Origin of the sequence: Subtercola frigoramans, assembly GCF_016907385.1 — a bacterium.
Classification (GTDB): domain Bacteria; phylum Actinomycetota; class Actinomycetes; order Actinomycetales; family Microbacteriaceae; genus Subtercola; species Subtercola frigoramans.
Genome location: NZ_JAFBBU010000001.1, coordinates 2,693,839 through 2,750,868, shown reverse-complemented (window position 1 = coordinate 2,750,868; position 57,030 = coordinate 2,693,839). Strand labels below are relative to the sequence as shown.

49 protein-coding genes and 3 pseudogenes (2 of these 52 cut by a window edge) are annotated in these 57,030 nt (G+C 62.5%); 19 read left to right on the top strand and 33 right to left on the bottom strand.

Annotated features, from left to right (window positions below; genetic code table 11):
- On the top strand, positions 1 to 9 hold the end of the coding sequence (locus tag JOE66_RS12855; RefSeq protein ID WP_205110021.1) for a hypothetical protein. Its footprint begins 396 nt before the window's first position; only the last 9 of its 405 coding nucleotides appear in the window; its start codon lies beyond the left edge, outside the window; it ends in the stop codon at positions 7 to 9.
- Between the two features lie 21 nt (positions 10 to 30).
- Here JOE66_RS12855 and istB (JOE66_RS12850) read toward each other — a convergent pair whose 3' ends face one another.
- Complete coding sequence (gene istB, locus JOE66_RS12850; protein WP_205110019.1) at positions 31 to 789, bottom strand: IS21-like element helper ATPase IstB; 759 nt, start codon at positions 787 to 789, stop codon at positions 31 to 33.
- Positions 789 to 1,997 (bottom strand): IS21 family transposase, encoded by a 1,209-nt coding sequence (istA, locus tag JOE66_RS12845; protein WP_205106297.1) that lies wholly within the window; start codon positions 1,995 to 1,997, stop codon positions 789 to 791. Before istA (JOE66_RS12845) ends, istB (JOE66_RS12850) begins: the two co-directional genes overlap by 1 nt.
- Between istA (JOE66_RS12845) and JOE66_RS12840 the strand changes: the two genes are divergently transcribed.
- Complete coding sequence (locus JOE66_RS12840) at positions 1,990 to 2,214, top strand: hypothetical protein (RefSeq protein ID WP_205110017.1); 225 nt, start codon at positions 1,990 to 1,992, stop codon at positions 2,212 to 2,214. The two genes, istA (JOE66_RS12845) and JOE66_RS12840, sit on opposite strands and share 8 nt — an antisense overlap.
- Before the next feature lie 13 nt (positions 2,215 to 2,227).
- Here the strand turns inward: JOE66_RS12840 and pucL are convergent, their stop codons facing one another.
- Both pucL and allB read right to left on the bottom strand, forming a co-directional pair.
- On the bottom strand, positions 2,228 to 3,133 hold the full coding sequence (gene pucL, locus JOE66_RS12835) for a factor-independent urate hydroxylase (protein WP_205110015.1): 906 nt from the start codon (positions 3,131 to 3,133) through the stop codon (positions 2,228 to 2,230).
- 55 nt (positions 3,134 to 3,188) lie between these two features.
- Entirely contained in the window at positions 3,189 to 4,544 is a 1,356-nt protein-coding gene (gene allB / locus JOE66_RS12830) for an allantoinase AllB (RefSeq protein WP_205110013.1), read from the bottom strand.
- 190 nt (positions 4,545 to 4,734) lie between these two features.
- Between allB and JOE66_RS12825 the strand changes: the two genes are divergently transcribed.
- Positions 4,735 to 5,862 (top strand): methylenetetrahydrofolate reductase C-terminal domain-containing protein, encoded by a 1,128-nt coding sequence (locus JOE66_RS12825; RefSeq protein ID WP_205110011.1) that lies wholly within the window; start codon positions 4,735 to 4,737, stop codon positions 5,860 to 5,862.
- A gap of 5 nt (positions 5,863 to 5,867) precedes the next feature.
- Here the strand turns inward: JOE66_RS12825 and JOE66_RS12820 are convergent, their stop codons facing one another.
- The 8 genes from JOE66_RS12820 to JOE66_RS12785 form a co-directional block, all read right to left on the bottom strand.
- Positions 5,868 to 6,461, bottom strand: coding sequence for a pyridoxamine 5'-phosphate oxidase family protein (locus JOE66_RS12820; protein ID WP_205110009.1), 594 nt, complete (start codon positions 6,459 to 6,461; stop codon positions 5,868 to 5,870).
- Entirely contained in the window at positions 6,461 to 7,792 is a 1,332-nt protein-coding gene (locus JOE66_RS12815; RefSeq protein WP_205110007.1) for an FAD-binding oxidoreductase, read from the bottom strand. The genes JOE66_RS12820 and JOE66_RS12815 overlap by 1 nt, the downstream gene beginning before the upstream one ends.
- Before the next feature lie 101 nt (positions 7,793 to 7,893).
- Positions 7,894 to 8,703, bottom strand: a complete 810-nt coding sequence (locus JOE66_RS12810; RefSeq protein ID WP_205110005.1) for a creatininase family protein — start codon at positions 8,701 to 8,703, stop codon at positions 7,894 to 7,896.
- A gap of 155 nt (positions 8,704 to 8,858) precedes the next feature.
- The gene (locus JOE66_RS12805; RefSeq protein ID WP_205110003.1) at positions 8,859 to 9,620 is read right to left on the bottom strand and encodes an SDR family NAD(P)-dependent oxidoreductase; all 762 of its coding nucleotides are present in this window, start codon (positions 9,618 to 9,620) and stop codon (positions 8,859 to 8,861) included.
- Between the two features lie 5 nt (positions 9,621 to 9,625).
- Positions 9,626 to 10,795, bottom strand: a complete 1,170-nt coding sequence (locus tag JOE66_RS12800; RefSeq protein WP_205110001.1) for a substrate-binding domain-containing protein — start codon at positions 10,793 to 10,795, stop codon at positions 9,626 to 9,628.
- 162 nt (positions 10,796 to 10,957) lie between these two features.
- Positions 10,958 to 11,848, bottom strand: a complete 891-nt coding sequence (locus JOE66_RS12795) for an ABC transporter permease (protein WP_205109998.1) — start codon at positions 11,846 to 11,848, stop codon at positions 10,958 to 10,960.
- Positions 11,845 to 12,630, bottom strand: a complete 786-nt coding sequence (locus JOE66_RS12790) for an ABC transporter ATP-binding protein (RefSeq protein WP_205109996.1) — start codon at positions 12,628 to 12,630, stop codon at positions 11,845 to 11,847. Before JOE66_RS12790 ends, JOE66_RS12795 begins: the two co-directional genes overlap by 4 nt.
- 7 nt (positions 12,631 to 12,637) lie before the next feature.
- Entirely contained in the window at positions 12,638 to 13,906 is a 1,269-nt protein-coding gene (locus tag JOE66_RS12785; protein ID WP_205109994.1) for an amidohydrolase family protein, read from the bottom strand.
- A 231-nt stretch (positions 13,907 to 14,137) separates the two neighbouring features.
- On the opposite strand from JOE66_RS12785, the gene JOE66_RS12780 reads away from it, so the two are divergent.
- Both JOE66_RS12780 and JOE66_RS12775 read left to right on the top strand, forming a co-directional pair.
- Complete coding sequence (locus tag JOE66_RS12780; RefSeq protein ID WP_205111978.1) at positions 14,138 to 14,881, top strand: helix-turn-helix domain-containing protein; 744 nt, start codon at positions 14,138 to 14,140, stop codon at positions 14,879 to 14,881.
- Entirely contained in the window at positions 14,878 to 15,837 is a 960-nt protein-coding gene (locus JOE66_RS12775; protein ID WP_205109992.1) for a PDR/VanB family oxidoreductase, read from the top strand. The genes JOE66_RS12780 and JOE66_RS12775 overlap by 4 nt, the downstream gene beginning before the upstream one ends.
- An 80-nt stretch (positions 15,838 to 15,917) precedes the next feature.
- Here the strand turns inward: JOE66_RS12775 and JOE66_RS12770 are convergent, their stop codons facing one another.
- A complete protein-coding gene (locus JOE66_RS12770) occupies positions 15,918 to 17,240 on the bottom strand; it encodes an amidohydrolase family protein (protein ID WP_205109990.1) in 1,323 nt (440 codons plus the stop codon).
- A gap of 112 nt (positions 17,241 to 17,352) precedes the next feature.
- Here JOE66_RS12770 and JOE66_RS17890 point away from each other — a divergent pair, with 112 nt between their 5' ends.
- Complete coding sequence (locus JOE66_RS17890) at positions 17,353 to 18,576, top strand: XdhC family protein (protein WP_205109988.1); 1,224 nt, start codon at positions 17,353 to 17,355, stop codon at positions 18,574 to 18,576.
- A 13-nt stretch (positions 18,577 to 18,589) separates the two neighbouring features.
- Here JOE66_RS17890 and JOE66_RS12760 read toward each other — a convergent pair whose 3' ends face one another.
- Positions 18,590 to 21,622 (bottom strand): molybdopterin-dependent oxidoreductase, encoded by a 3,033-nt coding sequence (locus tag JOE66_RS12760; RefSeq protein ID WP_205109987.1) that lies wholly within the window; start codon positions 21,620 to 21,622, stop codon positions 18,590 to 18,592.
- Positions 21,619 to 22,494: an FAD binding domain-containing protein gene (locus JOE66_RS12755; RefSeq protein WP_307827191.1), complete on the bottom strand. Its 876-nt coding sequence runs from the start codon at positions 22,492 to 22,494 to the stop codon at positions 21,619 to 21,621. Before JOE66_RS12755 ends, JOE66_RS12760 begins: the two co-directional genes overlap by 4 nt.
- 85 nt (positions 22,495 to 22,579) lie before the next feature.
- Between JOE66_RS12755 and JOE66_RS12750 the strand changes: the two genes are divergently transcribed.
- Positions 22,580 to 23,416: a hypothetical protein gene (locus JOE66_RS12750; RefSeq protein WP_205109986.1), complete on the top strand. Its 837-nt coding sequence runs from the start codon at positions 22,580 to 22,582 to the stop codon at positions 23,414 to 23,416.
- A gap of 174 nt (positions 23,417 to 23,590) precedes the next feature.
- On the opposite strand, the gene JOE66_RS12745 is transcribed toward JOE66_RS12750, so the two are convergent.
- On the bottom strand, positions 23,591 to 24,979 hold the full coding sequence (locus JOE66_RS12745; RefSeq protein ID WP_205109985.1) for a glycine--tRNA ligase: 1,389 nt from the start codon (positions 24,977 to 24,979) through the stop codon (positions 23,591 to 23,593).
- A 421-nt stretch (positions 24,980 to 25,400) separates the two neighbouring features.
- Positions 25,401 to 26,615: an ROK family transcriptional regulator gene (locus JOE66_RS12740; protein ID WP_205109984.1), complete on the bottom strand. Its 1,215-nt coding sequence runs from the start codon at positions 26,613 to 26,615 to the stop codon at positions 25,401 to 25,403.
- Between the two features lie 103 nt (positions 26,616 to 26,718).
- On the opposite strand from JOE66_RS12740, the gene JOE66_RS12735 reads away from it, so the two are divergent.
- The 7 genes from JOE66_RS12735 to JOE66_RS12705 all read left to right on the top strand — a co-directional run bounded on the left by JOE66_RS12735 (position 26,719) and on the right by JOE66_RS12705 (position 34,264).
- Entirely contained in the window at positions 26,719 to 27,753 is a 1,035-nt protein-coding gene (locus tag JOE66_RS12735; protein WP_205109983.1) for a sugar ABC transporter substrate-binding protein, read from the top strand.
- A 32-nt stretch (positions 27,754 to 27,785) separates the two neighbouring features.
- Positions 27,786 to 29,276, top strand: coding sequence for a sugar ABC transporter ATP-binding protein (locus JOE66_RS12730; protein WP_205109981.1), 1,491 nt, complete (start codon positions 27,786 to 27,788; stop codon positions 29,274 to 29,276).
- Positions 29,276 to 30,328: an ABC transporter permease gene (locus tag JOE66_RS12725; protein ID WP_205109979.1), complete on the top strand. Its 1,053-nt coding sequence runs from the start codon at positions 29,276 to 29,278 to the stop codon at positions 30,326 to 30,328. The genes JOE66_RS12730 and JOE66_RS12725 overlap by 1 nt, the downstream gene beginning before the upstream one ends.
- On the top strand, positions 30,325 to 31,173 hold the full coding sequence (locus tag JOE66_RS12720) for a sugar phosphate isomerase/epimerase family protein (RefSeq protein ID WP_205109977.1): 849 nt from the start codon (positions 30,325 to 30,327) through the stop codon (positions 31,171 to 31,173). The genes JOE66_RS12725 and JOE66_RS12720 overlap by 4 nt, the downstream gene beginning before the upstream one ends.
- A complete protein-coding gene (locus tag JOE66_RS12715) occupies positions 31,170 to 32,024 on the top strand; it encodes a sugar phosphate isomerase/epimerase family protein (protein WP_205109975.1) in 855 nt (284 codons plus the stop codon). The genes JOE66_RS12720 and JOE66_RS12715 overlap by 4 nt, the downstream gene beginning before the upstream one ends.
- Positions 32,025 to 32,029: 5 nt before the next feature.
- A complete protein-coding gene (locus JOE66_RS12710) occupies positions 32,030 to 33,070 on the top strand; it encodes an alcohol dehydrogenase catalytic domain-containing protein (protein ID WP_307827299.1) in 1,041 nt (346 codons plus the stop codon).
- 81 nt (positions 33,071 to 33,151) lie between these two features.
- The gene (locus JOE66_RS12705) at positions 33,152 to 34,264 is read left to right on the top strand and encodes a Gfo/Idh/MocA family protein (RefSeq protein ID WP_205109970.1); all 1,113 of its coding nucleotides are present in this window, start codon (positions 33,152 to 33,154) and stop codon (positions 34,262 to 34,264) included.
- A 150-nt stretch (positions 34,265 to 34,414) separates the two neighbouring features.
- Here JOE66_RS12705 and istB (JOE66_RS12700) read toward each other — a convergent pair.
- From istB (JOE66_RS12700) to JOE66_RS17305, 6 genes and pseudogenes are all read right to left on the bottom strand, one after another.
- A pseudogene (gene istB, locus JOE66_RS12700) lies at positions 34,415 to 34,930 on the bottom strand (IS21-like element helper ATPase IstB); the annotation flags it as partial.
- A 137-nt stretch (positions 34,931 to 35,067) separates the two neighbouring features.
- Positions 35,068 to 35,808, bottom strand: coding sequence for an ATP-binding protein (locus JOE66_RS12695; RefSeq protein WP_205109968.1), 741 nt, complete (start codon positions 35,806 to 35,808; stop codon positions 35,068 to 35,070).
- Entirely contained in the window at positions 35,805 to 37,376 is a 1,572-nt protein-coding gene (gene istA, locus JOE66_RS12690) for an IS21 family transposase (protein WP_205109966.1), read from the bottom strand. The genes JOE66_RS12695 and istA (JOE66_RS12690) overlap by 4 nt, the downstream gene beginning before the upstream one ends.
- Before the next feature lie 349 nt (positions 37,377 to 37,725).
- Positions 37,726 to 38,199, bottom strand: a pseudogene (locus JOE66_RS12685) (IS3 family transposase); the annotation flags it as partial.
- A gap of 106 nt (positions 38,200 to 38,305) precedes the next feature.
- On the bottom strand, positions 38,306 to 39,769 hold the full coding sequence (gene ltrA / locus JOE66_RS12680) for a group II intron reverse transcriptase/maturase (RefSeq protein ID WP_239518302.1): 1,464 nt from the start codon (positions 39,767 to 39,769) through the stop codon (positions 38,306 to 38,308).
- A 568-nt stretch (positions 39,770 to 40,337) separates the two neighbouring features.
- A pseudogene (locus JOE66_RS17305) lies at positions 40,338 to 41,026 on the bottom strand (IS3 family transposase); the annotation flags it as partial.
- Positions 41,027 to 41,365: 339 nt separating this feature from the next.
- Here JOE66_RS17305 and JOE66_RS12665 point away from each other — a divergent pair.
- Positions 41,366 to 42,427, top strand: coding sequence for an IS110 family RNA-guided transposase (locus JOE66_RS12665; RefSeq protein WP_205109960.1), 1,062 nt, complete (start codon positions 41,366 to 41,368; stop codon positions 42,425 to 42,427).
- A 732-nt stretch (positions 42,428 to 43,159) separates the two neighbouring features.
- Here JOE66_RS12665 and JOE66_RS17830 read toward each other — a convergent pair.
- Genes JOE66_RS17830 through JOE66_RS12655 form a run of 3 tightly spaced genes read right to left on the bottom strand, consistent with a single transcriptional unit; the run spans position 43,160 to position 44,950 of the window.
- Entirely contained in the window at positions 43,160 to 43,561 is a 402-nt protein-coding gene (locus JOE66_RS17830) for a ubiquitination-like system serine protease family protein (RefSeq protein ID WP_386259629.1), read from the bottom strand.
- Positions 43,558 to 44,718, bottom strand: a complete 1,161-nt coding sequence (locus JOE66_RS12660; protein WP_307827190.1) for a ThiF family adenylyltransferase — start codon at positions 44,716 to 44,718, stop codon at positions 43,558 to 43,560. The genes JOE66_RS17830 and JOE66_RS12660 overlap by 4 nt, the downstream gene beginning before the upstream one ends.
- Positions 44,693 to 44,950: a multiubiquitin domain-containing protein gene (locus JOE66_RS12655; RefSeq protein ID WP_205109957.1), complete on the bottom strand. Its 258-nt coding sequence runs from the start codon at positions 44,948 to 44,950 to the stop codon at positions 44,693 to 44,695. The genes JOE66_RS12660 and JOE66_RS12655 overlap by 26 nt, the downstream gene beginning before the upstream one ends.
- Positions 44,951 to 45,047: 97 nt before the next feature.
- Between JOE66_RS12655 and JOE66_RS12650 the strand changes: the two genes are divergently transcribed.
- The 3 genes from JOE66_RS12650 to panD all read left to right on the top strand — a co-directional run bounded on the left by JOE66_RS12650 (position 45,048) and on the right by panD (position 46,957).
- Positions 45,048 to 45,632, top strand: coding sequence for a helix-turn-helix domain-containing protein (locus JOE66_RS12650; protein WP_307827189.1), 585 nt, complete (start codon positions 45,048 to 45,050; stop codon positions 45,630 to 45,632).
- Positions 45,629 to 46,177 carry an ImmA/IrrE family metallo-endopeptidase gene (locus tag JOE66_RS12645; protein ID WP_205109955.1) on the top strand — a complete coding sequence of 183 codons (549 nt, stop codon included), beginning with the start codon at positions 45,629 to 45,631 and terminating at the stop codon, positions 46,175 to 46,177. Before JOE66_RS12650 ends, JOE66_RS12645 begins: the two co-directional genes overlap by 4 nt.
- Positions 46,178 to 46,540: 363 nt before the next feature.
- Positions 46,541 to 46,957, top strand: a complete 417-nt coding sequence (gene panD, locus JOE66_RS12640) for an aspartate 1-decarboxylase (protein ID WP_205109954.1) — start codon at positions 46,541 to 46,543, stop codon at positions 46,955 to 46,957.
- 824 nt (positions 46,958 to 47,781) lie between these two features.
- On the opposite strand, the gene JOE66_RS12635 is transcribed toward panD, so the two are convergent.
- The 3 genes from JOE66_RS12635 to JOE66_RS12625 are packed head-to-tail and all read right to left on the bottom strand — an operon-like array spanning position 47,782 to position 52,539.
- A complete protein-coding gene (locus JOE66_RS12635) occupies positions 47,782 to 49,599 on the bottom strand; it encodes an acyl-CoA dehydrogenase family protein (RefSeq protein ID WP_205109953.1) in 1,818 nt (605 codons plus the stop codon).
- The gene (locus JOE66_RS12630; RefSeq protein WP_205109951.1) at positions 49,599 to 50,522 is read right to left on the bottom strand and encodes an MBL fold metallo-hydrolase; all 924 of its coding nucleotides are present in this window, start codon (positions 50,520 to 50,522) and stop codon (positions 49,599 to 49,601) included. The genes JOE66_RS12635 and JOE66_RS12630 overlap by 1 nt, the downstream gene beginning before the upstream one ends.
- 25 nt (positions 50,523 to 50,547) lie before the next feature.
- A complete protein-coding gene (locus JOE66_RS12625; RefSeq protein WP_205109949.1) occupies positions 50,548 to 52,539 on the bottom strand; it encodes an oxidoreductase in 1,992 nt (663 codons plus the stop codon).
- A 117-nt stretch (positions 52,540 to 52,656) separates the two neighbouring features.
- Between JOE66_RS12625 and JOE66_RS12620 the strand changes: the two genes are divergently transcribed.
- Positions 52,657 to 53,586 carry an MBL fold metallo-hydrolase gene (locus tag JOE66_RS12620; RefSeq protein ID WP_205109947.1) on the top strand — a complete coding sequence of 310 codons (930 nt, stop codon included), beginning with the start codon at positions 52,657 to 52,659 and terminating at the stop codon, positions 53,584 to 53,586.
- Positions 53,587 to 53,596: 10 nt separating this feature from the next.
- Here the strand turns inward: JOE66_RS12620 and JOE66_RS12615 are convergent, their stop codons facing one another.
- The 4 genes in view from JOE66_RS12615 to JOE66_RS12600 are tightly spaced (at most 60 nt apart) and all read right to left on the bottom strand, a layout consistent with a single transcriptional unit that may run on beyond the window.
- Positions 53,597 to 54,328 (bottom strand): TetR/AcrR family transcriptional regulator, encoded by a 732-nt coding sequence (locus JOE66_RS12615; RefSeq protein ID WP_205109945.1) that lies wholly within the window; start codon positions 54,326 to 54,328, stop codon positions 53,597 to 53,599.
- Positions 54,329 to 54,377: 49 nt separating this feature from the next.
- Positions 54,378 to 54,791 (bottom strand): VOC family protein, encoded by a 414-nt coding sequence (locus tag JOE66_RS12610; protein ID WP_205109943.1) that lies wholly within the window; start codon positions 54,789 to 54,791, stop codon positions 54,378 to 54,380.
- Positions 54,792 to 54,851: 60 nt separating this feature from the next.
- Positions 54,852 to 55,622 carry an SDR family NAD(P)-dependent oxidoreductase gene (locus JOE66_RS12605; RefSeq protein WP_205109941.1) on the bottom strand — a complete coding sequence of 257 codons (771 nt, stop codon included), beginning with the start codon at positions 55,620 to 55,622 and terminating at the stop codon, positions 54,852 to 54,854.
- Positions 55,619 to 57,030 carry the 3' portion of a phenylacetate--CoA ligase family protein gene (locus JOE66_RS12600; protein ID WP_205109939.1) on the bottom strand. 1 nt of this gene lie beyond the right edge of the window, so the window shows 1,412 of its 1,413 coding nt (coding positions 2-1,413); the start codon is cut by the window's right edge — 2 of its three bases fall inside, at positions 57,029 to 57,030; it ends in the stop codon at positions 55,619 to 55,621. The genes JOE66_RS12605 and JOE66_RS12600 overlap by 4 nt, the downstream gene beginning before the upstream one ends.

Here is a 57,030-nt window from a genome sequence, read left to right as displayed (position 1 = left end):
GCCAACTGAAAACAGGGCCACGTGGTTTGTTTAGTCTGTCGTACTTGTGATTGTTTTGTGGCCGCGGAGCCGGTAGCTTGTGCCTTTGAGGCTGAGTACGTCGGCGTGGTGCACGACGCGGTCGATCATCGCTGACGCGATGGTCGGGTCGCCGAACACTTCACCCCAACGCCCGAATGGCAGGTTCGAGGTGAGGATCAGTGACGCGTGTTCGTACCGTGATGACACGAGTTGGAAGAACAGATTCGCGGCGTCTTGATCGAACGGGACGTAGCCGACCTCGTCGATGACGAGCAGGCTGTACCGGCGAAGCCGGGTGAGTTCGGCGGCGAGCTTGCCGCGGGAGTGCGCCTCCTGCAGCCGGGTGACCCAGCCGTTCGCAGTATCGAAAAGCACCCGGTGGCCGCTCTTCGCAGCTTTGATGCCGAGCCCGATCGCAATGTGCGTCTTCCCCGTACCCGGGGGTCCGAGGAGGATGACGTTCTTCGCTTCCTGAAGGTAAGCGCTCGTGCCCAAGTGTGCGATGAGGGTGCGGTCGGCGCCAGGCTGGTGGTCGTAGTTGAACTCTTCCAACGTCTTGAAACCGGGAAACCGGGCAGCCTTGATCCGAAGCGTCGCCCCTGATGCTTCCCGCTCGGAAACCTCGCGCGACAGCACGGCGGCGAGGTACTCCTCGTGTGACCACCCGTCCGCACGGGCTTGCTCGCCGAGCCGGCGGAAACCCTCACCGACCCGAGGCGCTTTCAATGCACGGGCGTAGTACTCCAACTGGGATTCGAGCTCGGACATCAGGCCACCTGCCCGGTACCGAAGAGGTCGTCGTAGGAAGCAAGATCGCGGGTTTCGACAGCTTCCAACGGCCGGTAGCCGCGGACCTGTTTGAACGCCTGCCGCAGCACTGCCGCCTCGGCAACATGGGCCGGATCGGTGACGATCAGCTGGCGGGCCCACTCCCGCTGATGCACCGCGATGACAGTGCCGTCATGGGTGACAGTGACCTGGTGCAGGTCAGCAGTAACATCAACGATCCGACCGATCATGCCCGGACTGACCGAGTAATCGTTCGTGAAAACCCGCACGTAGTAATCCCGAGGCAGCCTGACCGTGTTCCGGAACAGCACCTCCGGTGGCACCGGCGACAAGGCCCGCATCGCGGCCCGATCACGGCCGACAAGCTCGGCGGGTTTCCCGCGCCGTGAGCGCGAGTAGCGGGCATTCGCGACGGGCAACCAGTCAACGAGCTGGTTGTTGAAATCCGCTGGCGATGCGAAGCTGCGGCCAGGCATGAACCTCGAGCGGAAGAACTGATTCATCCGCTCGACCATGCCCTTGGACTCCGGATCCCGCGGTGGCAGCAGCACGATCTTCGTCCCCAACGTGCCAGCGAACGCGGCAGCGGGCTCGGTGAGCTTACGCCGGCCGATACCGGTCTCGTTATCCCAGACCAACCGCTCCGGCACCGCGCCGGCCTGCTGCAACAGCTGCCACATCCCGCCGAGGAGGTCGGGGGTTGTCCGGGAGGGCAGCATCAACGCTTGGATGTTCCCCGAGAACGTCGACGTCATCACCAACACCGGCGGCATGCCGTGCTGATCATGACCCAGCGGGATCGCCTGGTGCGGGAACCACAGATCGCATTGCACCTGCACACCGGGCTGGTGATCGATCCGGTCAGCGGGATCCGGCGGCAGATATTCAGGCCGGATCGCTGCGACCCTCAACCGGAACAACGACGACGAACCCGACCACCCCACCCGCTCCGCCAGGGCTGGCGACGGCATCCGCGGCGAGTCGGTCAGCAGCTTCCGAACCGCCGGTGCGACCTCATCGAAACTCGACCCCGTCAACGCCCGCTCATACCGCGGCACCCGGTCAGCCTGCAACGCCCGATCGATCGTCCCTCGCGAAACGCCAAGCCGTTTCGCGAGTTCTCTTTTCGAGTGCCCGCCCGACGCATACAACCGACGAATTTCTGCCCAGTCATCCAAAGTGATCACCTTCCATAGTGGTTGGTGGCCCTGTTTTCAGTTGGCAGTACTGGCCCTGTTTTCAGTCGGCGTTAACACGTTCAGCGTCTTCGTGAACCAGCGACCGTTCGAAGGCGACCCGGCAACCATCGTGCTGACCAACAAGTTGGACATCGATCTTGTTCTGGCCCCACGAGGAACGACGCCAGCCCCGAGTGCGCCGTTTGCCTGGCCTGCTGAGTACTGAGGCGCGCCTGGGGTCAGACGAGGCCGGTGTAGCTGTCCCAGGCCTCGGGTGCGGGGGGCACCTCGTCGCGGATGACGGTGGCTTCGATGAGGCCGTAGGGCCGATCATCCGCGTTGAAGACCTCGTTGTTGTTCTCGACGCCGAAGGGAGCGAGGTTGTAGAGGAAGTGGTGCTTGTTCGGTGCCGAGAAGCGGATCTCCGCGATGAAGTCGTAGGCCTCGAGCACGGCTTTGCCCATTTCGTACAGCGTCTGCTGCAGGGCGAGGGAATGCAGCGTGGCGAAGGTCTCGATGATGATCTTCTTGATTCCGAGGTACGTGCTCTCCCACTCGACGTCCGTCGAGGTGAAGCGCCATTTTGCTATGAGGGAGGTCGCCATGACCCGGTCCGTGGTCGGCTCGAGCAGGGTGTATCCGTCTTCGAGGAAGCCGGTGAATTCCGAGCCCGTCGACTTCAAAATGACCAGGTCTTTGAAGCCACCGATGACCGCGTTGGTGCGGTCTGCGCCGCTCCCAGTGACAGTGACTGCTGCAATGCGGGTCTCCTGGCCTTTGCGAACCCAGGTGTGGTCGTGCTCTGTGCCGTCGACGAGTACCCGCTGCCACTCGAATTCCTCGACCTCGATACGCGCACTCTGCACGTATTCGACGGTGTCGACGAAGTGGGCGCCGAGCTCGAGCGCATAGGTCTCGATCGAGGTCAGACCCCTCTCCTTCGAGAAGGAGTACGCCGTCTGCTTCTGCGTGTCGGTCGGCAGGATCTTCGACTGGTCGCCGACGAGGTACGCGTCGGCGAACTCGCCTCTCAGCGCGCTCGAGACGTTGATGTCCCTGATCTCGTGTCGATCGGTGTCGCGATAGATGCGAACGACGCGATTCTCTGCTTTTCCGTAACGGTTGGATCCGAGGACGATTGCCACGATGCTGTTTCCTGTCTGCGAGGGTTTGGTGGAGCGATGAGGTTCGGGTGGGTTGTCAGGTTCGGGTGAGGAGAGTGCCCGAAGGTGGGCCTGCTTCGAAGGCAGCGTCGCGCGAGAACACCGGAGCTCCAGCGAGCCAGGTCGTATGTACGACGCCGAAGAGGTCGCGGCCGTCGAAGGCGGAGAGCTTGTTCTTGTGCTGAAGCTCCTGTGCGACGACGGTGAACTTCTCCCCTGGTGCGAACGCCACCAAGTCGGCAGCGGCTCCGACCGAGAGCGAACCCTTGGTTGAGAGGCCGGCCAGTCGAGACGTCGCGACGGCCATCCACTCGATGACGCTGTCGAGGCCGATTCCCTGGGTCTTCGCCGCGGTCCACACTGCAGGAAGGCTCACCTGCAGTCCCGAGATCCCGCCCCAGGCCAGGGCGAAGTCGCCACCGTGGGCGAACTTCAGTTCTTTGGTGCTCGGCGAGTGGTCTGAGGCGATGAGGTCGATGTCACCTGCGACCAGTGCGGCCCACAGCAATTCACGATTGTGTTCGTCACGGATGGGCGGGCAGCACTTGTACTGCGTGGCTGCATCGGGAATTCCCTCAGCGGCGAAGCTCAGGTAGTGCGGGCAGGTCTCGACCGTGAGGCGGAGGCCCTCGGCTTTCGCGGCGCGGATGGCCGGTAGTGCTCCCGCGGCCGAGAGGTGCAGGATGTGGGCGCGCGCGCCGGTGGCCCGGAGCCCGTCGATCACGTGGTCGATCGCCGTCTTCTCTGCGTCTTCGGGGCGGCTCGCCACGAACGCTTCGTAGCCCACGCCGCCGGAGTTCTCGTGTTCAGCCAGAACACCGGGATCCTCGGCGTGGACGATCAGCAGGCCATCGAATCCAGCCAGTTCCTGCAGGGCCGCGTGAAGTTGTCCAGTGCTCAGGTGCGGGAATTCGTCGACACCGGAGGGGGAGAGGAACGCTTTGAATCCGAAGACTCCTGCGCGGTGCAGGGGTTCGAGGTGCCCGAGGCTGTCGGGAATGGCGCCGCCCCAGAACCCCACGTCGACGGAGGCCTGAGGGCCGGCTGCTTCGCGTTTGAGCTGGAGGGCATCCGGTGTCGTCGTGGGCGGGATGCTGTTCAGAGGCATATCGAGAATCGTCGTGACGCCTCCTGCGGCGGCGGCACGGGTGGCGCTGGCGAAGCCCTCCCAGTCCGTGCGACCTGGTTCGTTGACGTGCACATGGGTGTCCACGATTCCGGGGATCAGCACCTGCGAGTCGGGGAGCGTGACCTCCGTGGCAGCGTCGAACGGCGCATCGATGCTCGCGATCGAGACGATCGTTCCGGCGGTCACCGCTACGGCGACGGCCTGGAAGCGACCGTCGACGTAGGCACGCTCGGCCCGGACGACAAGGTCGTGGATTTCAGTCATTCGGGGCTCCGTGGGTCGTGCAAGTCTGGTTCATCATTCGTTCATTCACCCTAACTTTCTTGGCGGTGTCACCGAGGGAGGTCTGGAAATCTGCCCGACACAGTCGGCCGTTACCCTGAGTGATCGCTGCTGGTCCCCGTGCAGAGAGGCACACGGATCGGCCCCGACTTTCACGCAAAGGATCACGAAGATGGAACGAGTGCACGAGGCTGTCTTCAGCTGCCCGAAGAGCATGACGTTCGGGCCGTGCGGGGGTGTGGAATTCGACGGCAGCTGCGAGGTGTCGGAGCATCGCTGCGTCTTCGTGGATGGGGAGACGATCCACTGGGGAGGTGCCGTGCCCGTGCTGCTCATCGATCGGCCCGCGAGCGACGGCTCGCGTGGGGCGGTGGCTGTGCCCGCCGACCCCGTTTCGCGTGGGGGAGCCGAGTTCGCCCAGCTGATCCGCTCTCGCCAGGTCGTCGTGGCCGACTTTCCGGCCAGGGCGATCGACAGACCTTCGCTCGTGGAGTGCGCTGACCTGTTGGCGGGCTCCGCCGATGCAACACTGGCCGGCGATTCGGGCGCACACCGGGTGCAGTTTTCGCCGAGCTACCGTGCCCAGATCATCCAGAGCCGTGGTCTTCGCGTGATCGCGGGGTTCAACTGCCGTGACCGCAACCGCGTGGCGATCGAGGGCGAGTTGGCCGGTCTTGCCGACGTGGGCGTTGCGGCCGTGCACTGCGTGACCGGAGACCACACTCTGACCGGGTCGAGGCCCGACGCGAAGCCCGTGTTCGACCTGGACTCCACGGGGATCGCGTCGCTCGCTGCCGAGTACGGGCACCTGGTGTCGGTGGGAGAGTCGCCCGCGACCCCGCCGGTCGAGCATCGTGCGGAACGTCTGGTGGAGAAACAGCGAGCAGGTGCTGCACTGGCCTTCGTCAACCACGCCGGCGGCGCCCTGCCAGTCGCTCGATTCATTGATGAAGTCCGCGCGCGACAACGCGCGCAGGGGCAGGGCGAAAACAGACTCCCGGATCTGGCGTACATCGCCTGCGTTCCGGTGGTTGTCGATCGTGGCAGTGCCGAGTTGCTCCGATCGTTCACGACGCTGGTGCTGCCCGAGGGGTACCTCGAGCGGATTCTCGGTGCCCGCGACGTCTACGCCGAGGGAATCGCCGCCGCGATCGACTTCTGCAACGAACTGCTCAGTCTGGATGGCGTCGCCGGGGTGAACCTCTCTGGTGGGCCCGAGGATGGTCGCGAGAGCTTCTTCGCCGAAGCGCTGGCCCGCATCGCGGGCGGAGTGTCGCTGCGCATGCATGGCGCTGGCTGACATCATCAACCGGGAAGAATGCTCGACGCCCATGTGCCTTCTGCTTCGAGGGTGTACTCCAGGCGCTGGCTTGCCGTGGCAGGATGCGCGTGCCACAGTGTCACGCGAGTCGGGCGCAGCAGAATTCCTGCCCAGGTGGCAGGGGGAAGGAGGGAGTCCGATTGGTGTTCTTCATCGAACGTTCGCCAGGCTTCGACGCGTTCCTCGAGGGGGAGCACTGCGAACTCCGCTGAGTTCAGCCAGGCCAGCGTCTTGAGGTAGGGCGAGCGGTTCGCGTAGGCGCGCTGGGCTTCAGAGACCGGGGCGGGTTCGGTGTCACCGAGCACGACGAGCTGGCGCCCGAGCTCTGGCCAGGCCACGGCGAACGAAGCGCGGGGCGCTGTGGTGAGCTGGGCGATCTTGCGTGAGCGGGCATCCGTGTGGAAATAGAAGCCGGTCTCATCGAATTCGCTGAGCAGCACGTGTCTCGTGTCGGGGTACCCGTCTGCGGTGATCGTCGACAGGGCCACGAGGGGGCGAGCGGGCTCGTCGTGGCGCGGAAGCCACTCCACGAGCTCCTGGAAGAACGGCGCCGCGACGAGTGTGGTCGAGACCGTCATCAGGTGACTTTTCCGGCACCGGCAACCGGGGCGGCGCCGACGACGGGGAGCTTGCCCGGGTTCAGCAGGCCCTCAGGGTCGGTCACGGCAGAGAGGCGTCGTGTTCGCTCGACCTCGTGGTCGACCTCCCAGTGATGCGGGTTGTGCGAACCGACACCCAACGCCTCGAGGGCGGCGAAGCCCGCGTAGACCTGCTCCGGGCTTTCGTAGATGCCGGCGAGCATGCCGATCGGGCGGCCGTGCTGCGCTTCGATGTGCAGCATGCCTCCGTTGTAGACCGCGTGCACCTCGTCGATGCGCTCGACCAGGCCGTCACCGGCGACCTCGATGTGGAAGTACTTTCCTGGGTCGCTCTTCTGCAGCCACTCGATCGGGTGATTGTACGAGAGCATGCTGATCTTCATCGAGGCCTGCGGGCCTTCGCGAACGTCTTCGATACGCCCTCCGGCGCTGAAGATCAGCGCAGAGGCCGCCTCGACCGTTTCGGCATCCAGAATGGCGCGGAGGCTCGCCCGGTCCTTCGGAATGGCGGGGTCGTCAGGCAGGGCGTTCGCGAGCGTGGGGAGGTCGGCAGAGACGAGGCGCGGCGTCGGCTCGAGCTGACCGATCTCGCGGATCACCGAGATCGCGTCGGCGAAGGTGTCGAAACTCGCATAGAGTCCACGCCAGTTCTGCAGGGGCTCGAGCGCCAGTGTCGCGCGGGCGATGATGCCGAGCGTGCCGTAGGTGTGAACGTAGGGTTCGGCGTCGGTTCCGGCGACGTGGATGAGCCGGGCATCCGGAACCGCGTGCACCACATCGAGCTCCTTGACGAAACCCGTGTGATTGGAGCCGTGCTTGATGGAGCCTGTGCCACCGGAGCCACCGGAGAGGAAGCCGCCGATCGTGGACTGGGCGGTGGAGGGGTACATCAGCAGCTGTTGGCCGGCGGCGTTCGCGGCCTGCTCGATCATGACCATGGGTGTGCCGGCCTCGACGGTGATGAAGCCGTCGCCCACTTCGACGATGCCGCGTGCCTTCGACATGTCGAGTACGAGACCGCCCTGCATCGGGATGCCCTGGCCGTAGTTGCCCGTGCCCTTGCCCCGCGGCGTGATCGGCACGTGGTAGCGGGAGGCAGCAGCGACGACGTCCGCGATCTGCTCGGCGGTCGTGGGGAAGGCGACGATGTCGGCCAGACCGAGGGGAAGCTGTTCGGCGAGGATGGGCGACATCCAGGCGCCGTCGAGGGAGGCCTTCTCGCGGGCGCGGAGCTCGACGGTGACGGCCTTGTCGCCGAGGAGCTCGCGGAGTTCGGCCTGCAGGGCGTCGATGGAGGATTCGATTGTCATTCCGGTGGTTCTTTCTGGTTGGCTTCGCTGGGTGAGTAGGCCGGAGGCCGTATCGAAACCGGGCTCGTCGCGTGGGGGTTTCGATACGCGCTTCGCGCTACTCAACCGGCGGAGGCGCTGAATCCGGCTCGAAGGGGCACGGGTGCGGGGGTGAAGGTCGCGATCTCGGCCAGCGCGGCGGCCGACTTCGTGACGTTGTTCTCGAAATGCGCCTTGCCGAACTCAGCATTCGCCGTGGTCGGGTCGCCGATGACCCCACTGGCGGCGAAGTCGTTGCTGACCCAGCCGAAGCTCACGGGCTTGCCGAAACCGACGTACTCGTAGTCGAGCAGGTGTTCGGGTACGCTCCGAACCGCGAGGCCCATGTCGACGAGGTCGGGGCGCAGGTGCAGCACCACACTCGTCTCGACGTGGCCGCCGTGGATGCCGAGGCCCGACTCGGTCTCGCCGGAGGCAGCACCTCCGTTGGCCGGCATCTGGCCGCCGATCAGAAAGGTCTGCAGCCCGAACCGACGCCGCAGCTCGCGGCAGGCCACCTGCAACAGGGCAACATTGCCGCCGTGGCCGTTGTAGAAGACCACTTTGGTGCAGGGCGTCTGGGCGATGGATGATCCGATCTCCACGATCGTCTGCATCAGGGTGTCCCAGCTCAACCAGACCGTTCCCGGGGCCCAGTGGTGCTCGTCTGATTTCGTGTAGGCGAGACCGGGAAGCAGCCAGGCGTTCACCCCGTTCGCTGCCGCGAGTTCGACTGCGGCCTTCGCAGACTCCTCGGCGACGAGGAAGTCGGTGAAGAGGGGCAGGTGCGGGCCGTGGTGCTCGATGGCACCGGTCGGCACAACCACGATCGAGTCGCCCCGGAGCGCCTCGACGGCGGCGAGGCTGGAGAGTTCGACGAGGTTGCGGGACATGATGTGGATCCTTTGGTGAGCGGGTGAACTGGTGAGCTGGTGGATGTCGCTGGTTGAGTAAGGGGGGTGCGAAGCGCCTCCCGTATCGAAACCGGGTTGCGTGGTGGGTTTCGATACGGCGCGCTTCGCGCGCCTACTCAACCGGCGAAAGGGTGTCAGTGCATGATCATGCCGCCGGTCACGTTGAACGACTGCCCGGTGAGGTAGTCGGCGTCACTGGTGGCGAGGAAGGCGGCGACTCCTGCCACATCGTCGGGCTGGGCTAGGCGCCCGAGAGGGGAGTAGCTGCTCCACTCGGCGATGTCGTCGTCGGTGCGGGTGGCTGCACCCATCTCGGTGAGCACGTAGCCGGGGCAGATGCAGTTGGCCGTGATGCCCGAAACTCCGAGTTCCAGCGCCGTCACCCGGGTCAGGGCGATGACGGCAGCCTTCGACGCCGCGTAGTGCGCCTGGCCGGCACCGCCGCTCTTGCCCCCCATGCTGGCCATGTTGATGATCTTGCCCGGGGTGCCTCTGCCGATCATCCATCGCGCTGCGACCTGCGTGGTGATGAGCATCGAGCGGGTGTTGATGGCGAACATGTCGTCCCAGGCCGAAGCCGTGATGTCGAGCAAGGGGGAGAAGCGCAGGATGCCGGCGTTGTTGACCAGCACCTCGATGCCGCCCAGTTCTTCGATGGCCGCAGTGAGAACGGAGCGCGTGCTGGCTTCGTCGCTGAGGTCGACCCGGTGGAACCGGCCGCCGATGGCTTCGGCGGTGGCGAGCCCGGGCTCTTCGAGGAGGTCGAGGATTGTGACATCGGCGCCTTCAGCAGCACACCGTGCGGCAATGGAGGCACCGATGCCTCGGGCTGCACCGGTGACAACGATGCGACGACCCTTCAGTCGTGCTGTTGTCACCGGCGCAGAGGTTGCCATGAGCGTTACTTCATGCCGATCGAGGTGTCGATGAACTGGTTGGTGAAGATGTCGGCGGCCGTGAGACCCGTCTTGACCGCTTTACCACCGGCAGCGTAGATGGGGGTGTCGAGGTCGATGATCTTCTGCACTCTGGCCGTGTCCATGTCTCCGAGGGTGGAGTTGTCGCCGTTGCCGACGAGACCGGTGTCGACCTGGGTCTTCACTGAGTAGTCAGCCATGCCCTGCGAGTAGACCCAGCCGGTGTTGAACTGGGTGACCAGGTCGAGGATCAGCGTGTTGACCGCCTTGGGGTCCTTGAAGTAGTCGACCTCGGCCTGCTGAAGTACGGGAACCAGCTTGGTGAGGCAGCCCGAGAGCTTCGAGAGGTCGGCGGTTTTGACTGAGACGGTTGAGGCGTAGACCGGGTAGCCGGCGTCGTTCAACGTCTGGTAGTTGACTGCCTTGCCCCAGGCCGGCACCTCGTACTGGTACTGGTACGGCTCGGCGCTCGCGAAGCCCTGCTGGCCCGCTTTGCCCTGGTCGGCGACGAAGTTCGCCGGGGTGCCGTCGTAGCTGCCGTCGACCTGCGTCTTGCTCAGGATGCCGGCACTGGTCAGGTATTCCATGTACGCCGATCCGCCGAAGTAGCGCACGATGGCGCCGGTCTTGCCGAGGTCGGCGATCGTCTTGACGTTCGGGTAGGTCGCGGGGTCCCACATGATCATGAGGGGCGTCTTGTCGAGCGGCGCGAAGACAGCGGTGGTCGGCTGGTCGGCAGAGAGCTGAACGGCCTCGTCGGTCGCAACGTAGCCGAGGGTGATCGAGTTGTCGGCGTACATCTGGCTGGTCGCCGTCTGGAAACCGATGGCCGGGCCGCCCGAGCGGATCTCGACGTTGACACCTGTTGCTGCGCCATTGGCGTACAGGGGGCCGGAGACCGACTTCTTGTTCGCATCGATGACCGGGTTCGGGCCGAGCAGCTGGTACAGGTGGCCGTGCTCTGCTTCGGGGTTCCAGTCGGTCTGGATGACGACGGTTGCCGGGCAACCCGCCGCGGCCAGGTCGATTCCGCCCGCGCCAGCGGATGCTGCGGGGGTGCTTGTGGTCGAGCCCGAGCTACAGGCGGCGAGTGCCACGATGCTCAGTACGGCGAGACCGCTGGCGAAGGCGACTCTCTTGGTGTTCTTGCGCATTACTTCTCCTTGTCGGATGTGTGCAGGGTGCAGTGCTGGGTGTGTCTCTCGGTGGTGTGGTGCTGTGGTGCTGTGTACCGCTGTGGTGCTGTGTGCTGCATACTGCTGTGGTGCATTTCGGGTGGTGCTGTGGAACATCTGTGGGGGTGTGGCCGGCTGGGCCTAGGTGAAGTCGTACCACTTGCCGACGGCACGGCGGCCGAGCAGGCCGAACAGCCAGAAGACGACGACACCGAAGAGCGCTGCGGTGATGATCGTTGCGAAGAGCTGTTCACCCTGGAGGCGCGAGCTGTAGTTGCTGATGAGGATTCCGAGTCCCGGGGTGCCCCGGCGGAAGAACTGGTCACCGACAATGGCGCCGACCACGGCGAGCCCGGCGGAGATCCGCATGCCTGCGAAGATGGCCGGCAGTGCCTGGGGAAACGAGAGCTTGATCAGTGTCGTAGCCCGGCTCGCGCCCTGGAGTTTGAAGAGCTCTTTGTGCCCCTTGTCGACGGACTGCAGCCCGAACAGCGTGTTGTTGACCATGGGGAAGAGCGCGATCATGACGCACACCAGCACCCGCGACGGGAACTCGTAGCCGAACCAGAACCCGATCAGGGGCACGAGGGCCAGAATCGGGATGCACTGCAGAATCACCGCGTACGGAAACAGTGAGCGTTCGATCCATTTGGCCTGCGACATGGCGACGGCCCAGATCACGCCGATGACGATGGCGATGGCCAGGCCCAGGAGCGAGACGATGATCGTCTGGTAGAGCCCCTGCATCAGTGCGCCGAACGAGAGCGGGTCGAGCAGGCCCTTGAGCAGGATGTCCTGCGGGAGTGGCAGCAGGAAACGCAGGTGCGGGTCGAGAACGAAGAGGCTGATCAGGTACCAGACCCCGACAATGGCCAGGAAGACGAGCAGCGGCGGGATCCACTTTTTGAACCGGTTCTTCGCCCCGCGTGGCGTGGAGGTGCTGAGCGTCACAGGCAGTTCCGGGGTGGGGTGCGCTTCGAGATTGTCGACACCGTCGACCGTGGTGTTCGTCTCGTTCGAGATGGTGGTCATGAGTTGCCGTGCCCCTTCCGGAGAGCGTGCGACACTTCGCCGACAAGGGCGGCGTATTCCGGGGTGAAGCGGATCTCCGGATCGCGTGGCTGGGGGAACGGCACGTCGAAGGTGTCGACGATCCGGCCAGGGCGGCCCGACATCACGACGACCTTGGTCGACATGTAGACGGCCTCAGAGACCGAATGGGTGATGAAGAGACCCGCGAACTTCTTCGCGTTGAAGAGTCGGATGAGTTCGTCGTTCAGTCGCTCGCGGGTGATCTCGTCGAGCGCGCCGAACGGCTCGTCGAACAGGAAGAGCTCGGGGTCGAGTGTGAGGGAGCGTGCCAGTGAGGCGCGCATCTTCATGCCGCCTGAGAGGGCTTTGGGCAGGTGCTTCTCGAATCCGGTGAGTCCGACCAGATCGATCGCCTCCTTCGCCTTCCCCGCTCTGGCCTTCTTCTTCTCGCCGTGCAGTTCTGCGAGCAGTTCGACGTTGTCGGTGACGTTGCGCCAGGGCAGGAGTGTCGCATCCTGGAACACGTAGCCGATTCGGGCCGTGCCGAGTTCGGCGGTGCCCTGGGAGGCCGTCTCCAGGCCCGAAGCGATTCGCAGAAGGGTGCTCTTGCCGCAGCCCGATGGGCCGACGACGGTGACGAACTCCCCGCGTTTGACGACGAGGTCGACGCCCTGCAGGGCGATCGTGCCGTCGGGAAAGGTCATCTCGACGTTGGTGAAGTCCAGCAGGACATCATTCTCAGAAGTGCCGGTGCCGGTTGGTGCGGGTGCTGTGACAGTCATGACAGCATCACCTCGATTCGACTAGGGACGGTTCGTGCAGGTGGTGGAGGGGTGCCGCGACGGAATACGTCACGGCACTCTGGGCAACGAGGTTGCCGGCGTGGATCACAAAACGGTCGGCCGAGGCATTGGCAATGACATCAGAGAGCGAGACGCCCCGAACGGCGAGCAGTTCGGCCGCGAAACCGACGCCGACGCCGGCCGTCTCCAAACCCATCACCGAGCGGGCTCCGTCGCTGACAGCCGAGTATGCCTCGTCGAGCGTGAGGTGTGCGGCAGTGACGAGCAGCGAAGCCGTCTCGAGTGCATCACTGCGACCGACGGGGTTGAAGGGATCGCGCACGTTGTCGGCACCGGCTCCGAAGCGGATGCCCCTGTCGAGAATCGCGCGCACGGCTGTGAGGCCACGGGGAGTCGAGACCGGATGCTCCCACCCCTGGAGGTAGAGATTCGTGATCGGCAGGCTGATGATCCCGACGTCGCTCGCCTGGACCTCGTCGAGCACCTCGGCCAGGGGCTCCGCGTCGAGGGTTCCGAGTCGCACACAGTGGCCCGCACTGCGGTTGCGGTCGGCTGGCCAATGCCTGACGCTCGCCGAGAGCTCACCGAGGGTGAGAGGGCCGGTGAGACCCTCGTCGGTGTGGATGTCGACTCCCACGTGCATCCGCTCGGCCAGGCGCAGCAGTCGCTGCAGGTCGGCACTCGGGTCGGGCGAGAGGTGGGGTGCACCGCCGACGAGGTCGACACCGAGGGCGATGGCCGCTTCGATGTCGGCGTCGGGCGCCTCGGAGCTGGCAAGCGCGACGAGTTCGATGTCGATGAGGCCCCGCAGTTCTTCGCGGACCTGAACCAGGGCACGGACGCCACGGAGGGGGTCGTCGCCGAGGAGGATGTCGACGTGGCTTCGAATGGCGGTGGTTCCCTGGCGCAGCAGGAGAAGGGCGGCCTCGCGTGCGCGGTCAGCGATGCTCTCGGTTGTCATCGTGGCGGCGTATTCACGCCAGGCCAGGATCGCCGAGACCAGATCGCCCATCGGCGGGTCGATGAGATCGAACGAGAGCGCCTTGTCGAGGTGCGCGTGCGGCTCGGCCGGGGCGGTGAGAACGATGAACCCGGTCAGGTCGAGTGCAGTGTTGGTGTCGGCTGCGGAGAATGCGGCGTGGTCCGGTGCGGTGACGGCGGTCACGAAGCCGCCGTCGAAGTGAACATCGCACAGCTCGCCGTTCGGCAACGTGGCGTTGTGTAGCAGCTTCAGAGGTCGAGGCAGGATGCTCACGGTTCGTGTTCTCCTCCAGAAATCGACTGCGTAGCAACCGATGTGAAGATCATCTCGACGCTGGGGTGATCAGGCTGATGTTGATGTGTTCAACATGAGCGAATCTACGAGCGGCGCGTTTCGAACACGTAACGCCCAGATTTCGTCGTGTTAAGAAGGGGCTGCGCCGATTGTGGCATCGGTGGGTTTGGCGATTACTGTCTGACGTGAGGCGTCAAAAGGAGGTCCGTCATTCCAGCCATCACCGAAGCACTCGATCTGCAGACGCTGCAGCTGGGTGTCACCATCCGCGCTGCCCGCCTGTCGCGGGGGCTGACTCTCGTCGAACTCGCCAAACTCTCCGACCTGTCGCATCCATTCCTGAGCCAGCTCGAGCGTGGGCACGCCCGACCGAGCATGTCGTCGCTCGAGAGGATCGCACGGGCTCTCGAGACGAGCCAACTCGACCTCCTGGCCGGCGCTGCCGATGTGTCGCGCATTCGCGAGGTGCGGGCTGACGCAGGTGTTCACACCGACCGTTGCGGTGCCATCGTCATCCGCTCGAACGAGGGCACAACCGGGCCTTACGCCGAAGGGGAGGGGCGCCTTCTGGTTGATGGCACGGCGAAGTTCCAGCCGATGGAGTTCCGCGGGGCAAACACGTCGTTCGGCGACTACTACCGCCACGCCGAAGACGAATTCGTGACAGTTGTCGACGGCACCATCATCGTCGACCTGGGTGAAACCGGCATTCACGAGCTCCGGGCGGGCGACTCGCTCTACTACACCGGGGGCACCTCGCACCGTTGGAGGTCGGGTGACGGGCAGCCGTACCGACTCTTCATCGTCAAACAGCGATTCGTGCCCGCAGACACCATCGCCCCCGCTCGCACCACCGTGTGGAGCACGGAGTCGACGGCTGCGCACTTCAGCAAGACCAACGACGTGCCGGTGGCAACGGTTATCGCATCTGCTCTCCCGGCAGGCGCGCGATGACCGTGCATGTTCTCGAGGAATTCGACGCAACAGTGACGGAGCTGGCTGTGGTCGCCTCTGACGTGCTGCTGGTCACCCTCGAGCGCGCGGATGGCGCGGTCTTTCCGGCCTGGTCGCCGGGGGCCCACATCGATCTTGTGCTCTCACCGGGCGTCGAGCGACAGTACTCGCTCTGCTCAGACCCCGCAGACACGAGCCGGTGGCAGATCGCCGTCCTCCGCGAAGCTGCGGGCAGGGGCGGCTCGGAGTTTGTGCACACGGCTCTCTCTGCCGGTCACACGCTCAGGGTCCGCGGCCCGCTCAACCACTTCGTCTTCGACGAGTCCGAGCGGTACGTGTTCGTGGCGGGGGGCATCGGAATAACGCCCTTACTGTCGATGATCCGTGCTGCTGATGCCGCAGGAGCCGACTGGACGCTCGCCTACGCGGGCCGGTCAGAAGGAGCAATGGCGTTCGCGCGCGAGCTGCGGGCCGGGCATCCGGAGCGTGTGGACATCTACGCGAGCGATGTGGGCGAGCGGCTCGCGCTCGACGCCCTCTTCGCTGATGTCGACGATTCGACCCTGGTGTACTGCTGCGGCCCGACGAGACTGCTGGATGCTGCGCTCGAGCTTGCGCACGACTGGCCCTCCGGCAGGCTGAGGGTGGAGCGGTTCGAGGCGCGCGATGTGGGCGCGCCCGTGCGCGAGGAGTCGTTCGAGGTGGAGTTGGAGCTGTCTGGACTGACGCTGACCGTGCCGCCGGAGAAGACGATTCTCGAGGTGGTGGAGGAGGCGGGGGTGCTGGTTCTCTCGTCGTGCCGCGAAGGAACGTGTGGAACCTGCGAGACCCCGGTCCTCTCCGGCGAGGTCGACCACCGCGATTCGGTGCTGACCCCCGAAGAGCAGGCCGACAACGAAGTGATGATGATCTGCGTGTCGCGCGCGGCGTGCCCGAGGCTGGTACTCGAGCTGTAGGCCCAACGCTGGTTGAGTAGCAGCTGTGCTGCGTATCGAAACCCGGATGCGTGGGGCCTTCGATACGGCCTTCGGCCTACTCAGCCGGCGTGACGGCGGGAGGCCAGGAGGTCCTCGAGGGTGACTGCGATGGAGCGTTCGTCGTGCTCGACCAGGCGGTAGTCGCGCACGACGACCCGGCCGGCGACGACGACGTGTTTCGGGCGTCGGCCGGGCGAGGCCCAGAGCAGCCCGGCGATCGGGTCGGCGACAGCGGCATCGGCGACACCCGAGACGTCCCAGACGCAGGCGTCGGCTGCGTCACCGAGGGTGAGTGAGCCGAGCTCCGGGCGGCCGAGCCCCAGCGCGGACCCCTTCGTCGCCATGCCGATCACCTCGCGCGCGGCAAGCGGTGGCCCGACCAGAGGCGCGACCTGCATCGCCAGGCGCGCATCGGCAAGCAGGTGACCGGCGTCGTTGCTGCCGCCGCCGCTTGTTCCGAGACCAACGACGATCCCGGCCTCCCTGAGGGCGGCGACAGGAGCAATTCCCCAGCCCATCGGCAGGTCGCAGCCCGGCGCGTGGGTTGCAGTCACGCCGCTCGCGGCCAGGCGCGCGATCTCCTCGGGAGTGACGGCGCAGAGGTGAGCGAGCGTGACGTCTGGTGCGAGCCAGCCCCACTCCTCCAGAAGTTCCAGCGGCCTGCGCCCGTACTTCTCGAGAGCGATGACCACGTCGACCTGCTCGTTGGCCTGGGTGCGACGGCGGAGCCCGAAGCGTTCGGCGAGTTCGCCGAAGAGACGGAAGGTCTCCGGGCTGTCGCTGTGGACGCCGGCGGGGCCGACCGCGACCTGCAGCATGCCGCCGGAGCTCACGCCGTTGAGGGTGCCCGGAACCAGGGCAACCACGATTGCCTCAGCCGAGGCCGCGGCCTCTTCGGCGTCGTCCCTGGCCGAGCCGCGTACGAAGACGAGCCGGCCGCCGAGTTCTGCGGCCGCGCTCGCCGTGGCCCGGGCGATGCCCACCGAATCGCAGCCCGACGGCCAGGTCAGGTGATGGTCGGCTACGGTGGTGACCCCGCTGAGCAGGCCTTCCGCGACACCGGCCATGGCGGCCGCGTGGGAGAGCTCTGGGTCGATGCCGACGGCGGCATATGATGCGGCCATGGTGGGCAACCAGGTCGTCATCGCGACCCCTCGGGTTCCGGGAAGAGTTCGGAACGCCGTCTGCAGAAGGTGGTGGTGGGCATTGACCAGGCCCGGCGTGACGACGCAGCCCGTCGCATCCAGACGCTCGAGAGCGGACGTGTCTGGCGCGCCTGCGCCGGGTGCATCGACGACCACCCCGCCCTCGAAGTACAGGTCATCCGACATTTCTGTGGTTTCATCGATGAACGTGGAGACGGCGCCGTGGATCGTGAGCATGAATGAGTTCTAACATTCTTTTGTGTCAGGCTCATGACGACTGGCATGGCTGATGGTCCGGCCTAGACCTGACACGCAGACCCCTGATGCCGACGATGAGAGGTGAGACCGGATGCTCGAACTGGCCGAAGCTCTGCTCGCACGCGTAACCGCAGGCCAGCGGGTCGCCGTCGCCACCGTTACCCGGATCGACGGCAGCGCTCCTCGCAGCCTCGGAACAGCCATGGCCGTCGACGAGGCCGGCTCGGTGATCGGGAGCATCTCCGGGGGGTGCGTCGAGGGTGCCGTCTACGAGGCGTGCCAGGAGGTGCTGCTCACGGGGGTGCCCCGACTCGAAGAATTCGGGTACACCGACGATGACGCGTTTGCCGTCGGCCTGGCCTGTGGTGGTCACATCGAGGTGCTCGTCCAGGTGCTCGACTCCGCCTCTCCGGCACCGCTCCTGGCCGAGTTGGCTGCGGCAGCCGAGGGGCAACCGGCCGGATTGGCGGTTGATGTGGGCGGGGGTTCGCCTGGCGGAATCCAGCCTGGCGGAGTCGAGCCTGGCGGAGTCGAGCCTGGCGGAGTCGAGCCTGGCGGAGTCGAGCCTGGGGGAGTCGAGCCCCGTGGCAGCGTGCTCGGTGCGGTGTTGGCCGGTGGCGTTGAGCCCTCACAGGGAGGTCACCTCTCACCGACGACCACCCGTCGGCTTCTCGCAGAGCTCGCCTCGCGGATCTCGGCCGGCCGGACGGGCCGCGTCACAGTCGACTGCGAAGAGGGCCCCCTCGACGTGCTCTTCACCGTGCGGGCAACCCCGCCCCGAATGATCATCTTCGGTGCCGTCGACTTCTCCTCAGCGCTCTCGGCCGCTGCCGCCCTGCTGGGCTACCGGGTGACGATCTGCGACGCCAGGCCCGTGTTCGCGACCGCCGCCCGCTTTCCGGCAGCGTCTGAGGTAGTGGTCGAATGGCCCTCCGATTACCTCGCCCGCACCGAGATCGACGCGCGAACCGTCGTGTGCGTGTTGACGCACGACGACAAGTTCGACGTGCCGCTGCTCGAGGTCGCCCTGCGGCTGCCGATTGCCTATGTCGGAGCGATGGGTTCACGAAAGACGCACGAACGCCGGCTGGCGGCGCTCAGACAGAGCCTTTCGGCAGCCGAGCTCGCTGCCCTGCATTCGCCGATCGGCCTCGACCTCGGCGCGAGCTCTCCTGAGGAGACTGCCGTGTCGATCCTGGCCGAGGTGCTGGCTGCCAAGAACGGGGCGTCAGGCCGCCGTCTCGCGCAGACGGAGGGCCCGATTCACCGCTCCTCCGAGGCAGATCAAGCGATCCATGCCGCGCACGGCATATAACCGGATGCCCGGCTCAGCCCTGCAGCATGCGCCACACCCTGTCGCGTGACAGCGGCAGCTCGTACGGTCTGACGCCCACCGCGTTGCGCACTGCGTTGGCCAGAGCGGGAGCCACGGGGTTGAACGGTGCCTCGCTCATCGACTTGGCACCGTACGGTCCCAGATCGTCTGCGGTCGAGGCGAAGTAGACCTCCGTCGGCGGCAGGTCGGCCATCTGGGGCAGGTGGTAATTGCGGAGCACGCGTGTGGTGACAGTGCCGTCTGGCCCGATGTTCAGCTCTTCGAACATCGATGTGCCGATTCCCTGGGCGACCCCTCCCTCGATCTGCCCACGGCACTGCTCGGGGTTGATCACGAAACCGGCGTCGGCGGCCTGGATCGACTGGAGGATACGGATGTCGCCGGTCAGGATGTTGACCGCGACCCGGAACGCCTGCACGTTGAAGCAGATGGAGCGGTGGTCACCCGCATGCGAGCCGGTGGCCGTGATTCCGGTCGCCGTCGATTCAATGACCGCCACCGCGCCTTCGAACGGTTCACCTACTGGTGCGTCGTTGAAGACCACGGTGGAAGGTGGTGCAACAGTCCCCTCCGGATCGCCCGCGCCTGGCACCGGTGCGGTGGAGACGGCGGTGGCGAGCTCGGCGAGGGAGAGGGAACGGGTGCCGGTCGTGAGTCCGTGGGAATCGAGCATCCATTCGCCTGCGGCAACGCCGGTGAGCGATTCCGCGATCTCACGCAGGCGTCCGGCCAGCGCGGCTGCTGCGGCGAGCGACGCCTTGCCCGCGACGACCGTGCCCGCTGAACCGAAGGCGCCAGTGTCGTAGGGCACCAGGTCGGTGTCTGATTGGCGTACGGTGATGCGGTCGGCCGTGGTGGTCAGGGCTGTGGCGGCGAGCTGGGCGTGCACGGTCGTGGTGCCGTTTCCGAACTCCGAGGTGCCGACGTTCAGCGTGTACTCGCCGAGCGGGCTGAGCGTGATGGATGCTTCGGCGAAGTGGCCGCGGGGCGGGATCGTGGCGATCATCGAGGCCGCCATGCCCTCGCCGATGCGCCACTCGTCCCCGGTGGGTGCTTCGACTCCGTTACCCGCGGTGAGGGCCTGTTGTGCGAGGTCGAGGCACTGGTCGAGCCCGTAGCTGCCGCCGAAACTCAGGTCGTCTCCCTCGACGTGAGTGATGACGAGGGGGTCGTTCGGGCCGACCGCGTTGAGTCGGCGCAGCTCGAAGGGGTTCATTCCGAGGCGGATGGCCAGGTCATCCATCGCGCATTCGATGGCGAAGATCACCTGCCCGAGACCGTACCCCCGAAAGGCGCCGGAGGGCATGTTGTTCGTGTAGACCGCTTCGGCGTCGACGCGCTTGTTGGGGGAGTTGTAGAGGCTGATCGACTCGGAGCAGCTGTGGTACATGACGCCCGGGCCGTGGTTGCCGTAGGCGCCGGTGTCAGAGAGCACCTTCACGGCGAAGGCGGTGAGTTTGCCGGTGGATGATGCACCGAGGGTGACCGTGACGTTCATCGGGTGGCGGCAGGGCACGACGGTCAACTCGTCGGTGCGGGTCATCTCGTACTGCACGGGCCGGCCGGTCTTCAGCACAGCGAGTGCGACGAGGTCTTCGGTCTGGATCTCCTGTTTGCTGCCGAAGCCGCCGCCGACGCGGGCGGTGAAGACCCGGATCGTGTCGAGTTCGCGGTCGACGAGGCGTGCGAGCTCCTTCTGCACGAGGAACGGCACCTGCGAGCTCGAGCGGATCACCAGGCGGCCGTCGTCGTCGATCCAGCCGATGGAGGCGTGGGTCTCGAGGGCTGCCGCCGAGATGCGCTGGGTCTGCCAGGTGCCGGTGATGGTTACGTCGGCTTCGGCGAGGCCCTGGGCCACGTCGCCGTATTCGCCGTGCATCGCTGCCACGAGGTTGGCTGACGGGTCGGCGATGCGGGCTTCTTCGGCGTCTTTGTCGGCGTGGAGGAGCGGGGTTCCGGGGGTCGTCGCCAGGGCGGGGTTGAAGTTTGCCGGCAGAACCTCGTAGACGACGTCGAGCAGGCGGCAGGCCTCCTCGGCGACGCCGACCGATTCGGCGACGACCACCGCGACCCGCTGGCCCATGAATCGCACGACAGAGTCGAGCACGAGGGTGTCATCGGGGTCGTCGGTGCGATTCTCGTGGCGGGCCGTGGAGAAGTATTTCTCCGGCGCGTCATGGTGGGTGAGCACGGCGACCACGCCGGGCAGGTTCTCGGCGGCAGTGGTGTCGATCGAGACGATGCGGGCGTGCGCGTGCGGGCTCCTCAGAACGACGAGGTGCAGCAAGCCCGGCACGGCGACGTCGAGGGTGTAGCGCTCCTGGCCGGTGACGATGCGGGCGCCGGCGGGGGCTCGTTCGGAGGTGCCGACCGAGGGGGAGGTGGCCTGGCTCTCGGCTGGTGCGGCGGTATCGTCCAGCGTGCCGACGTTGGTGTGACTGAGATCGCGGGGCCCGCTGGTTTCGCCGGGCATCCCCTCGCCCCTGAGCGGGCGGAGCCGGCGGATCTCTCCGAGCCGCGGTTCGAGAGCCGGTGCGTGGTTCTCTGTCGACTTCTCGGTCACGTTCGTGACACCGTGCAGCGCGTCGTGGATCGAGCGGTAGCCGGTGCAGCGGCAGAGGTTGTTCTTCAGCAGGCGCGGCAGTTCGTCGGGGTCGGTGAGTCTCTCGTCTGCGTCAGCCTTGTCTGCCTCGGCGGCGAGGGCAGACGCGGTGACCACCATGCCGGCCGTGCAGAAGCCGCACTGGAAGCCGGCAGCGTCGACGAACTTCAGTTGTACCGGGCTGAGGTGCTCTGGTGTGCCGAGGCCCGCCACCGTGGTGACCTCGTGCCCTTCGATGCGGTGGGCCGGGTACACGCAGGAGTGAACCGGAGTGCCGTCGACGAGCACCGAGCACGCGCCGCAGTCGCCGGTGTCGCAGCCCTTTTTGACCTCGAAGTGCTCGTTTTCGCGCAGCAGCGTGCGCAGCACCTGGCCGGCTCGGGGAGCGGCCTCGAGTTCTGACCCATTGACGATGAATTTCATGCCAGCTCCTCCCTGATCTCTTCGGCGAGCACTGCTGCGACGCCCCGGCGCCAGTCGGCGGCGCCGTGCGCATCGCTGAACCACTCGGTGATGGCCAGTACGGCGGCCTGCAGCGTTTCTGCCGGGGGTAGGGTCGCGTAGCGCAGCTGGATCGGCCGAACCGTGCCGCCGGTGACAGTCAGCACGAAGGTGTCGTCGGGGTCGATGCGCCCGAGAATGACGAGCCCCGAACGGCCGATCGGCGAGAGGGCGATCTTGCGGAACGCGACGCGCGCTTCGAGGGCGTGCGCAGGGAGCGTGATCGAACGCAGAACGTCGCCGGGCTTCAGCACGGTGGTCTTGTTGCCGGTGATGAAGCTGGTCACGGGCATCCGCTGCTCGGTGCCGTCTGCCAACCAGACGAGCGCTTCGCCGTCGAGCGCAGCTGTGAGGGAGGTCATCGGCCCGGCCGGGAGAGCCGCGCAGAGGTTACCGCCGACGGTCGCGACGTTCCAGACCTTGAATCCGGCCAGAAAGGCGGTGCAGCACTGGTAGAACGCCGGATGCGCGCGCCACCCCGGTTGCGCGGGAAAGTGGGAGAGCTCGGCCACCGTGCACGTCGCCGCGACCTCGAGGCCTGCCTCGACGATGGTGAGCGATGGCCAGCCGAGCGTCATCAGGTCGACGAGCCCGGTGAGGTGGTGCTGCGGCTCGCCGTAGAGCGCGGAGCCGCCGGCCAGCGGCACGACGGTCGGGCCCAGAGCCGACAGGTCTGCGCGACTTCTCGCAAGCGAGACCTCGGTGACGGTATTGAGATCCACGGTGCCCTTTCTGCGGGTGCCGACGTTCGTGGCACCCTCACCGCTCTGCGGCGATGTTGCTCCAGTGAACACCACAAAAGTGTCGGGCGTGTAAACCGCCGCGTGATCGCGCCGTTCGAACCGAAACGGCGATGCGAGTACGGTCTACGATCTGGGTATGACCGTGGTTGATGGGGTGCGTGAAATCTCGGAGGGAGACATCGTGCAGGGCGTGCGATTGCTGCGCGATTCTCTGCTCGCGGCACCCGACGATTTTGAAAACCAGATGACTGCGGTTTTCGAGGTGGACGTCCACAGCGACAAATGGCGGGACGTGTTGTGCGACGAGGCAGAATGGCCCGAGATTGCATTGGACGTCGGGTGCATTCTCTGGGGGGCGGGCGTCGAGATGATCGGCCTGCGCCTGATGCGTTTCGCCCACCAGGAACAGGTCAGCCACGCTTCTGTCATTCTGGCGACGTGTCTTTTGTGGCTGGGTGCCATTGACGAAGCGGTTGACATTCTGGAGACCCTTGTCGCGCACGATGGACCAGAGGGTGACGAGGCAGCGGGCGTTCTCGGTGGAGCCTATGCGCTCGAATTTCGGCGCACAGATTCCCGCGTAAACGAACTTCTGAGGCGCGGTTACCAGTCGGATGAAGACAGATTTGGCATCACCTATGCCAAGGTGTTGAGACAGAACGGGCAGATCGACGAAGCGGAGATGATCCTGCAAGCCGCGGTGCTCTCGGGGAACGAGGGCACTCCGATAGTTCTGGCAAATCTCTTACTCGACGAACGACAAGATCGTGTCGGTGCCGAGCGCCTCTACCGGGTTGGGATCGCCAAGGGCGATGCTTTCTCCGCCACCAACCTCGCTCTGATGATCGTGGAGGACGACCACCGGGTAGAGGAGGCCCGGGAGCTGCTCACCTGGGCCGCAAGTCGGTCCGATCTTCTGGCGAAGAAGAAGCTGGCAGAACTCGATGGCGACGGGGTCGCTATTCCGAGTTAAGGGCATAAGTCGGAATAGCGGCGCCGTTATTCCGAGTTAGGGCGCTAAGTCGGAATAACGAGCCCGCCATTCCGACACGGGTGCGCCGCCTAGGCACGCGCAGAGAGCGAAAGTGGCCAATCGACCGCCCCTGCGAGCAGCCGTTAGCGCCGGCGCGACTGCCTGCAAATGACCCTACGCGCCGACGAGCCGCTCCGCGAGGTACCCCTGCAGCACCACGATGGGCACGCGCTCCTGCTTCATCGAGTCGCGGTCGCGCACGGTCACGGCGTTGTCTTCGAGCGAGTCGAAGTCCACCGTGACGCAGTACGGCGTACCGATCTCGTCCTGCCGGCGGTACCGGCGCCCGATGGCCTGCGTGTCGTCGTAGTCGACATCCCACGACAAAGACAGGTCGTCGGCGATCTTCTGCGCCAGCGGAATCAGCGTGTCGTTCCGCGAGAGCGGCAACACGGCGACCTTCACCGGCGCCAGGCGCGGGTCGAGGTGCAGCACCGTGCGCTTGTCGGTGCCGCCCTTGGCGTTCGGCACCTGCTCCTCGTCGTACGAGTCGAGCAAGAATGCCATCAAGGCGCGCGTCAGGCCGAACGACGGCTCGATCACATACGGAATGTACCGCTCGTTGTTCGCCTGGTCGAAATAGCTCAGGTCTTTGCCCGAGGCGTCGGTGTGCGTCTTCAGGTCGAAGTCGGTGCGGTTCGCCACGCCCATCAGCTCACCCCACTCGCTGCCCGTGAAGTTGAACTTGTACTCGATGTCGACCGTGCGCTTCGAGTAGTGCGACAGCTTGTCTTTCGGGTGCTCGAACCAGCGGATGTTCTCTGGCGTCATACCGAGTTCGATGAACCAGTCCCAGACAGCATCCATCCACTTCTGGTGCCACTCTTCATCGGTGCCGGGCTTTACGAAGAACTCGATCTCCATCTGCTCGAACTCGCGCGTGCGAAAGATGAAGTTGCCGGGCGTGATCTCGTTGCGAAAAGCCTTGCCGATCTGGCCGATGCCGAACGGCGGCTTCTTGCGGCTCGTCTGCAGCACGTTGGCGAAGTTCGTGAAGATGCCCTGGGCGGTCTCGGGGCGCAGGTAGTGCAGGCCCGTCTCGTCATCCACGACGCCGAGGTAGGTCTTGAGCATCCCCGAGAACTGGCGAATCGGCGACCACTGGCCGACCTTGTTCGGATGCTCGGGGTCAGCGATGTCGTCGAGCCCGTTCGCCGGGGGGAACCCGTGCTCGGCCTCATAAGCCTCGAACAAGTGGTCGGCGCGGTACCGCTTGTGCGTGATGAGCGACTCGGTGAGCGGGTCGGAAAACACCTTGACGTGCCCCGAAGCCTCCCAGACGGCCGACGGCAGGATGACCGCCGAATCGAGGCCAACCATGTCGCGGCGCTGGCGGATGAAGTTGTTCCACCACTGCTTCTTGATGTTCTCCTTGAGCGCCACTCCCAGGGGCCCGTAGTCCCACGCCGACCGCGTGCCACCGTAGATGTCTCCCGAAGGAAAGACGAAACCGCGGTGCTGCGCGAGCGTGATGACTGCATCGAGTCGGGACTGGTCGGCCATGGTGCTCCTTCAACGCCGAGGTGGATGGGTTCGATCCCGGCCCCGTTATCTTACAGAAGCCCGGCGGCTGGCCCCAGTCGGGCGCAGTCTGGTGCGTCAGGGCGAGGATAATCGCAGCCCTGTTGAACGAGAGGCGGCGCCTCGCGCCGCATGTGACTTCCCACTTCTGACATGATCGGGTACCCGCTGAACGATGGTGTCTCAAAAAGCCCCATCGTCGGAATGGCGACACGAATCGCTATGAGACGTGTTTCCAAGACAGAGGGCTTTCGCGTGATTCCGGGCTTTTGATTGACCCAATGTGAGGCATCGGGTTGCCTCATAAACCTTTAGTTTTCCAAAGCGTTTCGGGACCGCCCCGAAACGCTCATTCACGACTTATGTCGAGAAATGTTTGGTGTTCACTTTCGCCCGCGAGCCACTAAACGCAAGCGGTATTTGGCTTGATGTGATTGAACGATTCGACGAGCGTTGGCAACATTTCGACGGACCAAATTTGTTGGCATGCCAGTTCAATTGCACCGCAAATCTCAGCGCGCGGTCCGAGTCTGCTTGGGGTCAATATGAGATCCCGCGTGCTGAGAGGCATGGCACGTTCGTATACGACGGATCTAATTCCAGACAGTAATTCGTCGTGAATTTCGGGATACGCTCCGCCGACGACCAGCATTCGTGGATTGAGGATTTGGATGATTCCAGAGGCGACGGATCCAATTTGACGTGCGGCCGAGTGTACGGCTTGGAATGCCCGTTTATCTCCTACGCGCAGCAGAGCTTGTAATTGTTCAGCGTGATCGATTGTGGTGTCGCTGGTCGCGATTTCGAGTTCATCCAGGATTGCCGTGATCGAGGCCACGGCCTCGAGGCAGCCCGATTTTCCGCATCTACACACCCGATCATCCTGCGCAAGAATTTGGACGTGGCCGATGTCCCCTGCGGCTCCGTCATAACCCCGGAATACTTGCCCGTCGGACGAAATGATGCCCACCCCGATACCGGAGGCGACTTTCAAGAAGACAAGCGGTAGGTATGCGTGTTGTTGGGTGCTTTCGGCGATTGCCGCAAGGTTGGTGTCATTTTCAACCGTGACCGGTGAGCCAAGTATCTGTTGGGCAAAGTCGCGGACCGGGAAGTCGTCCCATCGGGTCATCATCGGTGGCCGTACCGGTCTGCCTCGGGCGAAATCCACTGGAGCCGGGATTCCGATGACTGTCTGTTTGAGGCATGCCAGATCGAGGCCTCCACGCATCTGCGAAATGGTGTCGCAGATGCGTGTCAATACTTTGCTCGGTTCGTCCTCGATAGACAGCTTGAGAACGATCTCTTCGACGATGGTTCCTTTCAAATTTGCTAGCGCTAGGCGGGCGCCCCCCGTCTCAAGGTCGACTCCCGCCACGTATCCCGCGTCGGCGCGGACGTGTAACCCTCGCGCCGGACGGCCTGGGCCGTCCGATTGAGAAAAGCGCTCTTCGATGAGGCCGATTTCGATGAGCTTGTCTACTTGGTGACCAACTGTTGATCTCGCAAGGCCGCCTATTCGAGAGATTGTGGCCCGGCTAGTGCCTTCGTGGAGGTAAATGAGCAGACCAACTCGGGCGTAAGCCGCGTCATATTGGCTACCCGATTTCGCGACCATTTGTTTCCAATCGAATTAAATCCGGCATCTTGTGGAGCATTATCCACCCAAAGGATGCTTTCCTCACACATTCTGTAGTTCACATCACTTCAAAGGAGAAACGATGTTCCGTACGAATCGCCGCCTTCAGGTTGGCTCGCTCGCTGCCATATTCGCCGCCTCTGCTCTTGTCCTGTCTGGGTGCGCATCCGGTGCAACCCCGTCGAGCGGCGCCACCACGATCGCATATTCGGTTGAGTCCCTTGACGAGGGTCAGTCGAACGTTGTTTCGCAGATGAAGCTTCGAGTAAATGAATTGAATAAGGCTGGCGCGAACATTACGTTGGATGTTTTCGGAGCGGACAACAAGGTTGACAGGCAGAACAACGACATCGAGTCGATCGTGACTCGGAAGACCCAAGCGCTTCTGCTTACCGCAGTCGACCCCGCTGGCTCCCTGTCTGCCGCTCAGGCAGCGCATGACGCCGGCGTGAAAGTCATTGACGTCCGAGGCACTCTCGGAAAAGACAAGATTGACGCCGTCTACGACGGTCTCAACGAAGAATTGATCGGTCAAGTTCTCGAGGATCACACACGGCAGTATCTGAAGGACAATCCGACCGCTGTGCTGAAGTTCGGACTGATTAAGGGAGGGGAAACTTTTACGAGCACGCATGTGCGTGTCGAGGGCATCAAGAAACTGGCTGCCGAGATGCCTGATCGTGTGCAGATTCTCGCTGAAGACTACGGAGACTGGACGACGGATAAGGCAGCGAGCCTCATGGAAGACTGGTCAGTTCGCTATCCAGATATGAATGCTCTCGCTACCTCTTCCGATGAGATGACTCTTGGCACAGTAAACGTTCTGAAGTCCAAGGGGAACCTCGACAAGTTCTTCATCGTCAGCGTAAATGGCTCGGATAATGGGCTGAAGATGCTGGACGCGAAGGAGATCAACGCCACGGTGGGAATCGATTTCGGCGAGTATGGCGCTGGATTGATCGATGCGGCGATCGCTGCCATAAAAGGCGAGGTGAAGGACGGTCAGGCGTACACCACGGGTGCGGACAAAGTGACGGTTCTGGTGGATTCTTCGAATCTGGCCGATTTTGAAGCCAAGAAGAAGGCCGAAGACGCCGCTGCGGCAGCGCTCAAATGAATGCGTCCGCGTCGAGCGTCGAATTGGTCACGATGCTTGAAGTGACAAAGGGGTACGCCGGCGTCCAGGCGCTGAGGGATGCCTCGTTTCACTTGCGGACCGGCGAAGTGATGGCACTCGTGGGGGAAAATGGTGCCGGGAAATCCACACTGATGAAGATCCTTTTGGGTCTGGTTCAGCGGGATCGGGGCCGCATCGAGATCATGGGTAACCCCGTCGAGTTCGCTGCACCGGTTGAAGCCCTCAACAGCGGAATCGCTATGATCCATCAGGAGATCAGTCTTGTGGAGGGCTTAAGCGTCGCGGAGAACGTTTGGCTCGGTCGGGAGAACGATTTCGCGCACCTAGGTTTCGTTGGTCACCGTTCTCGTGTTCGTGCCACCCGCGCACTGCTTACTCGGCTGGGGTTTGACATAGACCCGGAGGCGCTCGTTGGGAGCCTGAGCATTGCCCAGATGCAGCTTGTTGAGATCGCACGAGCTGTCTCATATGAGTCTCAGGTCATCGTCATGGATGAACCGACTTCAGCTCTCACTCCGAGCGAGATCAGTCTGTTGTACCGAACCATCCGTTCCCTCGCCGCCGAAGGAATCGGTATCGTCTACATTTCACACAAGTTGGATGAAATTTTCGACCTTGCCGATCGCATCACTGTGATGCGTGATGGCGTGACCATCGGACTGTACGAGAGTTCGGCGATCTCTCCGAAGCAGCTTGTCTCGTTGATTGCTGGGAAGGAATTGGCGGTCGCTGAGCGCAAGCGCGTTCACCACGAATTCGGCGGTGAGGCCATACGGGTAGAGGGTCTAAGCGGTGATGCGTTCACTGACGTGACCTTCGCGCTTCGTAGGGGAGAGGTTCTGGGCTTTTGTGGACTCATGGGAGCGGGACGAACTGAAATAGTCCGTGCGATCTACGGTCTTGATCCTGTGCGAGCAGGGTCGATTTATCTAGACGGAGCCCCAATAACTGTGGGTTCACCTCGACGTGCCGTGCGCTTGGGCATTGGTCTGATCACCGAGGATCGGTTGCGGTCAGGCTCAATTTTTCCGTACTCAGTCATGAAGAATTCAACTCTTGCCTCCATCGATAAGTTCAAACGTGGGTTCACAATCAGCCGCAAAAACGAGATCGTGGCATACAGATCGGTAGCCGACGCGCTCGGGATCAAGGCCGGATCGCCACGTTCGCTCATCGGCGAATTGAGTGGAGGCAACCAACAAAAGGTGCTCATCTCGCGTTGGCTACATCGCGAACCGAAAGTCCTCATCCTCGATGAGCCAACGCGCGGCATTGACGTTGGTGCGAAGGCGGAGATCTACGCGTTGATTGATCGGCTCGCGAGTCGTGGGGTGGCCGTGATCATTGTCTCTTCAGAGATTCCTGAACTCTTCGCGATCTGTGACCGCATCGCCGTCATCCGCCAGGGCTACATCGTCGCAGAACACCCTGCGGCAGAAACGACAGCTGAAGAGCTTCTTTCGGAAGCGTTCGGCGTACAACCAACCCAGGAGCCCATCTGATGTCTCTCACGCAAAAGACTTCGCCACTTTCTGGTGAAGCGATCGCGACTCGTCTGCTTGACAACATGGTCGTCCTGATCTTCTTGGCGCTTGCCTTAGCGCTGGCCATGGTTTCGCCTCTCTTCCTCACGCCTGACAACGTTCTCAACGTCATCCGCCAGGTTTCTGTGATCATCATCATCAGTGTCGGATTCACACTCGTCTTGGGTAGCGGCGAAATCGACCTGTCGGTCGGGGCAGTGATGGGTCTTACTGGCGTGTTTATGGCACAAATGATGGTGGCCGGTGTTCCGAGCTTTCTCGCCGTTATTCTCGGTCTGGGAATCGGGGTGCTTCTCGGGTTTGTCAACGCAGCCCTCATCACCGTGTTCAACCTCAACCCCTTGATCACGACACTGGCCACGGCAGGTGTTTTCCGTGGGTTCATTTACATAGTTACGAACACCAAGCCGGTGAGTGGCCTGCCCGCCAACTTCATCTTCATCGGTCAAGGTAGCGTCCTCGGGATTCCAATCCCGATTCTCATCATGATCGTGTCCGTCATCGCGATATTCATCCTGATCAACAGGACCGTCTTTGGACGACGGGCCATAGCGATCGGTGGTGGCCGGAATGCCGCCATCGTCTCCGGCGTTAGTTTGCCCCGAATCCGATTCGCCGTATACGGGGTGATGGGTTTGATGGCAGCTCTCGCAGGAGCCGTACAGACCGCTCGGTCAGCTTCGGCCCAGGTCGGGGCCGGCGATGGTATCGAATTGGACGCCATTGCCGCGGTCGTCATCGGCGGCACCGCGTTGTGGGGAGGAAATGCGCGAATAATCGGAACAGTTTTCGGTTGTCTCATCGTTGGGATGGTGGCGAACGGGCTCAATCTGCTGGCGATCAATGCGAATTGGCAGGTTGTCGCCAAAGGAGCGCTGATCCTTCTTGCCATTGTGATCGATTCGGTTTCCACTCAGCTGGTTCAACAACTCCGAAGGCGTAGTCGGCTGCGGACAGAGCGCCTACAAGCTGTGGAGAGTCCCGCGACGACTGAGGGAGTGCTCCAATGAAAATTGGCCTTCAGATGTATTCGGTCCGCAACCACATGGCGGAATCCCCGCTTGAAACCACACGTTCGGTCATCGAGATGGGTTACAAGAACCTCGAGTTCGCTAACCTCACCATGGCTGACCCTGGAGTTGGCTTTGCGGTAGACCCGGGCGAACTCCGAGACCTCGTGGAAACTCTCGGCGCTACGACAGTCAGCACCCATGTATGGCCACTAGACCAGACCAATATCGATGACGTGATCGTCTTTCACCGAGAACTTGGCACGCAATACATCGTGTCCAAATTCTTGCCCGCCACCCTAGATGAAGCTCTCGACTCGGTCCCCAACTTGCGCATGGTTGGCGAGAGGCTCGCAAACGAAGGGATTGGACACTTGATTCACAACGGAGTGCTTCGCACCTCAGCAGGCAGAAAAGATCTCGATCTTGTCCTAGAGCAAGTCGACCCCGACCTGCTGGGTGTGGAGCTCGACACATATTGGGCATTGCGAAGCGGACTTGATCCGGTAGAGGCGGTCAACCGGTACGGGGAAAGAATTCGGATACTGCACCAAAAGGACATTCCGGAACACATTCAGCAGCCCGTGGACCTTGACGCCGCGTATCCAAGCGACCAGGCCGTCTCGGTGGAATCCCTTTACCTCAACCCGAAATATGTCGCTGAAGACAACTTCGTCGAGCTTGGTCGCGGTTCGATGCCGTTGCAAAACATCATCAACATGGCCTCAGTGAACTCTGAATCAGAATACATATTCGTCGAACAGGACTACTCCGAGCTCGACGAATTAGAAAGCGTGAGATTGAGCTTGACGACACTCTTAGCTCAGAGCGGATTGTCACAATGACACTACGCGTCGGAATTCAGATGTACTCCGTTCGTGACGAATTGGCAGCCGACCCGATAGCCACGATCAGGGCGGTCATCGCGATGGGTTACCAGAACCTCGAATTTGCCAACTTGACGACCACCGATCCCGGGGTCGGCTTCGCCGCGGACCCCTCGGAATTACGCGAAGTGATTGAGGCCGATGGTGGCACGGTTCTAAGCACCCATCTTCAGCAGATTGACCCAGAACGAATTGATGATGTCATCGCATTTCATCGCGAACTCGGCACGAAGTACCTGGTTTCGAAACTGCTTTATCGAAATCTCGACGATATCGACGATATCGCCCGGAATATCAATCGGTTGGGGGAGAAGATGGCAGATGTCGGCATCCAACAGCTCGTGCACACGTCGCTCTTCAGGAGCCACGGTGATCGAACTGATCTAGACGAACTGTTGACTCGCCTTGCGCCGGAGTATCGGAATCTCGAGCTCGACACCTATTGGGTACATCGAAGCGGGCTCGATGTCGTGCAAATCATCGAGCGGTACGGCGAGTGGATTCGAGTACTGCACCAGAAGGATCTGCCTTTCAGTATCCGACAGCCCGTCAACATTATTGCTGCCCTGCCTGCCGATGCACCCCTGGTTTCCGAAACGTATTACCAAGATGAACGCTATGTTTCTCCAGACAATTTCACAGAAATTGGTGCAGGAATATTACCGCTTCAACAAACCATCGATGCAGCGATCGAGCACACCGACGCGAACTACATTTTGGTCGAACAGGATTGGTCGAGTCAAAGCGGTCTGAAAAGCGTAGAACAGAGCATCGCAGCACTACTCCGTACTAATGGGGTGACGCTGTGAATACGATGCAGGCACTCGTGCAAATGCGGCCAGAGCACGACAGCACGACCTTGGCCGATGTGCCAGTACCAAAACCCGGGCGCGGACAAGTCTTGATCGCCCCCCGTGCCGTAGGAGTTTGCGGCTCCGACCTTCACACGTGGCGGGGTACCGTCAGCTGGCAGTTGGCTACCCCAGTAATCCTGGGACACGAAATGGCGGGCGAAATCGTTGACATAGGCGCGGAGTGCGGTCCTTGGCGGGTCGGCGACCGTGTGGTGTGTGAAACCAACGGTTCAGTGTGTGGAAAGTGTCGAATGTGCCGCACTGGAAGTCCTCAGCATTGTCCAGATCTGAAGGTTTTCGGGGCGCATACCGATGGATTCTTCGCCGCCAGGTGCATCGCAAGTATTGAAACCCTGCACTCCATACCCACCGAGTTGGATTTCGTTACCGCGTCGATGACCGAGCCAGTGGCAGTCGCCTACGCCGGCGTCATCAGCAGAGGCCATCTCGAATTGGGTGAACACGTTGTCGTCGTCGGAGCAGGTGCCATCGGCATTTTCGCTGCGCAAATCGCTCGGGCAGCAGGGGCCGCAAGCGTCACTCTCATCGGAGTCGATCGTGACGTGCCCAAAGCCCCCTTGATAGCTTCTCTGGGGCTCGGCGAACTAGTGGTATCCGGCCGCGACAACGTAGTTGAGGCAGTGAAGGGTCAAACCAGACAACTCGGCGCAGATCTGGTGATCGATGCCGCTGGCGTAAGTGCCGCCATGCAGACCGCACTCGATGTCGTCGCAGTCGGCGGAAGAATCGTGAAAATAGGGTGGGGACCAAACCCATTCGGCTACAGCCTCGATCCCGTCGTGGCAAAGGTCGTCTCAATAGTCGGATCACGCGGCCACGGATGGCTCGATTGGGAACGAGTACTCACTCTGCTGAGTTCACGCACAATCGACGTTGATTCATGCATCAGTGCAAAGTATGAGATCGGTGAATGGGAGACCGCGTTCAGGGACATGGAATCGGGCCGGAATGTGAAATCAGTCGTGCTCTTTCATGACTGAATCCCGCAAGCCCGTGCAGAGAACCGGAAACAACACAACCTCTTCGACAATTAAGCACCAATACTCGACGGTGCTCCCAGAATGACGCAGCTGTCGATTGATGTGGACGTTTCGACGGTGGTGGTTGGTCAGGTTCGGGCCGCGATCATTGGTACGGGGTTCATGGGCCAGGTACACGCGCGCTCCATCCGGGTGGCTGGAGGTGTTCCGGCGGTGGTGCTCGGTTCGAGCGCGAGTAAGGGTCACGATGCCGCGAGTGATTTGCGAATTCCCCGGGTCGCGACGACTATCGATGAGGCAATGGACGGTGTTGATGTCGTGCACATCTGCACGCCCAACGACACTCATTTCGCGTACGCACACTTGGCCCTGAGCCGTGGTCTGCACGTGGTGTGCGAGAAGCCCTTGGCGATCACTGTGTCTGAGGCTGAGATCCTCGCCGATCTCGCTGAGCAACACGATCGGGTGGCGACCGTTCCTTTCGTGTACCGGTTCCACCCGATGGTTCGGGAGGCACGCGCGCGTGTGATGCGTGGTGACGTGGGCCGCATCAGCCTGATCAGTGGGTCGTACCTGCAGGACTGGCTATCGGATCCAGCCTCGGACAATTGGCGAGTTCACGGCAAGACCGGTGGCCAGTCGCGGGCATTCGCAGATATCGGATCGCATCTGGTTGATGTGATCGAATTCGTTTCCGGCGACCGGATCAGCCGTTTGAGTGCACTGACACGCACGACGTATCCCCAACGGGGTGGTCGTGATGTGGAGACGGAAGACCTCGCCAGCGTATTGTTCGAGACGCGTCGCGGCGCTGTTGGCACGCTTGTCGTTTCCCAGGTATCTCCTGGCCGGAAGAACGCGCTCGAGATCGAGATAGCCGGATCTCGAGAGACCCTGCGATTCTCGCAGGAGAACCCGGAGTCGTTGTGGATCGGGCGAGCAAAGGGGTCGGAGATCCTTCAACGCGATCCCATATCGCTTGACGGTGATGCGCGTCGCCTCAGCGTCGCACCCGCAGGGCACCCGCTCGGCTATCTCGATGCTTTCGCAGCATTTGTCGGGGACACCTACGAGGCCATCCGCGGCACCGTGCCCGCAGGCCTGCCCACGTTCGTGGACGGCCTGCGGGCGGCCCGCGTCGTGTACGCCGTTGTTGAATCCCAAGCCCGTGGAACCTGGGTCGACGTACCATGAGACAGGAGCTGCAATCTCGGCTATGATCGCCCGTCAGCGGCGAACTCGTACCCTGTTCGCGGAGTGACATGGGCAACCGAGTTCAGTGTGTCGGCGCTCTTTGAGTTGTGGGCGTTTGCGCTCTTGCAGTTTTGAGCAGTTTTGTTTTGTCTAGTGTGCCGTGTTCTCTGGTCGTGCTGAAGGGAGCGTGTCGATTCCGGTGTTTTTGAGTCGGTAGCTGGCGCCTTTGAGGGTGATTACTTCGGCGTGGTGCACGATCCGGTCGATCATCGCGGCAGCGACGACGTGGTCACCGAAGACCTCGCCCCAGCCCGCGAAGGGCAGGTTGCTGGTGAGGATCAGTGAGGCGTGTTCGTAGCGGGATGATACGAGTTGGAAGAACAGGTTCGCGGCGTCTTGCTCGAACGGGATGTAGCCGACCTCGTCCACGATGATCAGCCCGCACCGGCGGAGCCGGGCGAGCTCGGCGGGGAGCCGGCCCTGCTGGTGCGCCGCCTGGAGTCGGGTGACCCAGTCCGTCGCGGTTGCGAACAGCACCCGGTGCCCGCCTTGCGCAGCCCGGATACCGAGTCCGATTGCGAGGTGGGTTTTGCCGGTTCCGGGCGGGCCGAGGAGGACGACGTTCTCGGCCTGGCTGAGGTAGTCTCCGTGGGATAGGTGAGCGAGGGTGCCTGGTTTCATGAGTATTTGACCCCTTGAGCGCCATCGGTTATTGCGGTTGAGCGCCACTGATTATTGCGTCTCAGCGCCGCTGGGTATTGCCGGTGAGCGCCAGTGGTTCAGCTCGCGCTCACCGGCGTGGGTCACGCCGCGGTGTCCGCGGTGTGTTCGCGCATGTTGGTGCCGCCGGTCTCGATCCAGATCGTGCGGTGCACGATGCGGTCCATGATCGCGTCGGCGTGAACGCCGCCGCCTAGGCGTTGAGGCCAGTCCTTCTTGGCGTACTGGGTGCAGAACACGGTCGAGGTGGTGTCGTAGCGGCGCTCAAGGAGCATGCTGCGGGTGTTGTCGTCCGGCTGGTCGAGCAGCCATTCATCGATCACGAGGAGGGTGAACGCCGCATATTTCCGGAGGAACTTCTCTTTGCCGCCGGGCTTGTCGCGGCCCGCAGCCCAGGCTTCTTCGAGGTCGGGCATGCGGATGTAGTGCGCTCGATACCGGTGTTGGCAGGCTTGCTTCGCCAGTGCCGATCCGAGGTAGGACTTTCCGGAGCCGGTGAATCCTTGGAACACGACGTTCTGCCGCCTCTCGATGAAGGTGCAGGTGCCCAGCTGGGCGATGATCCCGCGGTCCAGGCCGCGTTGCTCGACGAGGTCGAGCTTGCGGAGGTCGGCGTTCGGGTAACGCAGCCCGGCCCGGCGAATCAGGCCTTCGACTTTCGCGTGGGTGAACGTCGCGTGCGCGTCATCGACAACGAGTTTGATCCGTTCCTCGAAAGGCATCCCGAGGGTGAGGGTGTCGTCTTTCGTCTCTAGGGCGTCGACGAGTGAGGTGACTCCCATCTCTCGGAGCTTGCGTTTGCTCTCCCCATCGATACGCGTCATCGTTTCTCTCCTGCGTAGTAGTCGGCGCCTCGGACGTAGCCGGTCGGCTCTTCAGGCGTCTCGGTGACGGGCTCGAACCTCGGCCGTCTTGTGCCGGGATTGTCTTGTTCGGTCTCCAGGATCGGACGCAGATGCGCATACCGGGGCGACCGGACCCGGGAGGCCAGTGCGATCTGGCAGGCCGCCTCGACCCTCGCGGCCGAGTAGCGGCGGGTCAGTCGCAGTACTGCCAGTGCCGCGTCCAGGCCCTGCTCATCGACGGGAACGGATTCGAAGATGCGATTCACGACGGTCACCGTGTTCTCGCCGATGCGGCCAGCCCATTCTCGGACCCGGGCCGAGTCCCACTGTCGATAACGGGGCCCGCCCGGCAAATCAGCGTCATGGGTGCGGTACTCGTTGGTCACGCCTGCTGGCGCCAGCAGGTGACTGGTTAGCCGCTCGCTATCGCCGAACACCTCGATCAGGCTCTCGGTCACGCGCAAATCGACCGCGCGGCCGATATGGGCGTAGGGCACGGAGTAGAAGTTCTTCCCCCACACCACGTGCCCGTTCTTCTGCACCCGGCGCCCATACGCCCACCGGCTGATCTCGAACGCGACCCCCGGCAGCGGCCGAAGTAGCGGCCGTTCCTCGGCGTCGAACACGCTCAGGCGTGAGCCCTGACGTTTCTGGAACGGTTCACGGTTATACGCTTCGATCCGCTCATAGACCGCGGCGCGCAACTGGGCCAAGGTGCCGAACTGGCGGTGACGAAGCCCGGCGATCACCCACGTCGCGACGTGACCGACGGTGTTTTCCACGCTCGCTTTGTCTTTCGGTTTCCGAACCCTGCCCGGCAGCACCGCCGCCGAGTAGTGCGCGGCCAACTCCCGATAGGCATCGTTGAGGACCACTTCGCCCTCTGCGGGATGCTTGATCACGCCGGTCTTGAGGTTGTTCGGCACGACCCGAGGCACGCTCCCGCCGAACCAGTCGAACATCGCCACATGCGCGCGCAGCCAGGTGCCCTGCAGCATATCCAGTGTTGGTTCCACGAACGCGTATCTGGAGAACGGCAAGCACCCGACGAACAAGAACACCCGTGTCGATGCGTCGGTCATCGGGTCGGTGAGCTGCATCGTGGGACCGGACCAGTCGACCTCGACCGTCTGTCCCGCCTTATGACCCACCCGGGACGCGGCGCCGATGACGAGGACCTGCTGCTGGTAGTTCTTGCAAAACCGGTCGTATCCCATCGCCGTCTCGGCTGCCGCACGGCACCGATCGACGTACTCGCCATGCAACAGCTTCAGCGTCACGCCGACCCGGGCGAGCTCACGATGCACGTGAGCCCAGTCGGGCTGCGTATGTACGCTCTCATGCGCACCCCGGTCGGGGAACAACCGCGCATACACCGCGGCGTCGTCCAGGGCGGCGACGTCGTCCCAGGTCACCTTTTCCCGATCCGCGGCCTCGAGCACCGCCGCCACGCTATGCCGGGACAATCCCTGCGCGGCGATCTGCCGCCCCGAAAGCCCTTCGCTGCGCAGCCTGAGCACCAGCTTCGCTTTGATCTTCCGTACCATCTGTGATTACTCCTTCTGCCGCGTGATAGAGCACACGGCAGAAGGAGCCTACGAACAGTGGCGCTCAACCCGAATATTCAGTGGCGCTGAAAGCCGCGACCCCGAGAACGAGCAAGTGGCGTTCAACCGCAATACTGGTGGCGCTCAGGAACGCAAATACTCAGTTTCACGGAGGTCTGGTGATCGAACGCGAAGTCATCGATCGTTTTCCGTGCCGGGAACCCGGCCGCACGGATCCGGAGTTCAGCGCCCGACGCGTCTCGGGCGGCGACTTCACGATCGGGACTGCTGAAGGTTGAGTTGATTCTGACGTGCCCTACAGTTTGGTTACCCGTTGCGGTGTGAGAATTCAGGCGGATATTGATGTTTGGTTGAAGCGTAGCTCGTGCTCGATGGGTGTAACGTATCCGAGCTTTGAGTGCCGTCGTTGGCGGTTGTAGAAGATCTCGATGTACTCGAAAATCGCGTTGGCCAAGTCGACTCTCGTACGCCACTTCTTCCGGTTGAGCAGCTCGATCTGCATGCTGGACCAAAACGATTCCATCATCGAGTTGTCGTAGCAATCGCCGATCGTCCCGAACGAAGGCATCAGCCCCGAGGCGCGAATCTTATTTGTGAAAGCCCACGACGTGAATTGCACGCCGTGGTCCGCGTGAACGATGCCTCCCGCGCCTGGCTGCCTGTTCTTGATGGCCATGTCGAGGGCGTTGACGACAAGGTTCGTGTCCTGAGCGTTGTCGATCGACCAGCCAACGATCTTCCTGGAGAAGGTGTCCATCACCGCGCGGCAGTAGATTTTGCCTTCTCTCGTTGGATGCTCGGTGTAGGGTCGGCCAGCAGCGCCCTGCCCGCGTTGCTGCGGGTGGGTTTCTGCTGGCCGCCCTCCGAACCGGACGTGCTCATTCCTGAGCATCCGGCTCTCCACATGCTCATGCCGCGGCGTTCGTCCATGGTGTGGGGATGCGGGTTCCTCGATACCGGTAGCGGGTCACGGGGACCTGCCAGGCTCGGAAGAACTCGATTCCTTCGGCGCGAATCTCCCAGCCGGGAAGAAATCGCCTCACCAGGGTGTGCATGTTCAGTTTCGGGTGTCGTTTGCGTAGCCAGCCCACGATCCGCCAAAAGGCGAAGTGATCGAGGTAGCTGAAGACGCGTTTGACGACGCCGTGCTGAAAGTAGTTACACCAGCCCCGCAGCACCGGGTTTAACCGGCGGAGCAGGTCAGCGAGCGTTCGATGCGATGCCCGCCGGGTCAACAAACGCACCTTTGCCGTGATCGAGGTCAGAGACTTCGTCGACGGGTAGGTATAGATCGCTGTTTTCCCGGCATGACCCCTGATCCGGCGGCGCTGGATGTGCCACCCGAGGAAATCAAACCCTTCGTCTATGTGCGTGACTGTCGTTTTCTCCACCGACAGGCGTAAGCCCGCCGGTTGGAGTACTACGGCAACCTCGTCCCACAGCGCCTCCGTATCAGCTCGTGTTCCGCGGACAAGAACGATGAAGTCATCCGCGTAGCGGATCAGTTTCATCGTCGCGCCCCCGGCGCGCTGGTGCTTCGTGCGCGACCATTGCGGTCCGAGCGATTCCCATTTGTGTTGGAAGTGCTCGTCCACAACGGACAGGGCGATGTTGGCCAGCAGTGGCGACAGAATCCCGCCCTGCGGGGTGCCGGTGAATGTATCCCTGTTGACGCCGTCCTCGGAAAGGACGCCAGCTCTCAGGAATCCGCGAACCAGCCGCAGGACACGCCTATCGGCGATTCTCGACCGCACTCGCTCCATCAGAGCGGTGTGATCGATTTCGTCGAAACACGCTGTGATATCCGCTTCGAAGACCTGCACGTAACCCCGTGAGGCATAGAAATGGATCTCAGCGATCGCGTCCTGCGCGCGCCTCCGAGGCCGAAAACCATACGATGATGGCATAAAATCGGCCTCGAAGATCGGCTCTAACACCAGCTTCAAAGAAGCCTGAACGATCCGGTCAGTCATCGTCGGTATCCCCAGCGTCCGGACCTTGCCGTTCGCTTTCGGTATCGATTTCTGTTTGACCCGTTCTGGGGCGAACTCGCCGCTCTTCACGCTCTCACGCAACTCAGCGAGCATGCCCCGCACGTCTTCCGGTGCGATAGATCGTGGCACGATCCCATCGACCCCGGCCGTGCGGCCTCCCTTATTTCCCTGCACCCGGTTCCACGCGGCAACGAGGAAACCCGGGTCATAAACCAGGTTGAACAAATCATCGAAGCGACGGGCAGGATCGTCCGTCGCCCAACGGTGCAGCTTCGTTTGCAGTGCAAGTACTCGCGCCCACGCCTCGGTGACGTCAGGCCACGAAACACCGGTATTCATCAGTGTGTCTCCTTCCCTGTTTTCTGTCGCTGCGATCATGCTGAACCCCTTCGCCATGCGGTCGGCTTTCCCGACCTCGGACTACTACGGGTTCTCCGCCCCACCCCGGCCCGATCAACAGGCCATGTGTCCAGCCGGATCGCGTATCGCTGGCAGCGGCAAGCGACCGGCGAAGCCGGAGTGGTTCCCACGTTCGCTCTTGAACCATTCGACGGGATCGGCACCCAGTTATGCCCCAGCATCATCGCCACGGCTACGCCGCAGGCTTTCACCGTGGCCTCCCGATCGGCGACATCACCCGATCCAAGAGTTCCCCGCCCAGCCGAGGCTGCACGGGTGCGCGATGCGACCCAACCCAAATCCGCCAGGTTTCGAGTTGGTGGGCTGAATTGAGGGGCTTTCGGCCACTGGTTCCTATACGTATGCCTCTCCGTCTCGCTAGCCGAGCCCGCACCATCTGGCAGTGCTGATACGACTCGTCGTTGTCAAGGACTGCTCCACCAGCCATGCCCAAGCCGACACAGCCGATCGTCCTTCAGCTATTTACGCCTGCTGCGACAGGCGCGAAGCGGTGTCCTTTCACCACCGCAAGGTTCAAGAACGCCTCGTGGCGCTCGATGTCCGCGACCCACAGCTCGTTCGGTGACAAGCGATGAAACTTGCGGTGCACGAGATCGTCGGCGGTCGCGACGCCATGGAGCCGTTTCACCTTCGCGGGCCCCGGTAATCCAAGGATCTGAGCGTTAGACATCAGCACGGCGACGAGGCGTTCGCTGACCTGGATGTGCATGCCTAGCGTCAGCTCGGCGTGCACGCGCCGGGAGCCGTACGTTTGCCGTGATGCCGTGTGGACCTCACGGATCAGCCCGGTGAGCCCCTGCCGGCGCATCTGAGTCGGGGACAACGGACGGTGCCGATATCGGTAGTAGCCAGGGCTACTGACGCCGAGAAGTCGGCAACAGACTTTGGCCCGGTAGCCGGCCGCGACGAGCGCGTCGATCACCGGGTGAATCCTTTTGGGTGCGGCCGATCCTCCCCGAGGAATTTCGCTGCTGCCTTCAGGATTTCGATCTCAGTTTCGAGTTGACGGATCCGTTTCTTCGCTTTGGCCAGCTCGATGCTTTCCGGGGTGGTGACGCCGAGCCGCTCGCCTCGATCGATCTGATCCTGGCTCACCCACTTATGGATCGCTGCGGCGCTGACGCCGAGCTCGTTCGCGGCGGTCGTGACGGGTTTGCCGGCTCGGACGAGCGCGACAGCGCGCATTCTGAACTCGACAGGGAATGGTCGTGGCATGGACGAAGCCTCTCAGAGAAGGCCCGATCCTCACACCATTTCAGGTAACCAAACCATGGGGCACGTCACCGAGTCAACCAAACAGTGAAGATGGTTGTGGGTGCTCTGGCGGAGTTTGACTTACAACCAAACCGACGCCTTGACATTACGACGAGGTTGTCCTGTGAAGGACTCGTCGACTTCACCGGAGCACTCTTCGTCAGAGTTTGGAAGGCCGAACCGGGCGGGGATGTGACTTCATAGGACCCTGTCTGTCAAACCATCGTGCCCCGTCACTGTTGTGTCCGCCCGGTCCGGTTCGGTCATCCAGCACCATCGCGTGAAGGAGACCATCCCAGAATGACTGCCACACTCCCTGCCCCGCAACCCACGATCATCGTTGGAGTCGACGCGCACAAGGACACACACCATGCTGTCGTACTCGATTCCACCGGCATCAGGCTGGCTGACCGGAAATTTTCTACCACTGAGCTTGGGTACCGCGAGCTCCTGAGCTGGTCAACCCGTTTCGGCCTTGTCGACAGGATCGGTGTTGAGTCCACTGGCACGTACGCCGCCGGCCTCACCCGGTCACTCCGCACCGCCGGAATCGACGTGATGGAAGTGAACACGCCCCACCCTCACACCCGCTCACGCAAGGGTAAAGACGACGCGATCGATGCGGAAGCTGCCGCAAGAAAAGTGCTCGCTGGCGAAGCAGTAGCGATACCCAAGGACACAACGGGCACCGTCGAGTCAATCCGACTCCTTACCGTTGCAAAATCATCCGCAGTCAAAGCGCGAACCGCGTGCCTAGTGCAACTCCAAGACGTCCTCGTGACAGCACCCAGCGACCTTCGGGAACGTATTACCGCCGCGACGGGCAGGGGCAAGGCCACTCAATGCGCTGCCCTACGACCAGACCGTTCAAACCTCGATGACCCATACCAGGCGGCAAAATTCACGCTCCGGTGTTTGGCCCGGCGTGTAATAGAGCTCGAGCATGAAATCGGTGAGATTGATTGCGCGCTCGAAGAGCTCGTCACCCGAACCGCTCCGACGCTGCTTTCACGCCAGGGCATCGGGGTCAGCCATGCTGCACAGTTCTTGGTCACCGCAGGCCAGAACGCTTCACGACTCGGCAGCGAGGCAGCATTCGCACGACTCTGCGGCGTCGCACCTGTCCCAGTGTCTTCGGGCAAGACCAGCCGGATGAGACTTCACCGCGGGGGCGACCGACAAGCGAACCGTGCACTGCATCTCATCGTCGTACTCCGACTCCGCTACGACGCCAGAACCATCACCTACATGGAGCGCCGCCGAGCGGAGGGACTATCCAAGAAAGACGTCATGCGATGCCTGAAACGCTTCGTCGCCAGAGAGATCTTCAACGACTTAAAAACCGACCTCACCGCCACTTGACATCTATAGGACCGTCCCTCAGCAGTCCCGTCTTGATCTACGTCCGCAGAAGGTCCTAGATAGCGAGCTCCGAGCGCAGAGGGAGCGTGCCGAGGAACGCCTTCGACGCGAATACATGGGTGACTAGCCCTATGCAACTCGGTGCCCGTTCGGTGGGCTTAATGATGAATCTGCGAACGATGGATCGAGGGACGGCATTGGTTGGCGAGCCAAACGTTTGTTACTTCGGTAACGGGGATTAGCTTGGAGTCTGTTCAGACACATGTAATGGGTATCTGCTTCGGGTACGTGAGCCTTGCGGTTGCTTTGTCGGCGCGGAAGAACCGGGCCGCCCCAGAGTCATGGCACACCCCGAATAGTTCGAATGAGGCGTACCCGCTGCTGATCGAGAAGTGGAGACACCATCTCAGTGCTGTGGAGCGGATCGCAGCAAGCCACCCCGCCCCCGAGATGAGTGAGGAAGCCTCGGAGATGGACCCCGAGTAACACTACGCGGGGCGGGCCGAGCAGCAGCGGCCAGCCCCTCACCCGCTCCGGTTGGCGGGTTTGTCTGGCCTGTGCGAACGCACCCGCACGCAAAGCGGAATGAATCAATGACGAGAGCCCGCTCGAGACAACGGCGATGGCCTACCCAAGGCCGCCGCACGCCGCACTCGTCACCTGGTAGCGTAGCCGCGCCTGTCTACGGGCAGTGTTCCTCGCGCGCAAACCTAAGGCGAGGGTGCGATTCGGTCAGCCCACTCGGCGCCAGAGTCGCGTCCACCAGTTCGGCCGCATTGGCAAAGGTGTTGTTTGTGCTCGGTAATTGGTGAGCGCGCGGCGGTCGGTCGCCTGCGCCTTCACTGCGTTCGCGGCGTCCAACGGGTCTTGCCAGTCAACTTCACCTCGGGTTATGAAGTAATGGGAGTTGCACGGAAGGCCTGTCGCGCCAACTGACGGTTTGAGTGACACCTCGCCGTCGAAGATGACCCGCCACCGGGCCGGAGACAACTTCGTTACCACTTCGCGCCCGCAGCCACTCGGACAGATATGCCCTGCGGTCGAGTAGTCCGTGGAAACGTAAAGTACGCCTGGCTCCATTGGCGTTGGGAACGACTCCACGAAGTTTGCAATGTAGTGATCAATCTCGGTCATTCAAGGTCGCCGTTTCGAATCTCGTTCGAGAAGAGCTTGTAGATGGTGAGGTTCGAAGCTGCGTGGGTTGCATGGAATCCGAGGTACCGTTTCCACCGAATGACGGCGAGAATCGCGTTTAGGGCGTTCAGTTCCGCTAGCTGGATGTTGCTGCTGTAGTCGTCTTCGCCTGGCGGAATGGCCGGAGCGGTCGGCAGGGGCGAGTCCTCCCCGGGTAGGTAGGCCGAGACCTTCGCTATGCCGGTGAGACCGTGCTCGCCTTCTCTGAAACTCATGCCGACATCGATGAATGGCACACCGCGGTCGCGAAGCCACCGCATGATCGCGGGTCGAGCCTCCGCGTCGGCGGCCGCTAGAAACACGAATGTTGCTCCTTCTAGAAGATGCAGGTTCCCCTCTGCGAGGGCGACGGGGTGCGCGGTAATGCCGGTGTGCATGCGTCCGTACTCGGCGGCAAAGTACTCGGCCTTATTTGGCTGAGCGGCCAAGACCTCGATGGCCACGGCACCAGGGGCGCGGTAGGCGTTGTGAGTTTCTAATCTATCGCCGTCGATGAGGATGATCCGGTCGACCCAGGTCTTGGCGGCTTGATCGAGGATGTAGCTGCCCGTGCCGCCGACGCCGACGATCGCGATGGTGTGGCCCCTAAAGAGGTTGTTGAGCGTAATCAGTCCGGCACGGGTTGTGTTCGTGTCAGGGTAAACGAGCGGGAGGTCATCCGGCACGACCTGGTAGGAACCGTCCGTGATGTCGGCGACGGTTGGGTCGATCTGCCAGGCGGGGTTCCGCAGGATGTGTGCGTACTGCCGGATCTTGTCATGCAAACCTGCATAGGCGCCGCTCGGCGGCTTGAAGGACATCATGAACTCGGCGCGTTCCCCTACACCAAAATCATGTGGGTCCAGGGTCGCAAGTGGTCCGCCGTTTTCGTCGCGAGGCTCCTCGCCGTCGAACCAGATCCGGTGGTCGGTCGCGTCGGTGAGTACGCCTTCGAGAATGGTCACCGGCAGTACCAGCTGGCCGTCACGGCGTAGCCCAGACGGCGCCAGGTACGGGAGGCGGCGGATGATGAGGTGCCCACTTCGGAGCACCAGGTCGTAACCGTCAGCGACGAGCCGGGCGATCGAACTGTCAGGACCGGTTGGCAGGTTCGACATCGAAGACCATCCCGTCCTTCACTTCGACGTTCTTGCCCGGACGCAGAGCGTGGTCGGCGCCGTGTCCGCGACTGTACTCGACAGTCGTACCGGCCGAATCGTAAGGCTGCCCCGGGAAAGCGAGCTCGACGACCTGCTCGAATGTGATCTTCTTCTCGGACCAATGCTGCGCCCGAGTGTTGACGATTATCGTCGCTGTCTTGGTTTTCTCTCCAAGGGCTTCAACGGTCATGGTGTTGCCTCTCTGTGGGAAGTGCACGATCCGATTGAAGGTGCGCTGTGGTGATTACTGTATCAGCAAAGCGTCACTGGCGATCGGGTGATTTGACGTGTCGTGTCACTCGTGCTTCATTTGGGCGTTATTCTCGAAACATGCAACGGATCCCTTATTCGTCAGCGACGTCACCGAGGACGGCGTGACCGGCTCCTCAGACGCCTCGGGCGCAGAACAGATCGACCTCGCCCAGTTGGGCACCATACTGCGAGAGCGACGCGGAACTTTGTCCCTCCGACAGGCAGCCGCTGAGGTGGGTGTCAGCTTCAGCACGCTTACGCGCGTGGAAGCAGGAGCCCAGCCCGACTTGACGTCCTTCACTCTCATATGCGGCTGGCTGGGGGTATCTCCCGCCCAGTTCTTCATGCCAATTGCAGAGCGTCGGGTCACGCCTATGGACGAGGTCATCGCCCATCTCTCCGCCGATCCTCGTCTCGAAGCTGACGCAGCGTCAAAAATCGCCAGCGTACTGAAGAACATGTATGACGTCCTCGCCAAAGCCCCCACACAACGACCCGTGGTTGCATGCCACCTGCGAGCTGCGTCTGCTCTTCGCCCTGGGGTCCCGCACCGCCTGAACTCGATGCTGGGTGCAATGCACGACAAGCTGGCTGAGCGTGTCGCGGCCGGGGAGCTGTGACTCTCAGGCGCGGGTTCAAGGCAGAAGCTGAAAGGGAAGCAGCCCGCGTTCGCAAAGAACTCGATCTAGCCCCACATGATCGCCTCGACCCACGGCAGCTTGCAAAACACCTGAGTATTGCTGTGGTCGACGCTTCCGATCTTGTGGACATCGCAGACCTCGAAGAACTCGAGCGCCTCCAGGCCTTCGCGTTCTCCGCTGCTACCTTCGAGATCGAGGATCGGTCGATCATCGTCGTCAATCCATTGAGGATGATCGGCCGCCAAAACAGCGACATCGCCCACGAACTGGCCCATGTAATGCTCAAGCACGTCCTTTCCGAGATCCGTGAGATTGACGGCATGCCATTCCGCACCTGCAAACCGGAAGAAGAAGAGGAAGCGACTGCTTTTGGAGGGGCCCTCCTCCTCCCGCGTCCGCTCCTGCTGAGCGCGGCACGTCGTCAGGCAACCGTGGACGAGATATCGCAGCAGTACGAGGTGACCACCGAAATGGCGCGTTTTCGGTACAACTCAACCGGAGTAGCAAAGCAGCTTGGCCGATAGCGCACTCAACAGTCGTAGCTGCGACCCTGCGGGTCGCATGAGGGGGGCGTGAGAATCGTAGTTTCGATGGCGTCTGCGACGGGTACCGGACAAGCTTGTTGACATAATCGCGGGTATCGGGCTGTCCCCTGCCTGGCCAAATCGCGCTGATAACGGACCATACGTCAAGAGCGACTAACAGGTGAGCTCGCGAAAGGTTGGCTGGTTGCAACTCGCTCCATCAAGTCGCAATGGGGCCGGGCTTTCCTGTCCCGAATTTCACGGAGACAATGGGTCCGCCTAGAACTGGTGTGTAATCGCGCGGGGCTTGACCATCCGTCAGTGGGTGCCGGATCTCGATCGACTCTGAGCTACGATCAACGTGTGATTCGCACCATGCTCAAATCGAAAATCCACCGGGCGACGGTCTCCCACTCAGATCTGAACTACGTCGGCTCGCTCACAGTCGACTCTGCGCTTCTCACTGCAGCAGACATTCTTCCCGGTGAAATGGTTTCCGTCGTTGACATCAACAACGGCAGTCGATTCGAGACCTATGTAATCGAGGGTGAAAGCGGCAGCGGTGTCATCGGCGTAAACGGTGCAGCCGCGCGACTGGTTCACCAAGGAGACCTGATCATCATTATCACGTACGCAGCGATGGCCGACGCCGAAGCGCGCTCGTACCTTCCCCGTATCGTGCACGTGGACGTGGCCAATCAGGTTGTAAAGATCGGTCATGACACGTCAGAAGCAACGACCGAAGGCCTCTCCAAACCTCCCTACGCAGTGAAACGCTGAGCAGCCGCCGCTCCTCGGTCCCTTACGCACACTGAGGCCAACGATAGAACACCGTGCAAGATGACATGCGCTCATTTCCGAATGACTCATCCGACTGGATTTTTGATAGGCGCGTGACGAAGGAGCAGGCCGACCTGGCCGCGACGCCCCATATCGCCGCTGATATTTACTATTACGTCTTATCAGAACTGTTATTGCTGATGCAAGCCCTCCTCCCGGAGCCGGTCATACGTGGTTGGCTACGGGCGCCGTCCGCAATAGTAACTCTGATCAGGTATCTCGTGGCGCTAAGTCTCGCTTGGACAAAACGTGTTAGGACGCACACAGTCTGCCGCTAGTTCACGCTTCATAGGCATCTGCCGCGCAGTCGGAGCAGGCTCAGGAGCTGGTGGCCAATTGCAACCGCCTCATGCGAGTCGCGGCTGACTCCGGGGTTGACTTTGTGCTCGACGCCGACGCTAACTGGCGTCACGTGAAGTTCGGTGATCAGACGGAGGAGGTCGGCTCGTGGCGGCGATCTTCGGCTGGAGCGGGGAGCGTGCACTGCGGGCGACAACTTCGCGGGCTGATTCGGGGGCCGCCCGGGCGTCCACCGTCGGCATCCTCGGCGGAGAGCGGCCGACATACTTTCTCGTAATGCGCAGGTGCCTCCGGACACAACATCGACGACCACCGCCCAGAACCTTGTCGCTGTTTTCGCGGACGCGTCGTGGCAGGTTCGCATACTCCTCACTACTATGAAGGCGCCACCAATGATTTGATTTCATCAATACTTGATACTCTGTCAAGATAGTGAGTGCGCTCGCCGGGGGCCCGGCTCTGACTTACAACGACCAGCCATCGACATCGCGGCAGAGTTTCTCGCGATTCTCTACGACGTTCAGCCAGGCGTTGACTTTGGGCAACTCGTAGGTGAAGAAGTAGTTCGTGGCTGCTAGGCGTCCCGCGGACTCGGAATGTGACGATGATCTCGCCGCGATTGCCAGGTCTAGATGAATCCATGCGATAACTACGTGCCCGAATCCTTGCAAGAACGGGGTCGCGTTCGCTAGGGCATCGCGTGGGTCTCCGGATTCCCAGGCGTGATTGGCCGCCCGCACGACGCTTTCCCATGCAGATGCGAGGGCGTCGGATTCGTTCTCGAAATCGGCTTCATTTCCCGCAAGAACGGTTCGCGCGATCTTCGCGCCGAGCTCCGCGAGCGATTGCCCGCCGTTCTGTCTCACCTTCCGGCCGAGGAGATCCATGGCTTGCACGCCATGTGTCCCTTCGTGAATCATGTTCAGCCGCTGGTCGCGCCAGTATTGTTCGACGGGGAAGTCGCGGGTGTATCCGACGCCTCCCATGACCTGAATCGCGAGGCTGTTGCCTTCGAGGCACCATTCACTGGGCCAGCTCTTGAGCACGGGTGTCAAGATGTCGAGAAGGGCACCGGCGCTACTGGCTGCTTCGGCACTACCCGTCTGTTGATCGTCGAGCAATTTCGCCACGTACAGCGAAAGCGCGATTCCGCCCTCGGCATACGACTTCTGGGCGAGGAGCATCCTCTTGACATCGGCATGCTCGATGATCGGGACCTGTTCCGCCGATGTAACGCCGCGCAGGCGGCCCTGTCGACGCCACTTGGCGTAGTCGAGCGAGACGGCGAATCCGGCGAAGCCGATGGATGCGGCGAGCAGACCGATCTCGGTACGCGCCGCGTTCATCATGTGGAACATCTGGGCGAGGCCCTGGCCCGGTTCACCCACTAGGTAGCCGACCGCACCCCTGGGGTTCTGAGCCGTGCCGCCGAAGCTGAGCGCGGTGTTCGGGATGCCCCGATTGCCCAGCTTGTGGTTGAGGCCGATGAGCCGAACATCGTTGTGTTCGAGCAGTTCGGTGGAGGGCCCGACCATGAATTTCGGAACGATGAACAGCGATAGTGCCGCGGTGTCGGCGCTGACCATGCCATCGGGTTGCGGGATTTTTGCAAGCACGAGGTGCACGATGTTCTCGGTCAGAGTGTGCTCGGCCGCGCTGATCCACATCTTGTCGCCGATGATTCGGTAACGCGGCCCGAGGGGGTCGAGCTCGAACCCTTCGCCGTCTGGGGTCGCTCGAGTCAGGATGTCGGCGAGGGAGGAGCCGGCCTGCGATTCAGACATGGCCATCGTGCCTGACCAGCGCGCTTCGAGCTGAGGAAGCGCGAACACCCTGCGTTGCTCGTCCGACCCGTGTTGCAGAATCAGTGCGGCGTTGCTTTCGGTGAGAAGGATCGGGGCGACGTTCGGGCCTGAGGCCGAAAAGACGACCCGCGCCGCCATATCGACGAGCCGGGGGAGCTGCAGACCGCCGTGCTCGTCGTCGTGGCTTGCGCCCATGATGCCCAGCGAGCGATACGCGTGCCACGCCTGGTGCGTCGATTCGGGCAGCACCACCTCTCCGTCGCCGTCGATGCTCGGTTCTTCGCGGTCGCTGATGCGGTTCGCCGGCTCGAAGACTTCGGCGGCGACCTCAGAGGCGGCGGCGAGCAACTCTCGGCACGTCTCGCCCGAGTGATCGGAAAAACGCTCTCGTTCCAGAAGGGTGTCAAGTGCCAGCCACTCGAACAAAAAGAAATCCAGGGTGGGCAGCAATTTCTGCTGAATGACAGAACCGGCCACTAGATCGATTCCAACCGATAGCCGTCTGCGTCTCGAACGATTCGCCCGGCGCTGGTGCCGGCGAAGTGCGTTCCGAGAATGAGCAAGTCGGTGTCGGCGTTCGCTTCGACGAATTCCTCACGGCGCGCAGCGCTCAAGGGGCGGTCGAAGTCACCGTGCGACTTCCATGCGGGATGCGCGATCTGTGCCGGATGGTGAATGAAGTCTCCGGTGATGAATGCACGCTCTCCAGCCGACTCGATGAGCACGCTGTGATGCCACTTCGTGTGCCCCGGCGTCGAGAAATACCGCACACTCTCGGTGACAGGATGACCGGTGGGCACCAGATCGACGAGCCCTGCATCAATGCACGGCTGAATGGATTCGGCGAAGACCAACTGCGTCTGCTGGTGAATATCGGGGTTGGCGCCCTCGTAGACCACAGCGCCGGCCAGGTCGGTCGAGATCTGAGCACCGTCGGCGATGCCTTTGTGGTAGTCGAATTCGTCTTGAATGTAAACATACCGGGCGTTCGGAAAGGTGGGTACGAATTCGCCGCCCTCCGCCATGGTGTTCCATCCGACGTGGTCGAGGTGCAAGTGCGTCGAGAGAACGAAGTCGACCTTCTCGCGGTCATATCCAGCCTGCCCGAAGCGCTCGAGAAAGGCGGTGTCAAGGTGTGCCCACGCCGGGATGAGAGGGGCCGACTTGCCGTTGCCACAGCAGGTGTCGACGACGATGACACTCGAACCGGTATCGACGATGTAGGAGTGCAGGCTCCACAGGGTCTGACCCTCTGCGTTCGCGTAGTCGGGGTAGAGCCACGAAATGGCTTGAACCGCTTCTGGGGTGGCCTCCTCGATGAGGCCGTCGAGTGTTCCTGCCTCGACCGGCATTTCGATCACCTGCGTGATCTTCACATCACCGACCTGCCAGCTTCGCACGGTAGTTGTCTCTGACGAACGGATGCTAGATTCCACGGCCGGCCATCTCACCTTCGTAGATCGCCTCGTCGACTCGGCGCGGTGCTAGAACGTCGCCGACCACCGACACATCGAACTCGGCCTGGAGTGAGGCGAGCAGTGCCGTTTCGGGGTCTCGCAACATGACCGTCACGATCGAGTCGACAGGGGTGGAGCGCGATGCGCCGTCCCAGATTCGTGTCACGACTGCTCCTTCGGAGTTGACCTCCGCGATGATGTGCTGCGCTGTGACGGTGACGCCTGCTGCATAAAGTCGAGGGTAGAGGTGCCCGATGTCGAGCGTGTACAGAATGTTCTCGCCGGCGAACAGCCCCGCCGTCACGACCTCGACGCTCTTGCCCTGCTTGGCGAGAGTCTCGGCCAGGCCAAGGGCCAGGTAGTCGCCGGTGTCATCGACGATGAGCACCCGGTCACCGCACCGTTCGGGGTAGACGATCGCTTCGATGGGGTCGAGCACGCGCACCTGATCCAGGCCCGGGATGCCCGGCCGCCCTGCCAGCTTGACCGAGTACCCGTCCGTGCGCCACGTCGATCCCGTTGCCAGAACGACGTGGTCGGGCTCGAGCTCGCGCAGCAGGTCGATGGTCGCGTCGACGCCGGTGCGCACATCCACGTTGTACAGCTCGAGCTTGCGCTCCATGTCGTGGATCATGACCGCCCACCGACCGCGAGTCGCCAGACGTGCGGCGTACTTGATCTGGCCGCCGAGGCGGTCCTCTTTTTCGAGCAGAATGACGTTGTGACCACGGGATGCCGCGGTCTCTGCCGCGCGCATGCCGGCTGGCCCGCCCCCGATCACCACGACCTTCTTGGGTTTCTCAGAAAGCTTGAGAGTGCCGAGGCCGAGTGTCTTCTCGCGGCCGGCTGCAGGATTCTGCGTGCATGTCAACGACCAGCCCTTGGCCATGCGGTTGATGCATCCCTGGTTTGCGCCGACGCAGTGACGAATCTCACCTTCACGCCCGGCCAGTGCTTTGTTGACCAAGTGCGGGTCGGCGATGTGGGCGCGGGTCATCGCCACCAGGTCGGCTTTGCCTTCGGCGATGATGTCGGCTGCAACAGACAGCTCGGTGACTCCGTTGGCTGTGAGTACGGGCAGACCCCCGGCCGCTTTCTTGGCGCGGGCCGCGAGTTCTACCAGCGGTGTGCCGGGGATGCTCATGGGGGAAACGACGTGATCGAACGACGATGCGTTGCCCGCACTGATGCTGAGGTAGTCGAAGATTGCCGAGTTGGCGAGAATCTTCACGATGCGCTCGCCTTCGTCGGCGTCGATGCCACCCGGTGCGTACTCGGTCATCGAGAGGCGCACCCCGACAGCGAAGTCAGAACCGCACTGCTCGCGAACGGCGCGGGCACACTCGATCACGATGCGGCAGCGGTTCTGGGTGCTGCCGCCGTATTCATCGGTACGGATGTTCGTCAAGGGAGACAAGAAGCTGCAGAGCAGGTAACCGTGCGCGGCGTGAACCTCGGCCCCGTCGAGGCCGGCCACCTGAGCGTTCCGAGCGGTACGAGCGAACGCAGCGACGAGTTCGGCAATGTCGTCGTGCGTCATTGCACGACCGATTTCGTTGTAGGTCGTCGACGGCAGTCCCGAAGGGCTCCAGAGTGCTCGCCAGCTCTCGAGATGCATGGTGTTGTAGTCTTCGACGCCGAAGTGCGAGAGGTCGACGAACACCTTGGCGCCGTACTTGTGCACTGCTTTCGCGAGTCGTTCGTACACCGGAATGACTTCGGTCTTCCAGCCCTGCGTGGTGCGCGGTGCCAAGCCCGCACTGGTCGGATGCACGGCCTGCGCTTCGGTGAAGATGAGGCCCGCGCCGCCCTTCGCCCGCTCCTCGTAGTAGTCGACGCTCTGCTGCGTCATCAGATTGTGTTCGGCGTACTGCAGGGCGTGCGGAGTGACCACCACTCGGTTCTTGAGTGTTACGGGTCCGACCTGGAGCGGTTCCCAGAGGGGTGCGTACTTGTCCATCATTACCTCCATTGGTAGCGAGTCGGTTCGCTCAATTCACCTGACGTTCAAAAAGTTGACTCGTCAGTTGGTACCATCATGATGGCGAGCACGACCTGTGTCAAGCAAGGAGATTTCATGCAGTCCATAGCCGCAAACGTCTGGAAGCTCGATCTGCCGATTCCTGGTTCTGGCCCGGCCACCGTCGCTGCGTACCTCCTGCGAGCCGATGACGGTGGGCTTCATCTGATCGATCCCGGTTGGGGCGAGGCTCACTCGATGACGTTCATGACGACGGCGCTGGAATCGCTCGGTTCGACGCTGGCAGACGTCACATCTGTCATCGTGACGCACTTTCACCCCGACCATCTCGGGTTTGCGCGCGAGCTGCAGCGACGAGGCGTGCCTCTGACGTTGCCGGCGCGCGAGCAGCAGGCCATTCGTGAGGAGCGCGATCGGATGCCCGTCAGGCACATCTCGCTGCACGCACAGTATGAGCGGTGGGGTGTTCCGCGCGAGGTCGCGAACGAGTTGATCACGACGTTCGACTACCTCGACGCCCCAGACGTGCAGCCTGACGTGATGCTCGAGGATCTCGAGCAGCTTGCGATCCCCGGCTTCGATCTGCACCTTGTGGCGACGCCAGGTCACACCGACGGGCACGGCTGCTACGTCGAGCTGCGCCGCGAACTGCTGTTCTCGGGCGATCATATTCTCTCCGAAATGAATTCCGGCATCGGGCTGGGTGGTGCATCTCCTGATCCGCTGCAGAGCTACCTTGAATCACTCGAAAAGCTCGCGATCTACGATCAGTTCCAGTTGCTTCCGGGTCACGGCGAACATAGACCGACCGTCGGCGATCGCCGCAAGGCGCTTCTTGCTCATCACCATGAACGCTCTCGTGAAATCGAACAGCTGCTCGAGTCAGCTCCCTCTCAGACGACGTGGGAGCTGGCTTCCCGGGTGCGCTGGTCGGGCGGATGGGCCGGCCTGCACGGCACGCACCTCGCGTCAGCCCTCACCCAGACAGCCCAGCATCGCACCAGGCTCGAGACGTTGCAGGCCTGACACGAGCGGCTTACGACGTCGAATCGGCCGACGTGTTCGCGCTCGAAAGCGAGGGGAGCAGCTGCTCGAGTCGCTCGCTGTGAAAGCGGATGGAGCGGGCGTGATACTCCGCCGTTTCGACGGCGCCTTCCGCCTCCCGCGTTCCGGCGGGCATCCCATTGTCGTTACTTCGACGAATGCCGCGAAGAATCAGCTCGATGAAATCGTCGGCGATGTCGAGTGACGATTTCGGTCCGTCTGGAGTGAACCACTTCGAGAGCCAGTTGCACATTCCGTCGATTGCAAACGCGATGACCTTCTCATCGCGGTGTTCGAATTCCCCGCTCGTGAAACCGCGGAGCAGAATCTCTTTGAGCACCGAGTCACTCCGGCGCTTCAGCCGACGAAACTCCGCCCGCACCTCGGGCGGCAGTTCTGACTCGACCGAGAACGACAGGCTGTAGAGGTCGATATTGCTCGCCACCGACGAGACGTGGTAGCGCACGTACGCGCGCAGCTCATCGGTCGCGCTGCCCGACCGCGTGGTCTGCTCGCGCAGGCTCTCGAGCTCTTCGTTGATCCAGTCGCCGAATACCTGGCGAAGCAGATCTTCTCGGCTGCTGAAATAGTGGTAGAGCGCTCCCTTGGTCAGATTGACTTCGTTGGCGATGTCTTGCAGCGTCACGCCTCGAATGCCACGCTCTTTGAACAGTCGGGTCGCCGCACGTACGACCTCGTCTCGAACCATTGCTTGTCTAGCCATCGTCGTGTGTTCGCTGCTTTCGCGGATGATCGGGGTTATTCGCCCGACTCTATCGCGGCAGCTCGATAAGTTCGATCTGCACGCCCGCCATTTCTTTGGGATGCACGAAGTTCACCGGAAGATGGCCGGCACCTCGTGCCGCCGTGTCGAGCAGGGGAGCGACGCCCTGCTCGCGTAGCTGCTCCGCCGCCGCATCCACGTCGTCTACTCGCAGCGACAGCAGGAAGAACCCGTCACCCTTGCGTTCGAGAAAGCGCCCTACCGATGTCGTCGGATCTGCGCTGGTGATGAGGTTCAGACTGAAGCCGTTCAGGTCGAATGACGACCCGCGCATGCCGGGAAACGCGAAGCCGTTCTCGTCGACCGGCACGCTGGGCACGCCCAGCAGCTGTTCGTACTTCGTGGTCCAACGGTCGAGATCGCCGACTGCGATATTGATACCGTGCACTGAGTTACTGAGCATCCTGATGCCTTTCATTGGTGAAGAGTAATGGTGTGGGTGGTCTTGTTTGGGCACCTGGAGTCATGCAATTGACATACCGCCGTCGACGAGAATCGTCTGCCCCGTGATGTATCCAGCGCCGGGGGAGGCCAGCCACACTGCCGTGGCGGCCAGCTCGGCAGGCAGGCCCGCGCGCCCGAGTACGATTCTCGGCAGGAGCACTGTCGTCACGTACTCGTCGTCGTAGGCCTCTGTCATCTCGGTCTCGAAGTAGCCCGGGGCCAAGGCGTTGACCCGGATTCCTTTTCGCATTCCCCACTGCTGGGCAAGGTCTCTGGTGAGCCCCACCAAGGCGGCCTTGCTCGCCGTGTAGGCGGCTTGAGGCAAACGCGCGGTCGTCACGGCCAGCACGCTCGAGATGTTGATGATGGAGCTCTGCGGCTGCATGACACGCGCACACGCCTGCGCCATCCAATACGAGCCGTATAGATTCACATCGATGATCGATCGGAACTGCTCGGGGGTCTCCCGGGTGGCGGGTACGGCAGACGAAATGCCCGCGTTGTTGACGAGCACGTCGACTCGCCCGAACTGCTCGATGGCCCGTTCGACCAGTTCGCTGCACTGCTCCGGCACCGAAACGTCTGTCTTGACGACCAATGCCGATCGCCCGAGGCTTCGAACTGCTTCGGCCGTGACATCGAGCCTTTCGGTGCGCCGAGCCGCCACGACGACGTTCGAACCTGCTCGAGCGAACGACTCTGCGAACGCAGCACCGAGCCCTGACGACGCACCGGTGATGATCGTCACCCGATCGCGAAGCGAGGCATACGGATCGTCGACTTCTGTCATCGCAGATCCAGGAGTCGTTTGACTTTGCCTTCGCCGCCGAGTCCGGTGAGCGGTGCGAGCGAGCCACCTGGCACAATATCGACATCGACTGCGACACCGAAGAGATCGGCCAAGCGGGCTAAGAGACTCGCCCGCAGCAGGCCTTCGTCGACCTCGGGCTTGGCCTCGACACGAACGGTCATGCGTTCCCTGGCGCTCAGGCCGGTGCCGACATTCTCAACAACGCAGATGAACTCTCCCGTGGCTCGCTCATCGCCTTGAACCGTGTCTTGCGCGGCTCGCGGATACACGCTGGTCGCGCGCAGCTTGACCATCTCGTCGCTTCTGCCGAGAAAGCCCGAGAGCTTCGTCGTGCGGGCCCCGCATGCGCACTTCTCGCGAGGCTCGCGGTACATCAGATCTTTGAGGTTGTACCGGATGATCGGCGGTACCGATCGGTGCAGACTCGTCACGACGATGTTGCCGGCCGCACCGTCTGGCAGCGCTCGCCCGGTTTCGCGGTCGGTGATCTGAAGTACGGCGGTGTCGTCATTGACGTGCAGACCGTTCTGCTGCTGACATTCGTAGCCGATGAGGCCGACCTCATGCGTGCCGTAGTTGTCGTAGACAGGCGCGCCCCACGCATCCTCGAGCAGCTTTCTCAGATGACCTTCAGTATCGACCCCGAGGTAGGTGTGGATGAACCGGGTCGGAAGCTCCTTCTTCAGGTCGATGCCGGCGGTCTTGGCGGTCTCGGCCAGAATCTTCATATACTCGCCGAACGCCACCCACCCAGCAGTTCCCCATTCTCGGGCGAGTTCGAGTTGCCGAACCGAACTGGTGACCGCCCCCGATCCGGTGGTGAGCGGTACGAGCCCACTCCAGTGCTGGGCTGCCGTAGAGGAGCACCACGCTGTGTTTCCGAGGCTGTTGGTCAGGGTGATCTGCAGAATGTCGCCGACCTCGGAGCCCTGCGCAACGAAAGCCCGCGCGAACTGAATGGCCTGGACCTCCCAGGCCACCGGATCGAACAGAGTCGGCCTCGGCAGCCCCGACGTGCCGCCACTCGACTGGATCTTGAGCGGTGCGGTCATGGTTTCTAGCGCGAAGTTCTGATGATCGCCGAATGGTGGATGCGCTTCGATCGAGGTTTTGATGTCGTCACTCGTGAAGGTCGGGATCTTCTCGAGATCGTCAAGGCCGCGAATGTCGCCTGGCTCCAGGCCGACAGCGCTCCAACGGTTTCTATAGAAGGGAACAGACCAGGCATCCTTCATTCGAGCGAGGAACCGGGCATTCTGAAGCTCGAGAAGAGCATCGTCAGATGTGTCGGCCATCACCTCGTCGAAGAATGGCGGGGGCGGAAACTCGTCAACGAGCTTCGCCCAATCGACGCTGGACCAGTAGTAAGGGATCGGCTTCTTTGGCA

What these genes read in the sequence shown, in the direction of transcription:
- istB (WP_205110019.1), bottom strand. Translation starts at nt 789, where the DNA reads ATGTCCGAGCTCGAATCCCAGTTGGAGTACTACGCCCGTGCATTGAAA.
- allB (WP_205110013.1), bottom strand. Translation starts at nt 4,544, where the DNA reads ATGACTGAAATCCACGACCTTGTCGTCCGGGCCGAGCGTGCCTACGTC.
- JOE66_RS12825 (WP_205110011.1), top strand. Translation starts at nt 4,735, where the DNA reads ATGGAACGAGTGCACGAGGCTGTCTTCAGCTGCCCGAAGAGCATGACG.
- JOE66_RS12820 (WP_205110009.1), bottom strand. Translation starts at nt 6,461, where the DNA reads ATGACGGTCTCGACCACACTCGTCGCGGCGCCGTTCTTCCAGGAGCTC.
- JOE66_RS12815 (WP_205110007.1), bottom strand. Translation starts at nt 7,792, where the DNA reads ATGACAATCGAATCCTCCATCGACGCCCTGCAGGCCGAACTCCGCGAG.
- JOE66_RS12810 (WP_205110005.1), bottom strand. Translation starts at nt 8,703, where the DNA reads ATGTCCCGCAACCTCGTCGAACTCTCCAGCCTCGCCGCCGTCGAGGCG.
- JOE66_RS12805 (WP_205110003.1), bottom strand. Translation starts at nt 9,620, where the DNA reads ATGGCAACCTCTGCGCCGGTGACAACAGCACGACTGAAGGGTCGTCGC.
- JOE66_RS12800 (WP_205110001.1), bottom strand. Translation starts at nt 10,795, where the DNA reads ATGCGCAAGAACACCAAGAGAGTCGCCTTCGCCAGCGGTCTCGCCGTA.
- JOE66_RS12795 (WP_205109998.1), bottom strand. Translation starts at nt 11,848, where the DNA reads ATGACCACCATCTCGAACGAGACGAACACCACGGTCGACGGTGTCGAC.
- JOE66_RS12790 (WP_205109996.1), bottom strand. Translation starts at nt 12,630, where the DNA reads ATGACTGTCACAGCACCCGCACCAACCGGCACCGGCACTTCTGAGAAT.
- JOE66_RS12775 (WP_205109992.1), top strand. Translation starts at nt 14,878, where the DNA reads ATGACCGTGCATGTTCTCGAGGAATTCGACGCAACAGTGACGGAGCTG.
- JOE66_RS12770 (WP_205109990.1), bottom strand. Translation starts at nt 17,240, where the DNA reads ATGCTCACGATCCACGGCGCCGTCTCCACGTTCATCGATGAAACCACA.
- JOE66_RS17890 (WP_205109988.1), top strand. Translation starts at nt 17,353, where the DNA reads ATGCTCGAACTGGCCGAAGCTCTGCTCGCACGCGTAACCGCAGGCCAG.
- JOE66_RS12760 (WP_205109987.1), bottom strand. Translation starts at nt 21,622, where the DNA reads ATGAAATTCATCGTCAATGGGTCAGAACTCGAGGCCGCTCCCCGAGCC.
- JOE66_RS12750 (WP_205109986.1), top strand. Translation starts at nt 22,580, where the DNA reads ATGACCGTGGTTGATGGGGTGCGTGAAATCTCGGAGGGAGACATCGTG.
- JOE66_RS12745 (WP_205109985.1), bottom strand. Translation starts at nt 24,979, where the DNA reads ATGGCCGACCAGTCCCGACTCGATGCAGTCATCACGCTCGCGCAGCAC.
- JOE66_RS12740 (WP_205109984.1), bottom strand. Translation starts at nt 26,615, where the DNA reads ATGGTCGCGAAATCGGGTAGCCAATATGACGCGGCTTACGCCCGAGTT.
- JOE66_RS12735 (WP_205109983.1), top strand. Translation starts at nt 26,719, where the DNA reads ATGTTCCGTACGAATCGCCGCCTTCAGGTTGGCTCGCTCGCTGCCATA.
- JOE66_RS12730 (WP_205109981.1), top strand. Translation starts at nt 27,786, where the DNA reads ATGCTTGAAGTGACAAAGGGGTACGCCGGCGTCCAGGCGCTGAGGGAT.
- JOE66_RS12725 (WP_205109979.1), top strand. Translation starts at nt 29,276, where the DNA reads ATGTCTCTCACGCAAAAGACTTCGCCACTTTCTGGTGAAGCGATCGCG.
- JOE66_RS12720 (WP_205109977.1), top strand. Translation starts at nt 30,325, where the DNA reads ATGAAAATTGGCCTTCAGATGTATTCGGTCCGCAACCACATGGCGGAA.
- JOE66_RS12715 (WP_205109975.1), top strand. Translation starts at nt 31,170, where the DNA reads ATGACACTACGCGTCGGAATTCAGATGTACTCCGTTCGTGACGAATTG.
- JOE66_RS12710 (WP_307827299.1), top strand. Translation starts at nt 32,030, where the DNA reads ATGCAGGCACTCGTGCAAATGCGGCCAGAGCACGACAGCACGACCTTG.
- JOE66_RS12705 (WP_205109970.1), top strand. Translation starts at nt 33,152, where the DNA reads ATGACGCAGCTGTCGATTGATGTGGACGTTTCGACGGTGGTGGTTGGT.
- JOE66_RS12695 (WP_205109968.1), bottom strand. Translation starts at nt 35,808, where the DNA reads ATGACGCGTATCGATGGGGAGAGCAAACGCAAGCTCCGAGAGATGGGA.
- istA (WP_205109966.1), bottom strand. Translation starts at nt 37,376, where the DNA reads ATGGTACGGAAGATCAAAGCGAAGCTGGTGCTCAGGCTGCGCAGCGAA.
- ltrA (WP_239518302.1), bottom strand. Translation starts at nt 39,769, where the DNA reads ATGATCGCAGCGACAGAAAACAGGGAAGGAGACACACTGATGAATACC.
- JOE66_RS12665 (WP_205109960.1), top strand. Translation starts at nt 41,366, where the DNA reads ATGACTGCCACACTCCCTGCCCCGCAACCCACGATCATCGTTGGAGTC.
- JOE66_RS17830 (WP_386259629.1), bottom strand. Translation starts at nt 43,561, where the DNA reads ATGACCGAGATTGATCACTACATTGCAAACTTCGTGGAGTCGTTCCCA.
- JOE66_RS12660 (WP_307827190.1), bottom strand. Translation starts at nt 44,718, where the DNA reads ATGTCGAACCTGCCAACCGGTCCTGACAGTTCGATCGCCCGGCTCGTC.
- JOE66_RS12655 (WP_205109957.1), bottom strand. Translation starts at nt 44,950, where the DNA reads ATGACCGTTGAAGCCCTTGGAGAGAAAACCAAGACAGCGACGATAATC.
- JOE66_RS12625 (WP_205109949.1), bottom strand. Translation starts at nt 52,539, where the DNA reads ATGGACAAGTACGCACCCCTCTGGGAACCGCTCCAGGTCGGACCCGTA.
- JOE66_RS12620 (WP_205109947.1), top strand. Translation starts at nt 52,657, where the DNA reads ATGCAGTCCATAGCCGCAAACGTCTGGAAGCTCGATCTGCCGATTCCT.
- JOE66_RS12615 (WP_205109945.1), bottom strand. Translation starts at nt 54,328, where the DNA reads ATGGCTAGACAAGCAATGGTTCGAGACGAGGTCGTACGTGCGGCGACC.
- JOE66_RS12610 (WP_205109943.1), bottom strand. Translation starts at nt 54,791, where the DNA reads ATGCTCAGTAACTCAGTGCACGGTATCAATATCGCAGTCGGCGATCTC.
- JOE66_RS12605 (WP_205109941.1), bottom strand. Translation starts at nt 55,622, where the DNA reads ATGACAGAAGTCGACGATCCGTATGCCTCGCTTCGCGATCGGGTGACG.